Below are 57671 nucleotides of genomic sequence, written 5' to 3'. Positions count from 1 at the left end.
GGCTCTCACAAAGAAATATACCCATCCTATCATCAAGGAGATCGGCGAGATGGCTCAGGACGTTGGCGGTCATGGTGGCATGGACTTCATCATGGACTATCGTCTCGTTTACTGTCTGCGCAACGGTCTGCCTCTCGATATGGACGTATATGACCTCGCAGAATGGAGTGCGATGGCACCTCTGAGTGCAATATCCATTGAGAACGGTTCTGCGCCCGTAGCATTCCCCGACTTTACCCGTGGTGCCTGGAACAAGATAAAAGGCTACCGACATGCTTATATGCCAAGCGCAAAGTAACATGTAACAAATAATACGTAACAAGTAATAAGGCTGAAGCAATATAATCGGCGACTACCGATTATATTGCTTCTGTTTTTCTACACATCACAAGTAACATGTCACCTGTTACATGTTACTTGTTACTTATCACTTGTGACTTGTTACATTGCGTGAAGCGCGCTTCGCGCATAATTAATTTGCGTTTTAACTCCGTTTGAAGTAACTTTGCAGTTGATTTACACGATACGGAGTTGTCGCGACAGTTGAATATCGTATTCCGACCGATTGAGTGCATCTCCTTGTCATATTCATTTTTAATATCATATAATCATCCGATGGATTTCAAAATAGAAGCTACCGCCCCGCATACCAACGCCCGCGCCGGCGAGATAACCACCGACCATGGTAAGATACCCACTCCCATATTCATGCCCGTTGGCACTGTAGGAAGTGTCAAGGCTGTCCACATGAGAGAATTGCGTGACGATATCGATGCCAAGATTATTCTCGGCAATACTTATCATCTTTACCTACGCCCCGGGCTCGACATTCTTAGGAATGCCGGTGGACTTCATAAATTCAACGGATGGGAACGCCCTATCCTAACCGATTCCGGTGGTTTCCAAGTGTTCTCGCTGTCGTCCAACCGTAAGCTGAAAGAGGAAGGAGCATGGTTCAGGAGCCATATCGACGGCTCAAAACATCTCTTCACTCCGGAGGGTGTGGTCGACATACAGAGAGTGATCGGTGCCGACATAATGATGGCTCTTGATGAATGCACCCCCGGCACCGCCGATCTTGACTATGCAAAGAAATCGCTGGCTCTTACCCAACGCTGGCTCGAACGCGGTTGGAAGCGATACAAGGAGACGGAGGGGCTGTATGGCTATCGTCAGGCATATTTCCCAATCGTGCAGGGTTGCGTATATCCTGAACTACGTCGGGAAGCCGCCAAGCATATCGCCGACCTCGGTGCAGAAGGGAATGCTATCGGTGGACTTGCCGTAGGCGAACCTACGGAAAAGATGTATGAGATGATTGAGGTGGTCAACGATATTCTTCCCACCGACAAACCTCGCTATCTGATGGGAGTGGGCACACCTGCCAATATCCTTGAGGCCATCGACCGTGGAGTAGACATGATGGACTGCGTTATGCCGACACGCAATGGACGAAACGGTATGCTATTCACCCGCAACGGCATAATGAACATGCGCAATAAGAAATGGGCTGACGATTATTCCCCTCTTGATGAAGGGGGAGCGGCTTGGGTAGACGAGGTGTATTCCAAGGCATACGTAAGGCATCTCTTTGTAAGCCAGGAACTGCTCGCAATGCAGATTGCTTCGGTGCATAATCTCGCTTTCTATCTTTGGCTCGTAAAAGAGGCACGCCGACATATCATCGCAGGCGATTTCAAATCTTGGAAGACCGAAATGGTGGAACGCGTCACCCGCAGATTATAAGATTAACCGACCATTCCAATAATGAAAAAAGATAACAAAATATCTGACGAGGAGATTTCAACCGCCAACGAAGAGAATCCCATTGCCAACGAGGAGAATCCGGTTGCTACGATGGAGACAACAGCAGCGGAGGTGGTTGACGTGGCTGCTAAAAAGAAGGATAAGAAGAAGAGACGGTGGCACAATCCCTTCCGATTATATATAATCGACTTATATATACTCAAGAAGTTTCTCGGCACATTCTTTCTCTCCACGATGCTCTTCCTGGCGGTAATAGCCATGTTTGACATCACGGAGAAACTGGATGCCTTCCTCACCGCACCGCTGAGCGAGACAATATTCGACTATTTCTTCTCGTTCATCCCTTATTTCGCTAACCAGCTGATCCCGCTCTTCGTCTTTATCGCAGTCATATTCTTCACTTCGAAAATGGCTGCCAATTCCGAGATAATAGCCATCCTGTCAAGCGGAATAAGTTTCAGCCGCCTTCTGCGACCCTACATGATAGGCGCGGCAATAATTGCTGCGATGACATTTGCGCTGAGCAATTACATAATCCCTCCCACCAACATCAAGAGAATAGCATATACCAACAAATATGTGAAGAATAAGAAGGTGGAGAGCAATGCCAACGTTCAGCTGCAGGTGTCGCCCGGTGTAGTGGCTTTTATCGGAAGGTTTGAAGACCGCAACAAGACCGGCTACCGTTTCTCACTTGATAAATTTGATGGAAAGGAACTGAAATCAAGGACTACCGCCATGACCGCCCGCTATGACACCACAAGAACCTATCATTGGATTCTGATGGACTACATGACACGTGATTTTGACGGCATGAAGGAGACTATCAAAAAGGGGGCGAAACTCGACACAATCATACCCTTTGAACCCCGCGACTTCATGATTTCAGTAAATGACCAGGAAACCCTTACCACTCCGCAGCTTACCGAATATATAGAGAAGCAGAAGATGAGAGGCGTGGCAAACATAAAGGCGTTTGAGATCGAGAAGGAGAAACGTATAGCCTCAACAGCTGCCGCCTTCATCCTCACATTGATCGGCATGTCGCTATCTTCGCGAAAGGTGAAGGGTGGAATGGGCGTCAACATCGGCATCGGTCTCGGATTGAGTTTCAGCTATATACTCTTCTCTACCGTGACCAGTACATTCGCCATATCCGGACTCACAACACCGTTCATTGCGATGGAAATCCCAAACCTCGTGTATCTGGCTATCGGAATCTACCTCTACTACCGAGCCTCAAAATATTGACAATTGTCAATTTGACGATTCTGTCAATTCTGTCAATTCTGTCAATTTGACAAATTGACAATTATGACAATTTGACAGATTAGATTGACAGATAATGAAAAAGCAGGTCTCACCGACCTGCTTTTTCATTATCTGTCAATTGCCTGTAGCCTTGCTGGAAAAATGAGCAGGCATAATCCCGAGAACGCAATATCTCGCCGTCCGCCATGACGATATCCACGTCGACCGGCACCCGTTTCTCCCGTCGTGACTCTTCATCCCTGCCACAACTGCGTTCATATTCCTTGCATGCCATCTCCAGATCTGACAGACTGCCCGGATAACTGCCAGACACAACTGCATTCATATAATTGGCTCCGGAATGTCCTACCGGCAACGTCTCATATATCTCCGATTCCATGTAGTCGCCGAGTATGCCGGAGAGCCACGTCATAGCCTCACCCACCGATCTTTCCCTGTCGCCACAATTCGAACCGAGACTCAATACTACTGAAATATCTTGCGTATGCATAATATCCGACTCTCAAAATCTATAGTCATGCGCTTAATCCCTCATACGTCATTTATCCGCATGACGTAGCGTGATCAGCGTGATTTCAGGATATGCACGGAAAAGACGTGCCGGCATTCCTACCTCTCCGGCTCCTATATTTACGTACAGACCGACTGGACGACCCTGCTTGTTGAGACGATTGAAATAACCGCCCCATAGTTCATAGCGGAACTGTGCCGGAGACCATCTCCATCCGAACAGATTCGTCTCCACCTGCATGGCATGAGTATGTCCTGAAAGCGTAAGCCCGATATTTGTATTGTCTGCCACCTCCATTTCCCAATGTGCCGGATTATGGGTCAGCAAAATCTTAAAACGGTTGTCGTTCTGATGAAAGATGGAATCTTTTGATGAAGGGAGAGCCTTCTCAAGATCCCCGTATATCGGGAAGGGGGCATCCCCTACATTCTCCACCCCTATCACCACGATACTGTCCGCACCATTGACAATAAACCGGCGCGTATTGTTAAGGAGATCCCAACCCATCTTTTTCTGATAGATTGCCATGAGTTTATTGTTGCGTTCCCTGTCGGCGGGTGTCTTCCAATTCATGTAATCACCATAGTCATGGTTGCCGAGAATCGACAGTACACCGTCGGGAGCTTTCAGGCGCGACAGTTCCGATATAAACGGAACCATCTCCTTTGTATGACGGTTCACAAGATCGCCCGTGAAGACTATCAGATCAGGATGCAGACTGTTGACAGAGTCCACCAGTTCCGAAATGAAAGAGGTATCATTCCCCCACGTGCCTACATGCAGGTCGCTTATCTGGACTATCCTGTAGCCATTGAATGATTCAGGAATCTGCGCCGACGACACCTCAATAGGAACCACCTCTATATGATTGCGGGTGTAGATCACTCCCCACCACATCGAAAGGAAAAGCAGACCGCCTACCACCACACCACATATACGTGAACCTCTGCGCGGGGCCTTTCTCCGGTAGGAAGGATAACTTTTTTTCTTTGCAAACAACGACCCAAGCCTACCCGCCAATGAGCACAATACGTAGCCTATCTTACCCATATAAATGGAAAGATAGGTATATAGCATCCACATCACCGGAAGAAGGTCGGATTCCTCCGATCTCTTAGGCATACACATTATGACCACAAGAAGCGACCAGCACAATAATGTGCTGACTATGTATGCCAATCGTGCACCACGCTTGCGGGTGGCTGTACGCACATCGGAATAAATATAGACGTCGATCAGAAAACTTAAAACGAAAAGCACAACTGCTGCCAATACCGGTATTCTCATAGGGGTATATTTTTAATTCTTATTCCATGCCTCCAAGAAGCGATCTCAGCTTGTTACGGAGCGGATTGGAATACATGGTGAGCATCATCTCCCACATGAAATCACGCTCCTCGTCCGTCACGTCGGCAAGATCCACCTTGTCAAGCTGGCTATTGAAATATTTTATTATCTCCTCTTTCTTCTCCGGCGTATATTTTCGCGCGAAGCGATCCGTATCATGAAGGAGATCAAATGCCACGTAGTTTATCTCAAAGATCTCATAACTCCTGTGTATAGCCTGGTCAATAAGGCTGCACACGTGCTTGGCGGCACGGTTATTGTCATGAAAATCCCCTATCTGCTCAAGTTTGCTGTTGATTCTTGGAGTTAGCTGGAAATGCACCTTCCCTTTAAACTGAAGCAACCCTGTCTCCATCGAGAAGAGATCATCACGCTGCGATTTCTTGAAATCCGGATCACGGCGTTTCTGAAGGAATTCCCTCACTTTCAGATAATCGTTGGGATCAAACTCGTATGAGATCGACACCGGCATAAGATTAATCTCCTTCAGTCTGTCGATAAACTCCCCTTCTCCGGCAATGGCAAGCATCTTGACAAGGGATTCCTGAGTATGATCACTGCTGTCCTTGGCACGACCCTCACGCTGGGCTATCCACACCGACTCCCTCTTCTCCAGAATGCTGTGGTGGATATAGGCAGAGAGTTTCTTGGCAGCAGCAAGACCCTCTCGCAATCCGGTGTTGCGCTTCACGATGAAGCTCTTGTTAAGCCTCACCAGATCATTGATCCAATCGAATATAAGGAGATTGTTGCCAATCGCCACTTCCGATGTCGGCACCCCCTTTCGCAGGAATGCAAGATTCAGAAACGACGCATCGAGCACAATGTCGCGGTGATTCGTGATAAACGTGTAGTTCATCGACGGGTTGAGATACTTTATGCCCCCAAGCGTTATGCCGGAAGTGGTCTTCTTGGCGAGCATCTCCAGAAAAGGAAACATCACTTGCTTCTGGAAATCATCCTTAGTATTGATTTTCAAAAGATCCTCTATGAGAGGAGGGACTGCCTCCGACGGCATTATGTAGTTGACCGCATGCAAAAATCCGGGTTCCTTTACAAGATTTTCCATTCTTGCATGAAATTCCGAATCGTCGTATGGCGCTATATCGCTGAAATTATAATCCTGCTGACTCATTTTACTTCAATTTTATGACTCCCGCACGTATGACCGCACAAGAGATAGTAGCATTCTTTTGCAAAGTTAATGCTAAACCATCTAAATTAAAAACAATCTTGATTCAAAAATGCCCGCTACGCAAAATTTATCCGATTTTTATCAATCAGTCTTGCGGTAGGCTCTCCACTTTTCAATCAAGGCGGTCATATCGGCTGGCACCTCCGACTCAAAATCCATCTCCTCCCCGGTGCGCGGATGCACAAATCCGAGTGTGCGGGCATGGAGTGCCTGCCGGGGGCACGTCTGGAAACAATTCTCCACAAACTGACGATATTTGGCAAAGGTGGTACCCTTCAGTATGCGGTCGCCGCCATATCTCTCGTCATTAAAGAGAGGATGACCCTTACTGAGCATGTGCACGCGTATCTGATGTGTGCGTCCCGTCTCAAGCACACATTTCACAACGGTGACATAGCCGAAACGTTCCAACACCTTGTAATGGGTCACGGCATGTTTCCCTATGGTAGGGTCGTCAAACACTGCCATCTGGAGCTTATTGCGAGGATTGCGGGCTATATTGCCGACGATAGTACCCTCCGGCTCATCAAAATCGCCCCACACCACCGCTACGTATTCACGACGCGTGGTCTTATGGAAAAACTGATTGCCGAGATGAGTCTTAGCTTCGGGAGTCTTAGCCACCACGAGCAATCCCGACGTGTCCTTGTCAATCCTATGGACGAGTCCGAGACGCGGGTCGCTGACGTCATAATCGGGATTATCCTTGAAATGCCATGCCAGGGCGTTGACAAGCGTACCGCTGTAGTTGCCATGACCGGGATGCACCACAAGACCTGCCGGCTTGTTCACCACGAGGAGATCCGCATCCTCATATACTATATCGAGAGGGATATCCTCAGGTATAATCTCCAGTTCATAACGCGGACGATCCATCACAATGCTGACCACATCGGCAGGCTTCACCTTATAGCTTGACTTCACCGGCTTGCCGTTGACTATGACACACCCGGCATCTGCCGCCTGCTGGATACGGTTGCGTGAGGTCTTCTCCATGCGGTCAACAAGAAATTTGTCGACACGAATCATCTGCTGACCCTTGTCAGCCACGAAACGGAAATGCTCATACATCTCCCTACCGTCTTCTGTCACGAAAGAGGGCTCCTCCACCACTTCGGCAGACGCGGCGTCATCAAGCATCTCCTCGTCTATACACATCTCATCTTCCATTACTGCACAAATACTGGTTCCGGATCATCCGGTTCCGGATCATCCTCAATACGTTGCTGCGGTTCCGGTTCTTCATCACGAATCTCCTCTTCCTGTTGAGAAGCCAATTCCTCAGTGGCATATTGCAGATACTCCGCATTCTGAAGGGAATCGCGGAGCGAGCCGAGCCTTCCGTCATACACCTCCACGACAAGGCGTGCATTGACCGGAGTCTTGTCTCTCTTCTTCACCACCTTTCCGTTGGCAATTATCTTGACGATGCAATCGTTGTCGCCAAGGATCTTGACCACGCGCACATTCTTGAAGCCCAATTCCTCCAGACGTGCCATACCCTGACGGAAAGAGAATCCTCTGAGGGCATCCTCTCGCGGGTTGTTGTCGTCGTCGATCACCACCTCCTTCGGATGCACGGCGTTTATATAGAGAAATATCTTACGCCCCGGCTTGACGTGTGCGCCGGGACGAGGGAACTGCTCTACCACAAATCCGGGCTTCATGTCCTCCTTATAAATGGAGTCACGGATATCGACGCGAAATCCATTGTCATGCAATTTCATTACAGCCTGGGTATACGACATGTTCTCGACCGACGGAACCACGTCGCTCGAACCATGCTTGGTAAACAGCTGTAGACACAGATACACTATCCAGATGCCAAGGAATGCCACCAGGACGATCACTATAAAATTAGCCAGCACCGGATGACGGCTTATAAAGCCATCGCTTCCAGTTTTTGATTTTTTTAACATCAAAAGCTCCTGTTTTTTAATTTCCAGCCCCAAAGTTAGTCAAAATTTTTCTAACTGAGCATTTCTTCATTCAAAATAATTTTAGTAACTTTGCAACTCAAAGCTTAACCGAGGCTTTAACCAAAGCGTTAACTTGATGCGTAAATTATTCTATTTCATACCTCTACTCCTCATGTTCTCATCATGTGGAGAATATAATAAAGTGCTGAAAAGCAAAGATGTAGACTACAGGTTTGACTTTGCTAAACGCGCTTTTGACAAACGTAATTTCACTCAGGCGGCTACCGTTCTTGAAACCATCTACACTCCGCTGCGTGGTGGTCCGAACGGGGAGGAGGCATTGTTCCTTCTCGCAATGTCGTATTATGAGAATAAGGATTACCTGAATTCCGGATTATTTTTCAAGACGTACTACAGCCGGTATCCCAAAGGGAAATATACCGAGCTTGCCCGATTCTATTCCGGATATGGATACTACCTTGACTCCCCCGATCCGCAGCTCGACCAGTCGCAGACTGTAAAGGCAATCGAGGAGCTGCAAGGATTCCTTGACTTCTTCCCCGACAGCGACAGGGTGTCAATCGCCCAGAATGCAATCTTCGAGATGCAGGATAAACTGACTCTTAAAGAGCTACAGAATGCCCAGCTTTACTACAACCTCGGCAATTTCCTCGGCAACAACTATGAGTCGGCGATCATCACCTCGCGGAATGCGCTCAAAAACTATCCTTACTCCAAATTCCGAGAGGATTTCGAGATGCTTATCCTCAAATCGAAATATCAGGAGGCTAAGCTTAGTGTGCCGGAGAAACAGGCCGACAGGTATCGTGAGGTCATCGATGAATATTACTCATTCACCAACAACTATCCTGATTCAAAAAACAGGAAAGAGGCCGACAATATCTATGAGATAGCACGCAAGCACGTGCAGGAATAATTTTATTACGAACTTTTGTATATCATCATCATAATTCACCGTCATGGATTATAAAAAAACAAACGCGCCGCTCAACACCGTGACCCGCGACATGATCGCGATGGCAGAACAGACCGGTAATGTCTACGAAACCGTTTGCATAATCGGCAAACGTGCCAACCAGATTGCTGTGGAGATGAAAAAGGAGCTCGAGAAGAAACTTCAGGAATTCGCCTCTACCGACAACCTCGAGGAAGTGTCGGAAAATCGCGAGCAGATCGAAATCTCAAGATTCTACGAGAAACTTCCGAAACCTACCCTCATCGCCACTCAGGAATATATCGAGCACAAACTCTATTTCGCAAATCCTACCAAGGAGCGCGACCGTCTCAACGACTGATACGCCATGAGGCAATCTTATTGAAGAGCCATTATCTTCATCCCAAACAATAACATGAAAGCCGGAATATTTTCCGGCTTTTTCTAATGTTTACTCTTTCGTCTTCATCAGAAGCCTTTTCTCATACATATACACACATGCCGGAAAACTGCATACATATCTTTAATCCTGAGACGGATTTCGCCCTTGCCCTCGGGAGGAAGCAATACTCCCCGCCAAAGGCTATAGTAGAGTTCCGGAAATCTATGGCATTATTCCCCGCAATGTTTGCCAGGAGGGGTGACGCGATTCTTCTGATAGATAATCACGATGAGGCGGAGCTGGCAAAAAGAGAGGGGCATGATGTGGCGTTGCGGAAAGAGGTGACGATTCTGACTCCCGAAATGATTCCGGGACACATGGCTCTCCATCCCGACGTCTTGGTAATGCCTTGGGGCTGGAACCATTCCCTGCTACGGATGCTTTCATCTTATGGCATACCGCGCAATCTGATGAAATCCGAGAGTGAGATTGATGTTCTGAGAGATCTGGCTCACCGACGCACCACAATTCCGTTCAACAGATTCATTGCCGATGCCCTACCATACCTTCATCCTTCAATCCCCTCCGAATTTAACGATACGGATGAGGCTATCGATTTCCTGACGGCTAATGGGAAGGCATATTTCAAATCTCCCTGGAGCAGTTCTGGAAGAGGAGTGATTAATTCCGACGGTATGACCACGGATGCAATCAGACGATGGATTGCCGGATGTATCAAGAGACAAGGATCGGTGATGGCTGAGATAGCACGCAACAGGACCGGAGACTTCGCGTCAGAATGGTGGTGCAGCAATGGTCATGCCGAATATATCGGACTGTCGCTGTTCGACACATCGGCTGAAGGGAGATACCTCGGGAACCGGATCTTATCGCAGAGAGAGCTACAAAAGAGAATTGCCACATTATCCCCACAATGGAACGATGACGTGATTGAATCGCAAAGACTGGCTATCGATTCATTGATAGCACCCCACTACAACGGACCGGTCGGCATAGATATGTTCTCCACCGTTGAAGGGGATCTTAATCCATGCGTGGAGATAAATCTCAGGCTTACGATGGGACTCGCAGCTCTCTGGAAATGGAACGACAAACAAATTCAGATATAAATGGACTACTCATCATTATATATAAAGGAGAAACCGGTCGTGGCGATAATCGGCGGAGGGAACGTAGCCACACACCTCGCCAATGCCTTATCGGAAAAGGCGGACGTGACTCTCGTGAATCCGCGCACTCTTGAAAACCTTCCGTCGCACTCCGATTTCGACATAATATCCGTAAAAGACACTGCCATTCGCGAAGTGGCACAACGACTGAAGGGGCGAGATGCCATATTGGCACACACATCCGGCTCAATACCTATGTCAGCGCTTTCTGACGTTGCCGTATCCTTCGGAGTGTTCTATCCTCTCCAGACTTTCACTAAGGGCGTGGAAATCCAATATTCCGAGATCCCTTTTTTCATTGAGGGCAACGACTCCACGACGGAGTTGAAACTTAAAGGTCTGGCTCACCTGATTTCCGACAACATCATATCTGCTGACTCAGCCGACAGAAAACGCCTGCACCTCGCTTCGGTGTTCGCATGCAACTTCACCAACCGGCTCATGGGTATAGCCAAAGAGATTCTTTCTGAGAGCGGTATCGATTTCCGAGTGATGCTGCCTTTACTGAGGCAGACGATATCTAAACTTGACAACATGACACCCGAGGAGGCACAGACCGGTCCGGCTGTCAGAAATGATTTCGGCGTGATGGATGCGCATATCAAAATGCTCGAAGGTGATCAGGAGCTACAGCAACTCTACAGAATTTTTTCAAACCAAATAATTAAACATTCAGAATCATGAGCGGCATAAACTATGATCTTTCCAAGATAAAGGGATTCGTCTTTGACGTAGATGGCGTTCTCTCCCCCTCCACTATCCCTCTCGGCGAGGATGGGTATCCCCGACGTATGGTCAACATCAAGGATGGATATGCCCTGCAACTCGCCGTAAAGAAAGGCTACCGTATTGCCATAATCACAGGTGGGAAAGGCATTGCCATTCAGACCCGCTTCGAATCTCTCGGAATAAAGGATATATACACCGGTGCCTCAAAAAAACTCCCGATATTGAAAGAATGGTTGAGCAAGGAGAATCTATCCCCAGAAGAGGTAGCATTTATGGGCGACGACATACCCGACCTACAGTGCTTGCGCCACGTAGGACTCCCATGCGCACCATACGACGCATGTTGGGAAGCCAAAGAGACTGCCGCCTACATTTCAAAATTCTCCGGCGGCTACGGTTGTGGCAGAGACATTATTGAGCAGACAATGAAAGCGCAAGGGAAATGGATGTCGGATGCGGAAGCATTCGGATGGTAATGTTCATCCTACTTCTCAATTCATACCCCCGTTCCCTCCAACCATAAACTATAAACCATAACCCATAAACTATAAACCATAAATCCAACATGCTTGAAAATCTAAACGGCTACAAGATATTCCTTGCCAGCAAATCGCCACGAAGGCGCGAGCTGCTACAGATGCTGCGCATCCCCTTCAAGGTGGTCACAATCAACGGCATTGACGAGAGTTTCCCCGACGACATCTCCCCATTGCAAGTGCCGGAATTCATATCACGTAAAAAAGCGAAAGTCTATCTTGAGAGGATGCAGCCTAAAGAACTCGTCATCACAGCCGACACAATGGTGATATGCGGCGACAGGATAATGGGAAAACCTAAAAATCCGGAGGATGCAGTGGAGATGCTGCTATGTCTTTCCGGCAAAACCCATCAGGTGGCTACGGGAGTGACCATATCCACTGCCGACAGGACAGTATCATTCTCCTCTGTGACAGACGTAACTTTCGCTCCGCTTTCCGAGGAGGAGATCCGCTTCTACGTCGACAACTATCAACCCTTCGACAAAGCCGGCGCATACGGCATACAGGAATGGATCGGGGCGGTGGCGGTATCCGGCATAAACGGAAGCTACTACAACGTCATGGGGCTGCCCGTACACCGTCTGTTCCAAGAACTTAAGCAATTCTGATCATTCCCTCCCGTTACGTAAAAAAATTCCTGACAGAAAAAAACGGTATCCTTCAGATGAAAGATACCGTTTTTTCTGTCAGGAATTTTGACAATAATCAGTTATCAGACTCCCTCATAGCGATATTTTGCCTCCCAGCCGAGTGCCGATGCACCAAGCACTGCCGCATCGCTCTCTTTAAGCTCTGAAAGAAGGATCTTTGTCTTGCCTCTGTAGATAGGGAACAACGACTTCTCAAACGATTCTTTCAAAGGACGCATAAGAAGCTCGCCACTCTTTGCCAGACCTCCAAACAGGATGATCGCCTGCGGGCTGGAGAATGCAACCATGTCAGCGAATGCCTGACCCAGTATTGTGCCTGTGTAGTCGAAAATCTCTTTTGCGAGCTTATCGCCTGCTACCGCTGCATCATACACATCTTTTGATGTGATATCCTCGATCTGAAGATTACGGAGTATAGATGGCTCAGTGCGGATCTCAAGGAACTCGCGAGCGGTGCGTGCCACGCCTGTAGCACTGCAATATGCCTCAAGACATCCTGTGCGGCCACATCCGCAGATTCTGCCATTGTTGCGCTTCACCGTGATATGACCAAGCTCTCCGGCAAATCCGTCATGTCCATACACGAGCTGACCGTTTACAACGATACCGGAACCGACGCCGGTGCCGAGTGTAATCATGATGAAATCCTTCATACCGCGTGCTGCGCCGTATGTCATCTCGCCGAGTGCTGCTGCATTGGCATCATTGGTGACAGCCACAGGCACGCCTCCGAAAGCCTTGCTGACCTTCTCTGCCAACGGAACGATGGGTCCCCAAGGGAGGTTCGGTGGGTTCTGGATCTCACCGGTATAGTAGTTGCCGTTGGGAGCACCTATACCTATTCCGTGAATCTTATCCTCAGCATCATGTGCATTGAGCAGGCGCATCACGCCATCATGAAGTTCTGCAATATAATCATCGAAATTTGTATGCTTCTGTGTCTTTATTGAATCGCTTGCGATCACTTGTCCACGCGCGTCAACTATTCCGAAAACTGTGTTGGTGCCACCTATATCGACACCGAGTACATAAGGTTTACTCATGATACCAATCTTTAAGTATATATTTTAGTTAGTATTTCTGCAAAAAATCAGGCATCCCATTCGTATGCCGACGTTTTTCGGGTGCAAAGATATAATTTTTATTCATTATCTCATCATTATTTTCAATTTAATAACTTATTTTTTGTTAATTATTACATATAGTGTAAACTTACAATGCTAAAATGGCATCATAATTGCAATATCTGACTGAAGTTTCGCAAGCTGCACTTCAGTGGTTTAAAGTTTATAGTTTAAGGTTTAAGATTCACGAGAATCCACGAATCTTTTCATTATACAAAATTTAATGATCATAAACCATAAACATTAAACCTTAAACCATTTAAGTGAAGCAAGTTGGAAAACTTGCGAAACTTAAATATCTGACTATAGTCAGACCGACAGATCGGATGGCAATGCCTTATGCCACGACTTTATATGCGGCATCCTTAGGGATTCTTCAAAAAAATAACATTTAGACTCCGCTATACAACCATTATCCATCTGATTTGTTAATAATATGTAATTAGAATTTATCCGGGTGTAATCCCGAATACATTGGAAATAACTCAAAAAAGACATATATGAATTTCAACAACTTTACAATCAAATCTCAGGAAGTGGTTCAGAAGGCGATTGAGCTTGCCCGCCAAAACGGACAGCAGCAGATTGAGCCGCTCCACATCCTGAAAGCGCTGATTTCCGAAAGCGAGACGATTGTCAATTTTGTGTTCCAGAAGTTAGGGGCAAACCTCAACTCGGTCATAATGACAACCGACCGGGATATTCAGAGCCTGCCGAAAGTATCGGGGGGAGATGTCTTTCTAAGCAGGGAGTCGAACGATGCCTTACAGAAGGCTATTGACTTCTCAAAATCAATGGGAGACGAATACGTATCAGTAGAGGCAATCCTGATGGGTATCCTAAAGACAAAGGGGAAGGCTTCTCAGATTCTTAAAGACTCGGGAATCACCGAAGACGGGCTTAAAGCTGCCATTAATGATCTTCGTAAGGGCAACAAGGTGACTCAGCAAAGCGCAGAGGAATCATATCAGGCTCTAAGCAAGTATGCCATCAACCTAAACGACCGTGCCCGCAGCGGCAAACTTGATCCGGTCATCGGGCGTGATGAGGAGATACGCCGTGTGCTACAGATTCTTTCCCGACGCACCAAGAACAATCCTATGCTGGTAGGCGAACCGGGCACCGGTAAGACTGCCATTGCCGAAGGACTTGCCCACCGAATCGTCAGAGGCGACGTGCCGGAAAATCTTAAGACAAAACAGATCTATTCGCTCGATATGGGTGCGCTCGTGGCTGGTGCGAAATATAAGGGTGAGTTTGAAGAGCGTCTTAAAGCTATCGTGAATGAGGTCACTCAGAGCGACGGCGAGATAATCCTTTTCATTGATGAGATCCACACTCTCGTCGGTGCAGGTAAAGGGGAAGGTGCGATGGATGCCGCCAATATCCTGAAGCCCGCTCTTGCCAGAGGCGAGTTGCGTTCAATCGGCGCCACCACTCTTGATGAGTATCAGAAATATTTCGAGAAAGATAAGGCTCTTGAGCGTCGTTTCCAGAAGGTGATGGTAGATGAGCCTGACGAGATGTCGGCGATATCAATCCTGCGTGGTCTGAAAGAGAGATACGAGAACCACCATAAGGTGCGTATCATGGATGAGGCTATCATCGCCGCCGTGCAGCTCAGCGTAAGATATATCACTGACCGTTTCCTCCCCGACAAGGCTATCGACCTTATTGATGAGGCAGCTTCAAAACTGCGTCTTGAGATGGACTCCATGCCACAGGCTCTTGACGAGGCTTCAAGAAAGATCAAGCAGTTGGAGATCGAGCGTGAGGCTATCAAGCGCGAGGGCGACAAGTATAAGGTGAAGGAGATTGATGAGGAACTTGCCAATCTTCGCGACACTGAGAAATCGCTCAAGGCAAAATGGAAAGCTGAGAAGACCGAGATCGATAAGATCCAGAAGAATAAGATTGAGATCGAGCAGCTCAACCATGAGGCTGAAGTGGCGGAACGTGAAGGCGACTATGCAAAGGTGGCTGAGATCAGATATAGCAAGATCAAGCAGAAAGAGGATGAGAATAAGGCTACTCAGGAGAAGTTGCGTCAGCTTCAGGGCGAAGGTGCAATGATCAAGGAGGAGGTCGATGCGGAGGATATCGCTGAGATCGTAAGCCGCTGGACCGGCATACCTGTGAAGAAAATGGCTCAGAGCGAGAAGGAGAAACTGCTTCACCTTGAGGAGGAACTTCACAACCGTGTCATCGGTCAGGATGATGCCATAAAGGCTGTCAGCGATGCCGTGCGTCGTTCGCGTGCCGGTCTTAATGACCCCAGACGTCCTATCGGTTCGTTCATCTTCCTCGGCACCACCGGTGTCGGTAAGACTGAGCTTGCAAAGGCTTTGGCTGAATATCTGTTTGACGATGAGGATATGATGACCCGTATCGATATGTCGGAGTATATGGAGAAACATTCTGTATCTCGTCTTGTCGGTGCACCTCCGGGATACGTCGGATACGAGGAGGGTGGACAGCTTACGGAAGCTGTACGACGCAAACCTTACAGTGTGGTTCTTTTTGATGAGATTGAGAAGGCTAATCCCGATGTATTCAACATCCTGCTTCAGGTGCTTGACGATGGCAGGCTTACTGATAACAAGGGACGGTTTATCAATTTCAAGAATACAATCATTATCATGACCTCCAACGAGGGTTCCTCTATCATCCGTCAGAACTTCGCCGAGGCAAAAGAGGGTGAACGAGAGGCAACAATCCAGAAGTCTAAACAGGAAGTCATGGATCTGCTCAAGATGAAGATCCGTCCGGAGTTCCTCAACCGTATTGACGAAATCGTCCTCTTCACTCCTCTCGACAAGAAGGAGATTCAGGAAATCGTCAATCTTCAGGTTAAGAGCGTACAGAAGATGCTTGCATCCAATGGTGTCAAGCTCGATGTCACTCCGGCAGCTCTCGAGCTTCTTGCAGAGGATGGTTATGATCCCGAATTTGGTGCACGTCCTGTCAAGAGAACCATCCAGCGACTCGTGCTCAACCAGTTGTCAAAAGACATTCTGGCACAAAAAGTCAATCGCGACCATCCTATCAAGATTGATGTCAAGGATGATCAGCTTGTATTCACAAACGACTGATTCTCCATATAATAACATAAAAAACAGTGCTGACGTTTCAAAAGCGTCAGCACCATTTTTTTGCCCTAATCCTACCTGGGTCTTTAAGTGCTTCTCTCATATATTAATATTTTTGTAGCATCTACAGATTTACGAGCAAACGGAAGAAGACAATCTTCTTCTACAATATCCACTGCCTTACCAATAATATCTGAAAGATTTGAAATTATTCCACCAATAGTAAATAAGGATATATTTTCCTCATTATCATAAGTGACCAACAAATCCACATCGCTATCTTTAGTAGCAGTACCCTCTGCGTATGAGCCAAATAGCCATGCTTTCTTAATTGGGAAAGCCGGTAATGCCTCAATAAGATGCTGGATTATAGAATCTCTTTCACTCATATAGCTTAATCTATTTGCCACAAATAAACAAAAAAAATTTTTTATATCAAAATACAATAATATGTTTTATAACACGTTTTAATAACATAAAGCATTTTTAAGCGAGCTGACGGCTCTATTCCGTAGATCGGGCAGCTCATTCGTGACAACCCATTGAGGGGACTGGCAATCCCCTTTTCGTGACAACCCAGAGGGGTCTTTATATCAACTGTAGGCTTTGGCAACCTACTGACCCCTGAATCCGAATTTTGCAATTTATCCGGATTCGAATCCAGTGTTAGTTTATGTCATCAAAAGTGCGTCAGAAATGGCGACGGGTGACTATTGTGTAACGAAAACAGGTTATTGTGAAAACCAAGTATCTTTTACTATCGGTTGTATTCGCCGCATTTTTATCGTCTTCCATGCCTCAGGGAAGCCATTCACTTGAAATCGGTAGCGAAGCTCCTGCTATTGAGCTTTCTTCCGACGCTGTTATCAAAAACCTCGACATGCTTAACGGTAAGTATGTCTTAGTAAATTTCTGGAGTGCCGCTGATGCCCGATCAAGGATCAACAACAAGCGGCTTGCTGATTTATCTGCATCTCTGCCTGCCGACAAAATAGCATTTGTCAGCATCTGCACAGACACCGATACCACAATTGCAGATGAAATCCTAAAAGCAGACAACGTACCTGCCGACATAATCTATTTGTCAGCAGCTGACACCACTCCACAGGTTACAGAAGATTTCCAGACCGAGACCGGTCTACGGTCATTCCTCATTGACCCATTCGGAAACCTCTCCGCCGTAAGTCCCTCTAACGAAACCATCAATTCCAAAATTTTCAACTGATCCCCGGTAAGCACCCCAAAATAACGGACGCATCCCCGAAATCAGAAAAGCATGTCTCCCGATATGTAGTTACGACAATATCAACCGCATATCGGGAGATTTATTACAATAATCTTTTGCCTCATTTAGCAAAGATACAATGAATCCAAGACATTAATCTCTCTTTGTAAATCTTCTTCAGTATATTTTTTACCAAATCCAAACCGATCTGCCTTAAAGCATCGGTCTCTATATCTGGAGAAAGCCAACCCATAAATCATCAAATCATATCAAATACTTGATTTAGAACCTCAGTTCCAACATTTACGTTAACGTCATCAAAATTCAAAACAGCAGGAATAAGCGTTGTATTTATGTATGAATCAGTCATACTATTCCCACATCCCTTATTATATTCTTGCCAAAAAGCCATCAGACCTTTATTTCTATCCGAAGAAGATGCACCATAAAATAGCATTCAAAAGGATATTATTTTCAACCGATTGACTCAAAATAGAAATTTCCAATTAAGCAAAAAAAGAGTATAACTATCTTGAGAAATGAATCATCTTTTCACAACAAAATAATAACGTCTCCGTTTTCTCATTGAGAATCAATCTAATTTACATTCAAATATGGTAAGACAATAGCACGTAAATCGGATTGACTTCTAACATGAGTAAAATAAATTATAACGTTAAAATAGAATGTCATGGCTCTTGAAATAAAAACAATTCCAGTACTTACTGGTGAGGCAGCCGAAAAATTCTTACAAGCTGCTGAAGAAAACGAAGTAAATCCTCGTCGAGAACGTATTCGATTTTCAATGGAAGAAATAAGGCAAATTGCCAACAGTGGAAAGAATCGTCTTAAACATTTACAAGATGGGCTCAATAAGTCTTAAAGATTTAGAATTGCTCCCGGTATTAGATAGCAATTCTCTAATTGGGTTCTCCTGTGGGAACAAAGATCTTGATGATTTCTTTGCAAATGACGCATTTCTTTATGCTGAGCAATTGCTCGGAAAGACATATTATTTTGTAACTAAGGGTGAAAAACCTAAAATAGTTGGAGCTTTCACTGTCGCCAATGATAGTATCAAAGCATCTCTGATTTCTTCGACAACAAGAAACAAAATACAACGTAAAATACCAAATTCCAAACGAACTAGAAGTTATCCTGCAATTCTGATTGGACGTCTGGGAGTATGCTCTTCTTTAAGGGGAGAGTCTTTAGGTAGCCAAATACTTGACTACATAAAAGGCTGGTTCTTCTCCCCTGATAATAAAAGCGGCTGTCGTTTTATTGTTGTTGATGCCTATAATATTATTAATGAGAACAAAGAATACAGACAAAGCAGCGTTCTTCAATTTTACGAAAATAATGGATTTAAATATCTCTATCCAAGTGAAGAAGAGGAAAGAGAAGTATTTGGAATAGCTGATGACGCGCCTCTCAATACACGACTGATGTATTTTGATTTACTAACCTTGAAGTAGTTATACTTCAAGGTTAAACTTTGTATTTATTATAATTAAGGAAAAAGTTTTGTTTTTATTGGTTATCTTGCCAGGGAGACGTTGATGGCGATGCCGTAGTTGGAGTTGGTAGTAGGATAGGCGGAGTTCGACACCAGCGGCGTGTTTGCCTGATGATCAAAGAATGCTGACAATGTGATTTTCTTGCTTAGCTGATAACTTGCCATAAAATTGACCGAGAATGTCTTTGTGCCCTGTGTCGGCTGCGTGTATGCCGTCTCTATCCGTCGTATCAATGAGAGATTGTTGCTATATGCAAAATCAAGGTTCACGGTGAGGTCGTTGCTGATGCCACCCTGCTTACTACCTATCTTTATTATCTTACTGAAATCTGCAAGTTTCCATCCCGCACCCACGGATAGCTGTCGGCTCGTGGTCTCCACAATCTGACCCGCCGACGTATTCAGATTCAAAGTGCGTGCATCACGATACTCCGCATTTACTGATATATCATTCTTAAACGTCATGTTGACTCCGATAAGCGGAGCAAACTTCTCCGTGATAGCCACAGATGAAATATTATATGGGGATGACGGTATCGGATTTTGTGTAAGCTCATCGTATGCAAAACCCATACCGTTGCCCGCGATACCCACCCAATTCATGAAACTGGAATAGCTGCCCACTGAATATGTGCATTGATACGCATGGTTCACGGTGAACGTCTTGAAAATCTTACTCATGTTGCCCAACTGCATGAAACCGTCGTAGGTGACCCGCCAGTTAGGACGCATAGCCTCCAGTCCGGGAAAATGCTGCAACGTGACCTTATCCGGAGAATATCCGCTGTAAGCTGCGATGAATGCCGGGATAAGCACGTCGGAGCTTGTAGGACTCACTCCACCCGTAGCCGGATTATATGGCGTGCCGGCAAGTGGAGTGTCAGATATGAATCCGGCGTCAGGATACGTGGTGCCGGCATAACGCGACTCTATACGCTGCGTTATCACCGGTATATAGTCAAGGAATTTGGTGAACGCCTCAGATGAATAACCGTTATCCGCCTTCGAACTGCGCAATGCACTCGCTATCGCCACATGAGTACGCGTATATGAACCCGTATGAGTCGTAGGCATCCCGTCAAACATAAACTGCATCTGGCGCGTCCTATTGTCTGTGAGATTACTCGTCAGCACTATCTTCAATCCCCTGACAGGCTCAAGCGTGAGCTCGAAGTTAAACTCCTTTCCCTGATTCCACACGGCGGGTGAAGTCATGTCGGCTCCAGTAAGAAGCCACCCGCGGTCAAGTGCCTTGCTCACGTATGTTTCATCATAGAATCCGAATGCGAAATCAAGACCCGGTGCCATCGGTCCATACTTGTTGCTCTGTCCAAACACGTCGCCCACGTTTGGTGAGAACTGCGGAAGATTGAGCGAATGAGAACTTCTCCATTTGAACGACAGGCTACGCGGCATCATGGCGAATCGCAAGGCATGATCCGTCAGCTCCTTCATGAAGGATTTCTTCGGCTCCTTACTGTCCTCCCTCACCGTCAGCTTGATATTATGCTCACCACGCGTCAGGATCTCTATCGTATTCTCGTCAACAACGCGAGTCTCCAGCTTCAGCGGTTTATCTTTCTCCGTGGCATTGACCTTTACCTTCTTTGTCTTCAGATTATGCTTCACCAGAGTAGACGTATCTGCCGAGAGATTGATGGCACGTTCAAACTTCTTGGCTATCGGGCGGCGGGTCTGTGCCGTCTGCTTCCTTGTGCGCGCCGAAGTCTTGGCAAAACGTTTGTTGATGTTCTGAAGATATTTCGACTTATTATAAAGCGTCTCGAAATTAAGACGAGCATCAGCATTCCAAGTGGTCTGGTTCTGTATTGAATTGCCGAGATACACATCATCCACAGTCGAACCCTTATCCCATCTATAGGTCGAGGTATAGCTTACGCTTCCGGTAAGATAGTCAAGCACCGGAATCTTATTGAATGGCGCACGGTAAGTGCCTGTGAACGTCTGATTGTAGTTCCACGGAGTGCCGAGACCTTTTATCGATGACCACACCGTGTCTTTCCAATCGCGATATTTATCCGGGAACAGCCGCTTATTGACCGCACCGATTGTCTCCTCTATCCGTGCCGTTGTGTTGCTGGCAAACGAGAGGCTAAGCGACTGAAGGAGATTCCACGTCAGATTCAGCTGACGGTCCCAAAGGAAATTCTTACTTACCTGCACGGGAAGCTGGAAATCGACATCAACCTCGCTTCGCGTCTGCTCCTCATAATAATATCGCGTGATATTGGTGAAGAAGGTTATGTTGCTGGGCAACCAATTGATACCCCAATCCTTGAAGAATTTGGCAGTCTTCCCCTTACCCTTTATAAAGCTGAACGGCTTCAACGGCTTGATGTAAGGATTCCAGGTATATTGGAATGAACCGCGATAGTCGTAGGTGTTCTGATACTCCGTGTTCGGGTCAGCATTCCTCTGCTTGTTAAATGAGAACGAGAGTTGGAAATTGGCAGGATCCCACGGCATGGGATTCTTGCTCTGCACATTGAATTTCAGATTTGACAGAGAGAAACTCTCCACTCTCTTCTGAGTCACGGCAAATCCCTTGATAGAGTCACGCTCATGCTTTGTAGCAGCGGCATCCAATGCATCCTTCAGAAGTATATCCTGGTCGAGAGGGTTATACTTGGGAGTGGTGCGCTCGTGAGAACGGGAGTAATACACCGGGGCACTCAGCTTTGCCGCCGCCGGAAATACCTTACCCACATCCCCTTGCACTGCAAAGTTGTATTGTTCATAATCATCGAGCCGTCGCGATGAAAGCCCCTGGTCTACCCCACCGAAGCCTGCCGTCTCCTTATGCATCGAGAAATTCATCATGCCGAGATCGCTCATCGTCAGGTTGGCATTGACATTAGCAGCCCATCCACCACTCTCGTTGAAATCAGTCACACGCAACTCGTTGACCCATATCGTGCCATCCTTCACTGAGTTTGATTTATTCCGTATGCCTATAAGCATTGTCCTGACATCGCTCAGACTCGGATTGCCAAGCACGCTGACTGTGTTATGGTCATTATTTGGATCGCGCATGGAGTATAGCACATTATAGCCCACTCCGTCTACTCTCATGCTCTTATCCCTGTTGCGTGCCACCTTTATATCAGTAAAGACATCAAACGGCACGTTAAGGAAGTTGGAGATAGGCCATACGATATTCCTGTCTTCCGACGAATAATTATCGTAGCTGCCGGGAGGGGTCAGTTCCAACGGTATCTCATATTCATAGTAATTATTCTTCACGTCGGAACCCACGCGCACGAAAAGCGCGAGATCCCCGTTCTTCAGATTTGTCTTATCATCAATCGGAGCCTCAGCGTGCACCCACATCTGCATACGACGATATATGCGGAGATCAAGCTGAGTATTCTTGTATGCGCCCCTACCGTCGCCGGGCTGAAGTCCGGTGAGCTTCATCTGAAGCGACTGCTCATTAAGCTGGGTGGCCTGCGACTGGCTGGCATCCTGTATTCTGCTGACGTCGGGAGGAAGGACATAATTCACCGGCTTACGCCCGCTGTTCTCCTCTATATTCACCACCGACATGTCGAGTTCACCCTCTGCAGGAGAATCATCACGGCTGTTGAGATTAAACTTATAGTCGCGCCATTCCCCCCTGACAAGTTCGAGAGAGGCAAAACGCAGATGCGTCACCTCCCGGAAGCCTGTCATGAACATACGTGCAAAACGTATTGTGGAGAAATCCTTTATGTCGCCCACCACCTTCTCCGGTTGTCCGAGGGGTATCTTGAATAGATACCACACCACTGTGGCAGGTCCTTCGCGGGTAGTCACAACCGTCTCCCTCCGGTCGGCGATATAGTTCTTTCCTACCTCCAGATCCTCCGGACGTATCGACACCCTATATTGGAAATATCTTTCATATTCATTAAGAGTGTTATCCTGATTTATATCCTCCACGTCGGGCACACTACGCGATGACTGATAGTAGGGGTTATCGCTCTGATCGGGCGACAATGAGTTACCCTCCACTCCGTTGTAATGCTTGTAGCGGTCAAGGATGGATGTGCGCTGCTCATCATAATAGGGGCTGCGGTAGAAGAAATAATTGTCGCCGGCAGGGTCATTCATAGCGGAGAACGGATCATCCTGCATCTCCGTTATGGTTGAGGCGGGTAGTTTAGAGCGTAGTTTGGCAAGATATTCCGAATAGGAGCTGAATCCATACTCATCCTCATTGGGAAGACCGTCAAGACCCACGTCCTGCTTCAGACGAGCGTCAGGACCATTCTCGAATGCGTATGTCAACGAGTTTTGTGACGACACGCGCCCCCACTTTGTCTCGGTCAGGAATTGGGTGTTGCCATCTATCGGTATACCGTTCTCATAACTCTTCATACCATCCTTCAGAATATCCTCGCTCACCTCTCCGAAGTTGAAATAGAGGTCGCCGCCGTCGCGGTTGGGATTTTCCGGGTCAAGGAATGGGTCAAGCATCCAGAACTGGAGATATTCCACATTGGAACTCTCGAAATTCGTGTTGTCCATCTTCCGCATTATGCCGCCCCAACGCTTCTCCGGATTCAACAGACGACCGCGTTCATCTATATTGTCGGCATCAAGATTGTAGGGACCACGCTCAGTGGGATAGAATGAGAGGTTAAGGGTCTGAACATAGTTGGACTCCCCATATACCTGATCTCTACCGGGATAGATCTCGCGCACCGTTATCTCGCGGACGTATGGATTGGATAGCTGTTTGAGGTCATTGCGCAGATAACCGGGAAGCATGGAGGAGTTTTTCTGGGTCCACATCCTGTCGATATAGTTCCATGCCAACAATGCGCGGTTCTTGCCGTAATCGACGTTATCGGAAAGTGCTGCCTCCGGGAAAAGCGCGTCTGCACCGCCGTCGTAAGGTGTGGAGGCAAGCGTCCATGAGTATGGGTTGCGGAGGTCGGTGCTTATCTGAGTGCTTTCAAAGTCATCAATATATGATGAGCCGCGTGTTGATCCGGATTTCTGGCTGTGTGGCACAAGACGCGCAAACTCCGCGCTCAACCGCAATGAGGATGGGGAGACTGCATTGATAGTCGGCACCTTATTGAGAAGATTGGTGAGCCACATGAAATCCTTATTGTAGCTGAGATTGACGCCAAACATAGTGTTGTTGATCACCTCTTCACCGATATTGACCTTCTCTGTCAAGGCTTTCTCCGAGAAATGAAGGATGGTACCGCCAAGGGTGAAATCCTTATTAAACTTATATTGTGCGTCAAGACCGAGCAGCGTCTTCCGCTGCATGCTGTAGAGCGACTGGTTTTCAAGCGTGACACTCACGTTGGTGCCGGAGTCAATGATGCTCTGGTTGGTGATGGTCACGATGCCCATGCTGTAGTCTACGGTATAGTCGCTATTCTCGGTCAGCACAACACCACCCGCCATGACCACTACCGAACCTCGCGGCACGTTCATGGCATTAAGGCGTATCTGCGCACCATTTGAAGCCTGATACTCCCCGACAAGTGAAAACTTATTCTTGTCGGCAAACTGACGTGCAACCACAAGCGTTGAGTCATACAATTCCTTATACACGTATGCAGCAGCTATCGCCGGATCCCCAATCTTGCGCTCAAGATTGGAACCGAACGGTTCCGCCACAGGGAATATGATCTTACCATTGGAGGCATCCACCGTATAACCCTCGATGAAATCGAAGAAACCGTCGGGATTTGACTCCTGATTGGAGTCAAGACGGTCAAGGTTCATCAGCTGTAGTATCGGCTTGTTGGAGACTGACGGAATCGGGAGATAATTTATCTCGGTGCCTGTCGTGTCGCTAAGATACTTTATGTTGAGTTTGAAGTTCTTCCGCTGAAGCTGATATGCTCCGAGTGCATACACGTTTTTCATCATAAGCTTCCACATAGGGAGTGCCGGAGAGACGGTCGTACCGCGAAGCATCTTCAGATAAAGACACTGGTTGGTGGAGGTGACATCGCTTGAGAACTCCCCTACCTGATATACTTTTCCCTGATAGGTATATTCAAATGCCACGGCAAGCACCTCATCCGTGTTAAGAGCTGACTTCAGGGAGATGTAGCCCAATGTGGAGTTGAGCGAATATTCCGACGATCGCAAAAGACGTGCACTCTCCACCTTCTCGAAATCCTTACCACCGGTTATGCCGTAGTTCTGAAGCGGAGCAAGCACCTGAGTCACCTGATTGATATTACGGGCATCAGGATAATCCGACTTTATAACGTCAAGAAGATTGTTCGAACGGTTTGACGGCACATTCTCCGAAAGATTCGGTTTCCAATAGTCATTGGCAAGACGACTGTTTTCACCTATATCCATGAAGCCTACGAAGTTGCGTGATTCCTCGTAACGGTTGCTCTTGTTGGTGATCCACACCTCTATACGAGTGATGTTGATACCTGACGAAACGTGAGGCAGTTTCGATGCAAACTCATCATAATGGTCGTAGAAATATTGTGCGAGGAAGAAATGCCGGTTGGCATCATAATTGTCGGCCTTTATGGAGAATGGCGTGCGCTGCACCCCACCCTGTGTGTTTACCGATTTCGATTCACTGTTCTGTTGGCTGACAAGCCCTGTCAACGTCAATTTGCCAAACTGCAGTTTGGTCTTCAGTCCGAATAGTGATGTACCTCCCCTTATAAGGCTTGATCCGGTGGTCATGCTGACGTTGCCCGCCTCAATGCTCTTGATTATCTCATCCTCCTTACCCTCATAATTGAGTTTCAGATTCTTGGAGTCGAAGTCAAAGGTCGCGTCGGTGTTGTAGGTCATGTTGAACTTCATCTTATCACCCACCGATGCGGCAACCGTAGCCTGTATCTTCTGGTCAAAGTTGAGGAATGTCTTTCTTCTTGACCTCAACGACAATGCCGGATTGTCGGTCTTGTTGCTCTTTATCCCCATTGAGAGCTGCACGGAGCCTTGTGTGGTGAGACGGACGCCACCCGGACCGAACACCTTTTCCAGCGGTCCGAGTGCGAAGTTCATATCAAACAGGTTGAACTTCTCATTATCCCTATTCTCGAATATCTCGGCGTTACGGCTTCTGAAATACCCATACATGTCGCGGCGAGTCAGAATCTTACCATATTCCTCAGGAGTCATCATGTATGGCGTCACTACCTCCCTGTCGCCCACGCGCGTCCGCAGCACATACATCCCCAACTCCGGATCATACACCGCCTCTGTCTTGATATTGGAGGGGGTAGATAGATCGGCGGCATATTCCCTGCCTGCATAATCCTCATAACTCGTTGGCAACGTGCGACGTACTGCCGACCGCATGACCGCGCTGTCGGTGCCTGATGCTCCGGCTACGCTCTCCTCTGTCGGTGGTGGAGGTGGAGGCAAGATCTCTCGCTTATATTGGGCAACACATAAGACAGACACTGCCAGCGTCATCAACGACACCGACATCCATCGTGATATATGAGTGACTGTCTTTTTGCCAAAAATCATTTCAGAGCATCTTGAGAGCAAGTTTTATTGCTTTCTCTGTGCTCAATCCGGGATCAGACATGAATACTTTCTTCAACGCTTTCTGACTCTGTTGGGCTGTAAATCCAAGCATTATGAGCGCGGCTATAGAATCTTCATAAGCCTCTCCGGCATTGGGAGCACTCTCATTTAACGAGAGTCCCGAACCTTTTATTTTATCCTTCAGGTCAACTATGATACGTTGGGCGGTTTTTCCCCCTATACCCTTCACGGCTTTCAACGCGGCATCCTGTCCGGCAGCAATCGTATCCTCAAGCTGGTCAGCGGTCAGCGACGACAGGATAAGACGTGCAGTATTCGGACCGACACCGCTCACGCCTATCAGCAGACGGAACAATTCCCGACTTTTTTTAGTAAGGAATCCAAACAATACGTGGGCATCCTCACGTATTGACTCATGCACGTAAAGTTTCACCACATTCTTACCTGCCGCACCATTAAGTTCGGCATAATCAATAAGCGTGATATTGATCTCATACCCCACGCCATTAGTCTCCAACACCGCCACAGTCGGAGTCAGCTCCGCCACCGTGCCTTTTATATAATCTATCATTCTACTCAATATTATGGGTATCCACCCTCTATTTCACCACAAAATTACGAAAAATCCCCATTCAACAAAACACCCACACCAAAATAATCCCGATTTCAACCATTTTAACTTCGGAAGTTGCACTTTCAGAAAACTTCAGCTATCTTTGTGCATTATAATCTGAAAAAGAGGTTTGAATTATGGCACAGATTAAATATCCTATCGGAATGCAATCCTTCCGAAAAATCAGAGAGGATGGATATGTATATGTTGACAAAACCGAATATATCCATAGGCTTGTTACAGATGGAAAATACTACTTCCTGAGTCGTCCCAGACGATTCGGGAAATCACTGCTGTTATCTACAATCGAGGATTTTTTCCTCGGCAACCGTTCCCTTTTTGAGAATCTCGCCATATCGCGTCATGAACACGATTGGGAAGCGCATCCTGTGCTACACCTCGATCTATCAGGCTGCAGATGCGACTCTCCGGAAAGCATTGACAAGCATCTCGGCATGTATCTTTCAGAATGGGAAAGGAAATACGGGGCCCCATCCGACGGCTCTCTGCCAGAAGAAGCACGCTTTAGGGAGGTTATTATCAATGCCCATAGACTGACGGGGAAAAATGTAGTGATACTCGTAGATGAATACGACAAGCCGCTTCTTGAGACGGTTGAGAACAAACCATTACAGGACATTTTCAGGAATAGGCTCCGTGCTTTCTATTCCAATTTGAAGAGTCAGGACGCCCACATACGTTTCGCCATGCTCACCGGAGTGACTAAGTTCGGACATCTCAGCATATTCAGCGACTTGAACAACCTCAACGACATATCTCTTGACAGAGAGTATGACGGCATTTGCGGAATAACCACTGATGAGCTGCATGAATATTTCGATTGTGGAATCTCGGAATTTGCCAAATCTGCCAACAAATCTGTTCAGGAAATCTATGACCTTCTGAAATCAAACTATGACGGATATCATTTCTCTCCGGAGACATCCACTGACATCTATAATCCTTTCAGTCTTCTGAATTGTCTGAATAAGAAATTCATCAGGGATTATTGGTTCAGTACCGGCACGCCCACATTCCTTATAAAAATGATACTGGCAAATAGTATCTCCATCCAAGATCTCTCAGAATTGGAAACATCACTCTCCTCTCTCACCGACATCTCCTTCGACCTCGGCAACCCGATTCCCGTACTCTACCAGAGCGGCTACCTCACCATAAAGAGTTATGATCCGGAACTTGACTCCGTATTACTCGGATTCCCCAACAAAGAGGTGGAACGCGGCTTCCTCAATAACCTGCTGCTCCTCTATACCTCCACATCCCCCCGACGGTCACAATTTTCAGTAATCAGTTTCATAAGGGATCTTCAGAGTGGCAATGCCGACACATTCATGGAAAGACTAAAGAGCCTATTCGCTGACTTCCCCTACGATTCATTCAACATGCTCCAACTTGAGCAACACTATCAGGACGTAATCTACATCCTTGCAAAGCTAATGGGCTTCAGCACACACGTGGAATACATGACAGCCAACGGACGCATAGACCTCGTAATCAAGACAAAAGACTACATATACGTCTTCGAGTTCAAGATTGACAAGACACCCGAACAAGCTCTTGCTCAAATTGACTCCAAAGACTACCTCCTCCCTTTCCAAACAGACAGTCGCAAACTCATAAAAATCGGAGTAAACTTCTCCAGCAAAAAACGACTCCCCGACAATTGGAAAATCATCGAAACCTAACAAAGGAAGAAATCATAGTGCAGATCAACAAACACTATGATTTCTTATATTTTACATATACATCCGTATAATCAATTTTTTATTATTCTCAGATTTTATTATACAATCAGCTGAATTACAAAAAATAATACCCATTTATAAACCAAAAACTTTTAACGATACAAATCGTACGATAATAAAAATATGTTATTATCCACATCTTCAACCATTAGACAACAAAAAATATGTCACTGAATCTAATATAGGGCAAAAGACAAGCTCACCTAATAAAAATATATCGATTTATTTTGATAATAATAGTAATTTTACTATCTTTGCAACGTCCAATTAAAACAAGAGTACAATGAAAATTTTGAAAGCGAGTGAGATCTTGCAGATTCTCTACGATGATGGATGATATGTTGCCCGACAAAAGGGTAGCCATCGACAGTTAAAGCATCCGGATAAACCCGGCACCGTAACTGTAAATGCAGAAGGGAACACTGATATTTATGGTTTTCTTTTACGCAGTATTGAGAAACAGTCTGGTCTCAAATTCTAAACAATGGATGGGGGCTAATTGCCTCCTCCATTTTTCAAAATAACTTTAATGCTCTTTATTGGATTTAATCGGCGCGGAGAATGTGCCGCGCCGATTCTCTTTAGAATAATTAATTTCACGATTATATGGGAAATATTGTTATTGATGTCGCTAAAACCGAATCCGGATATTGTGCAGCATGCGATATACTTCCGGGATGGGTTGTGGCAGTAACCGGTGATTTCGCCACATTGGATAAGGAAGTGAGAGAGAGCATAGACTTTTTCAGAGAATGTGCTTTAGCTGACGGTGTGGAATATCCGGAAGTACTTGACGAAGATTTTGTAATTGATTATAAATTTGACATAAGAAGTCTGCTTTGCTTTTACCAAAGCATCTTCTCTTTTGCAGCATTACAGTATATCACAGGCATAAACCAACGACAGCTTTGGCATTATGCAGCCGGCTATTCTAAGCCACGGAAGGCACAGGCTGACAAGATTGTTGACGGTCTGCACAAACTTGGTAAGGAACTTTTACAAGTCTCTGTTTAATTGGACACTAAACATCGGCTGGAAGAGGTTGCAGTTCATGACTTTGAATTGCAACCTCTTTTTTTGATGACTTATACCTATTTATCTTTTCCTTATGGCATGGTAAAGGATTTGTCCGACCGGTAGACCTACCTTGACTTTCACTTTTCCGTTTCCGGCTTTGATATAGGGTGTAACGATTGGTTCGGGCTTGTATTTAGAGGTACCGATTGTTTGAACTGCCTGTGCCCCGACTTCCACCCCGAAGTTTTCTGATACCCCATAATCCACATATCCACCGAAACGGGAGACATTGTAAAATCCGATCATTGCCGGGGGCATCGGTGCCCCATTCGCCATCTTCGGTGGACGACCGAAATAGTATGTCCCGAATGCTGTGGCTGATAACCTGTCGTTAAGTCGGTAGGTAATTGAACCGTTGACACCGAATTGTGTGTGAATACCCCGTATAAAGCCGTATTTGTTAGCCATACCTCCGGCATAGATAGAGAAATTGCCGATGTTCTGGTATAGACCTATGGAACCACTGTCGATCCTCATCAGTTCGGGGAAAACCGTTGTGAAGCCGTGAGCCACTATCCTGCCGCTACCCCACCCGAAGACCGTAGCCTCTCCTGGCGTAAATGAGTAGAAGGGTAAGTCTAAAGGGGCATAATTCCCAAACTCCGACATTCCGGAATTTGGGAATACCGGCATATATGGGAGTGTCAGGTCAGGTTTTATATCAATTGAGTCCTTTGCCATCTCAAATGGCTTCTGCGAATCTATTATATGATTGCTCTCAGCTGAAATACTGTCTTTCAACACAATCCCCTTCTCTGTCTGTGCGTATGTCTGCGCGTATGCACAGGTGGAAATCATCATCAAGCAACCAAGTTGAATATATCTCATATCTTTTTGTTTTATCTCTTATTATTAATAACTTATTTTGCCTATCTTTATTATGACACAGACTTGGCTAAAAACTCCTATTCTTTATTCAAAAAAATAAATAAAATACCAATAATTTTAGGCATTATTGATAATAGCTATTCAGCCAATCCAACAACATTAAATTATTGATTACAAGTGTAGGGATGCTCCCCGGAGCATCCGCGCGCCAAAATCTTCACCCTTGATACAGACGGATGCTCCATGGAGCATCCCTACAAGTCGCGGTAAATCAACCTAAACTTAAGGTGAATAGTCATTATTGATATCGGGAATCGTTAAAATTAGTTTAGAAGAAAGGGAAGTTGTCAAATATGCATTATTAGATGAAAAGGATTTTGTAATTTTGCAAAATGATTCAATCTTTTAATTCTTCTTTGCTTGAGAATGCGGTGGAGCAGCTGTCGAAACTCCCCGGTATCGGAAGGAAAACCGCCCTCCGTCTCGCGCTACATCTGTTGCGTCGCGATGAGGAAGAGGCAGTGGCTCTCGGTGAGGCGGTCATTGCTCTGAGAAAAAACATCTGTTATTGTTCCAGATGCCATAATATCAGCGAGACGGAAGTATGTCCGATTTGCAGTGACCCTCGTAGGGATTCCCACGTGGTGTGTGTCGTCGAGAATGTGAAGGACGTGATCACGATCGAATCCACGCATCAGCATTCCGGGCTGTATCATGTGCTTGGCGGACTGATCTCCCCTCTCGACGGCATAAGTCCAGCAGATCTTGAGATTGAGAGTCTTGTCAAGAGAGTGACCGACGATAATCTGAAGGAGGTGATTCTCGCCCTGAGCCCTACAATCGAGGGTGACACCACAAACTTCTACATCTACAGGAAGCTCGCCGACCTGCCGGTGGAGGTGACGATGCTTGCCCGCGGCATAAGTATCGGTAATGAACTGGAATATACCGACGAACTTACTCTCGGCAAGTCGATTCAGAACCGTGTGCTCTTCTCCTCCACATTCCCTAAAAGATAATCTCATATCTTTCCACACATTACATACCATCCGAACTATGTCTGAAAAACAACGTCTGAATATACGTGCATTGGAACCCGGCGATGCTGATTTCATGTATGAGGTGGAGAACGATTCCTCTGCCTGGAGATACAGCGACACTGTGGCTCCCCTCTCCCGCAGGATTCTGCGCGATTATGCCCTCAATTATGACGCCGACCCATTCTCTGCCGGACAGATACGCCTTATAGTCACTGAAGAGGGGAACAATACCCCTGTCGGGATTGTTGATTTATATGAGCTTTCGCAGCGTCATCTGCGTGCGTTTGTAGGCATTTACATCTGCAGCGACTACCGCAGACATGGTTACGCCGCCGAAGCGATAAGCATGATGGAGAAGTATGCATTCCATACGCTTCATCTCCATCAGCTCGGCGCAAAAATAGAGGAGAGCAACACTCATGCGATACGCCTTTTCGAATCGCTCGGCTATGAATGCAGGGGCAGACTTAAAGAATGGCTCAGCGCACCCGACGGATGTTATTCCGACATGCTGATCTACACAAAGTCGCTCTGAACGCACTGACCAAACGCGAATACTCCTCCTCCCGGAAATACCCTCTCACCCCCTTTTTCTTTAACAATTCATTTTAGATACTTAATGAAAGTACTTAAATTCGGAGGCACATCAGTAGGTTCTATCGAGAGCCTCAGAAACGTGAAAGCCATCGTGGAATCAATCGACGGACAGGCAATCGTGGTGGTCTCGGCTCTCGGCGGACTCACCGACCGGCTAATTGCGGCGGCAAAAGCTGCCGCCGACAACAATCTGTCGTATCTTGATGATGTGAAGTCCATGACCCAACGGCATATCGACATCATTGACAACGTGGTAGATGAATCTCGCCGAAATGAGGTGAAGGAACGCGTGCTCGCTCTCCTATCGGATCTCAAGAGAATGTATGACGGCGTGTATCTTATACGCCATCTCCCTCAGATGACCCTTGACATAATCGTGAGTTTCGGCGAACGTATGTCTTCAATAATAGTGGCTGCAATGATAAAGGATGCCACCCGTCATGACTCCCTGAATTTCGTGAAAACCGAGAAATGGTATGACAAGAGCATTGCCGATCAGAAACTGACCACGGAATTGATAAAGAGAGAATTTTTCACTCCGTTCGTAAAGGCGATTGTGCCGGGATTCATCTCCACCGACAAGCGAACGGGTGACATCACGAATCTCGGACGCGGGGGGAGCGACTTCACAGCCGCGCTCATTGCCGCTGCGGTTGATGCCGAAGTGCTTGAGATATGGACCGATGTTGACGGTTTCCTGTCGGCAGACCCGCGCGTCATCAATGATGCCGTGCTCGTGTCGCACATGTCGTTTATCGAGAGCATGGAGCTTTGTTCCTACGGTGCGAAGGTGATATATCCACCGACGATATATCCCGTATTCCATAAGAATATACCAATAAAGATCTTAAACACTTTCAACGCCAGCGCACCAGGTACCCTCATCACCGACTCTCCCCTACCTGACGACCTTCCGATAAAGGGGATATCCATACTGAAGGAGACCACCCTTTTCCTTCTCGGAGGGAATCTGACGAGGGGAGTGAAGAATTCCGTATCGCGCACGTTTAATGCGCTTGCAAAAAAGGGTGTGAAGGTGTTCAACGTGACCCGTTCCGATGGGAAATCCGGACTGTCGTTTGCCGTGGCGAGCAGCGATGCCGACACAACGTTTGACCTCATCTGCCGAGAATTTGCGCCTGAACTTTCCGACGGCATAATCGCACTTCCGGAAAGAATCGACAATCTTGCCACGATTGCCGTGGTGGGCGACAACATGCGAGCAAACCATCGCACCGGAGCACGCATACGGAGCACACTCACCCGCAACGGATTAGCAATCTCCGCATTCTCGGAAGGGGCTTCCGACACGACCATGCTCTACATGATTGCCGCCGCCGATGCCAATTCCGCACTCCGTCAGATCCACACTCTTCTCTTCTGATTCTCTTCTGAGAAGAGACGTTTTTTCTGAAATCAAAAATATTTATTAATTTTGCAGCCTATGGAGATAAAAAATGCAAAATATGAGATCAGCAGTGCGAAAGTTTCGCAATGCCCTGATTCTAATGTGCCGGAATATGCGTTTATCGGCAGGTCAAATGTGGGGAAATCCTCACTGATAAACATGCTGACTAAATCTCGTGGTCTGGCAAAGACATCGCAGAAACCCGGCAAGACTCTCCTGATAAACCATTTCCGCATAAACAACGGCGAATTCTATATCGTCGATCTCCCCGGCTACGGATATGCCGCACGCGGCAAAGCCCAGCGAGAGGAGTTCAAGGAGATGATTGAAAGCTACATACTGTATCGAGAGCAGATGGTGCTTCTGTTCCTGCTTATCGACATACGGCATGAGCCGCAGAAAATCGATCTCCAATTCCTTGAATGGCTCGGGGAGAATGGAGTGCCGTTTGCAATCGTCTTCACGAAGTCCGACAAGCTTGGACCTATGGCGGCGCAGACAAAGGTGGAGCACTATAAGAAAGTGCTTCTCGAGCATTGGGAGGAGCTTCCTCCGATATTTGTGACTTCCGCAGAGAAGAGCACCGGACGCGATGACCTGCTCGACTATATCGAACGGATAAATACAGAAATGGCAAAATAAAGGATTACAAAATCTAACGATAATATAGATTTCACTAATATACTCCTGACAGGAATGAATCTTAAGAAACTAATAAACGGCAATAGCCGCTTCTCGGAAATAGTCCGCTTCGGCATTGTCGGTGCGCTCGCAACTGTATTGCAATATGGTTTCTACATCATATTCGTGCATGCTGTCGGAGTGAAGGCTGTCCCATCCTCAATGATAAGCTACGCGCTTAGCTTTATAGTCAATTTTTTCCTGTCGAGCTATTTCACGTTCCACAGCCGCCCGAATGCGAAGAAAGGGGTTGGGTTCGCACTCAGCCATCTTTTCAACATGGGATTGCAGACCGGTCTGGTGGCGATATTCCAGCAGATAGTCGGCAAGACTTTGGCTCTTCTACCTGCCATGATAATCTGCATCCCTGTGAACTATCTTCTCGTCAGATTCGCCTTCACGAGTAAATTCTTCGGAGGAACTTCACGCGCGGCTACTACACCCGCCAAAGATCCTTCGCTGCTTACGGATGAGGAGTCGCTGCTGAAATGACTTGAAAAATCAACTTAGTCATCTAAACCATAAAACTAAAATATATTTATGAAAAAGATTGCTATGGCTGCCGATCATGCGGCCTTTGAATTAAAGGAAATCATCAAGCCTTATCTCCGCGAAAAGGGGTATGAGGTGGTGGATTTCGGTACTAATTCCGCAGAATCATGCGACTATGCCGACTTTGCTCATCCTGCAGCAAATGCCGTGGAAGCCGGGGATTGTGATTTTGGCATTGCCATGTGTGGATCCGGCAACGGCATTCAGATCACCCTCAACAAGCATCAGCAGATACGAGCCGCACTATGCTGGCTCCCGGAGCTTGCAAGCCTTGCCAGACAGCATAACGATGCCAATTTCCTTGTATTGCCCGCACGATTCATCTCTCCGGAGCTGGCAAAGGAGATTGTAGACGCTTATCTCGCTGCTCAATTTGAAGGGGGACGACACGCCCGCCGCGTGGAGAAAATACCCGTGAAATCCAAAATCTCTTTTGAATCGCAGGAACTGATCTGATGAAGACTATTGAGATCGCTCTTTCCGACCTCCACTTCCATGCCCGTCATGGGGTATTCAAGCAAGAAAACATTGTGGGCAACGAGTTCATCGTTGCCCTTAATGTAAGAATACCATTCACGGATGGAATAGATGATGATGACCTTGACGCCACTATCTCCTACGCTGATCTGTATGACATAATCGCCGATGAGATGAAACGTCCCCGAAAACTGCTGGAGACTGTAGCTAATGACATCTGTCTGCGAATTTGCGGGAAATGGCCGCAAATTCTATCCGGAGAAATAACCATCTGTAAATCAACACCTCCAATTCCAGGAATAACAGGAAGTGCAAGTGTCAGATTATTTTTTTGAAAATTTTTACAAAAAAATTTGGTGGAATGAAAAAAAGTGCCTAACTTTGCACTCGCAAAAGGGAAACAACGACACCCTAAAGCAAATGGTTCCTTAGCTCAACTGAATAGAGCATCTGACTACGGATCAGAAGGTTGCAGGTTTGAATCCTGCAGGAGTCACTTAAAGGATGACTGAAAGTCATCCTTTTTTGTTTTCTTGGGCAGCTAAGACAGCTAAGACCACTTGGACTGATTGGACTGCTAAGACCTCTTGGACTGCTAAGACGTCTAAGTAGTCTTAGCAGTCCAATCAGTCTTAGCTGTCTTAGCCGTCTTAGTGCTTCAGAAGCTTTTTCGCAAAGTCATAGTCCGGCTCTGTCGTGATCTCTTCTGAGATGGATGTGCCCATCACTTTACCTTCCTCGTCAAGGATGATCAGCGCACGTGCGAAGAGTCCGCGCAACGGTCCGTCAAGCAGCTCCACACCATACGTCTTGCCGAAGTCGCTGCGGAATGCCGACGCTGTGTAGACGTTATCTATGCCATTGGCTACACAGAAACGTGACATGGCGAATGGGAGATCCTTTGATACGCATATCACCACGGTATTCTCCAGTTCTGACGCCTCCTTATTGAAGCGTCTGACAGAGGCTGCGCATACATCTGTATCAAGACTCGGGAAAATATTAAGGACTACCCTCTTCCCCTTGAAATCATGTTTGTTGATATCCGTGAGATCCTTATTCACTAATACAAAGTTGGGTGCCTCACAACCTGCCTCCGGCATTTTGCCGGATATGTGCATAGGCGAACCCTTCAAAAATACTGTTGTTTCCATCATTTATTAATTCAAAAAAAATAAGTATTAATTTATTTAAGAGTTAATGTTTATGGTTTATGGTTTATGATCATTAAATTTTGTATAATGAAAAGATTCGTGGATTTTCGTGAATCTTAAACCTTAAACTATAAACTTTAAACCACTGAAGTGCAGCTTGCGAAACTTCAGTTAATTTACAAAAATAGGCGGATGCAGAATTTCCGCATCCACCTATAATAACCGATTTGCACCTTTTTTGGTTTAATCCGCCAATTTATACCTCATTACTTGAACACTACATTATCGACGTGCTCGCCAACCCAGATGCGTGCCATGTCGCCCGTCTTGTACCATTTCGGTTTGCCCGGCATATCGTCTGAGATACGTTCGCCGTTGATGACGAGATTTTCAAATGTAATGTCTGTCACCTTACGTTCGGGTGAGTAGCCGCAGATTATCGACATCTCGGCATTCTTGCCATTGTATACGATATCCTTGAAAAGGACGTTGCTGACCGACGTGCCAGGTGCCGCACAATATTTCTTATTGAAGAATATGCGGATGTTGACCAACTGCCCCTGACGGAAATCCTCAACGCGGATGTTGTCAAAGACTACATCACGCACCACATTGTTGTCGGCACAATTTATGGTGAAACATCCCTGATAATCTATCTGCTTCTCCTGATGGTCGAGAATGTCGATATTGCGATACGTCAGATTTCTGATCGTGTCGGCAGGGGCATCCGGACCTATCTCCGTAGCCGCGCCGTGCAGACCTATCATTATAGGATGTGCAACGTCAGCCCACAGCGTGGAGTTCTCCATCTTTATATTGCGGCATCCACCCTTAAATCCCTTACGGGTGGCATAGACCGTGTTGCAGTCATCGCTATTCCGGCAGAACACCCCGTCGTAGCTCACATTATCGCTGGCAAACACGTTCATGCCGTCGCCCCAGCCATACGAGCTTATCGACTTCACATTCGTTATGCTCACACCGTCGCTCCCCCCTACAGGTATCTGCGTCACGATGACACCATCCGCCTCAATGTTGCGCGAACGGCATACGTATATACCTTCGCCTCGTCCTTCCGGATGCACCTCGCCACGCCCGAAGAAACGCACATTCTCCACTGTGTCTGCACGAAGCTGACCGACCACACGTGCGCCCCCATCAATATACACTGTGTAACCTGACGGAACCTTCATTACCCCATCGGGCAATTCATGACGACCGGGCGCGAAATAAATTAGCTTGCTACCCTTCTTCCCTGCCCTCTTAATCTCCTTGGCAGTGGGGCGGTTCTTGTCTATAGGATTGGCGAAAAGATGAAGATTATGGAATATGTCGCCGTTCACTTCAACCGAAAGATTCATCGGGCGACTCAGGGAGAAGAGAAGCGTATCCCCCGTGACCTTCGGCGTAATGTCGTAGCTTAGCGGACGTATGCGTGATTCCCTGACCCGCTCGCGATTGCTAACGACCCTCACATCTGCCGTGCCGTCAAAATCAAAATATGCCATCGAGGCAATCTCAACGTGATGTCCGGTGCCGATCACCTGATCCACTTTCACGGGATATACCGACACGGGATGCCAGTCATCTCCCTGACGTACCTCCACTGTGAAGTCATCTATCGTCTCAACTCCCGGTCCTGCCGGATACGTCACTATCTCTGATTTGGCGGGAATCATGGAAATCCCCGCCATTATAAATGATAATACCGTTATTCTGCGTCTCATTTTACAATAACTTACCTTACAACAATTTATCCCTTCCAATAATTTATTTTTCCGCAAAAGTATGCAGGGAATGAGGCGGGAGCGTCACATCAAGATATTTATTCCCGACTTTCACCGACATACTGCGCGGCTCATCATTAAAATTACCTGCAACAACCACGTATTTACCATCCTTCGTGGATGCCACCATCACCGGAGTCTTATCCTTATCCTTCGGCTGAAACGCCAAGATATCGGCACCATCCTGAATGAATGAGCTGTAATGACGGTAAGCATAATACTCCGGAGTGTATTCAAACGTGCGGTCGGCAGAATTTACCCTTATCAGGGCATTCTGACGCCAGCCCCATGCACTCTCACCCTTATCGCAGAGTATCAGGTTCCAGTTATTATATTCGGAGCAACCGTTGCCGATGTAATGATTAATCAGATGGAATGTATGTTCTGCTGCATTCCAATCCATATCCCCGTTGCCACACTCGCTTTCAGTCGAGATATACCTGTAGCCTGGGTTCTCCTTACGGATACGCGGAAGAATCTGACCACCCTCCCACTGGAAGCCTATGCCACTGACGTTATCCGGCATCCGTGGGTCGGCAAGCAATCCGCTGACGTGATCATACCGGTTGGTGTTGAACGTGCCGAGGCAAAGCTCAACATCCGGATGCTTAGCCTTCAGAGTCGGGGCAAGATATTCAAGATTAAACCGCAATATACCATCTGACGTCCATGGGCAACCTGGATACGGGGTATAGCTGTAAGCCTCATTCTGATACATCACCATCTTTATTGGGATATTCTGCTCAGCATAAAGATCAATAAACTTGCAGAACTGATCGGCATAGCATTGCAAGTATGCACTGTCCTGTATGAAATAATTTCTGACCGCAAGCCTGCGGGGGAAAAGATTCTTGTCGGGATTAACCTGCTCATTCACCGATCTGTCGTCATCTCCGAAAAGAAGATAATCCATCCTCTTATCCATGTCGTTATACGGATTGCTCTGCACGGCATAATGATCATTGACTTTCATCCATGCCGGCGGACTCCATGGCGACATCCAGAATGTCATATTCGGATTGTAACGCTGTGCCGCACGGATATAAGGGATTATGGTGAGCTTGTCGCGCTCAATGTTGAAATATTTATTGTCGAAATCCCCATGCACATCGCTGCAGCTATACCATGATAGAGCGTAATCGTTGGCATTCATCGAGATGCGTCCGATTGAGAATTTTAATTCACCATCGGGAGAGAATGAGTTATGCAATATCTCATCCTGCTCCTCACGGGTAAGCATACAGAGAGCCTTCCAATCCTGCTCATTAAATGTAGTGCCCCAATTCCGGAAAGTCACTATCGGTTGCGTCTGAGTCTCTATCACAGAGGAAGCCTTAGTGTTACTTTTTGTTTGAGCCTTAACGTCCTGACCTTGTGTCCATCGTGCGTCGTCTGTGGTAATATAATGTCTGAATGTCTGCGCGTTGGCAGCAATGGAGCAGATAACACCAGCCAATATTATAAGTTTTCTCATTTTAAAGGTTGTTAGATTATTTTGATTCTGCAAATATAAGGAAAGACGGGGATTGCAACAAGCCCTCCCCGTCTTTTATAACACAATCTTTTTTACCTTAACAGTTATTCCTGCCACTATGCATCACCATCCCGGATTCTGCTTCAGATTTGGGTTAAGACGGATCTGCTCCAGCGGGAGCGGGTCGAGATAATCCTTCTGATTGAAAAGGCAGTTGCCCGGTATTGTGGCGATCGGACGACCATAGTCTATATCTTTCGGATCCTCAGATACAAGCCCCCATTGCGTCGGACGTGTCTCCGGATTGTAGACCGGTTCGCCGGAATATTTCAGGGAGTTGACCTTGTTGTCAGGATTGCTGTAGTATGTGCCGAGAATCTTGCGTCCGAGTTTCTGACCGGTCAGGTTGATATGGGCGATACCCCAGCGTTTGAGGTCGTCAAGACGGAAACCCTCTCCATGAAGCTCTACCATACGCTCGCGACGAACCTCATCCATCATTGTCATCTTGTGAACCTCATGGCGACCTGTCTCAAAGTTAAACCAGTTGGCATCATACACATTGGCGATGAGTGCGTTTGTCAGAGGAGCCACAAGGGCACGCTTACGGTTCTTATTGATTGAGAAGTCAAGGTCAGCATCCGAGATTGCACCGTTGCCAAGTTCGCAGGTAGCCTCTGCATAGATGCAATGCACCTCGGCAAGACGGAGCACCGGATAATCGGCGGCATCCGTATTGTCTGCACGACCCGAACCCTCCGGCATGAACTTGCGTGAGCCATAACCGTTGTGGGTGGAGTTAAGGTCAATCATCGGATTGTAGACAACCAGCTTGCTTGAGTTTGCCGGATCTGATGAATCGTAATGATCGGTTGCAGCCGGGAATACAGCCTCCGGATATTTCTCTCCGGCAGCAGTACGGGGCACCCAGTGCTCACCGTCGCAGCAGAACACCGGACGATCAGGAAGATATGTCGTGCCGACGAAACGCATGTCGCGGTTGGCGTATTCCCCCATATAGGTGTCATATCCACCAAATTCGGGATTATAGTAAGCATCATCAAGGCTTCCCGATGTACTCAGATAGATAGGCAGACCGTTGGTGCATACGTATGACTCTCCAAGATATGCGCTTATATTGACACACTGCCATGTGGCAACCATGTGGGCTATATTTTTTCCGGAACGTCTCAGAGTGTAATCGTATGGATTGTTGATGATGAACTCTTTATTCGCACTCTTGCCTATACCCTGATGGTTGGAAACGTTGCCGTCGCCATCGTCGATATTGAAAAGGGAGTAGTAGCTGAGTTCTTCGCAAGCGTCAAAGAGTGCGAACGTACCTGTCTCCGCTTCCTGAATCACAGCCTTCGACATATCCTGTGCAATCTTCAGCATATCGTTGACAGAGGGATAGCCTTCGGGCTTGACACTTCCGGCACCTACTGACGCACCGTCGCCGTCAAGGTCATATCCAATGGAGGGAACGTATTTCTCCCAGGTTGCCTCGTAAAGAGCCACGCGGGCAAGAAAACCCTGTGCGCCCTCTTTTGTGAGACGTCCGCGCTGTTCAAGTCCCTGCATGGTGCTTCTCTTGGGAAGAAGCTCAACAGCTTTCTTCAGGTCTTCAATGATGAGATTCATCACCTCGTAGCGACTGTTGCGTGCGCCGTAAAGCACCGGGTCATTGGTGTCGAGCACATGGTCAACAACAGGCACACCTCCAAAAGTCTTGAGCAGATTGAAATGTTGCCACGCACGGAAGAAATAGGCTGTGCCAATAGAGGAGGCTATCGCATCCTGATCACTATAGCCGGCAGCTTTCTCAAGAAGAATGTTGATATTGCGGAGTGCACTGTAGCAGCCATTCCAAGTACCATGTGACTGGGGTGCTGTGCCGCCCCCGTTGCCACCGATACCCGATACGTCGAGACCCCCGTCATAATTGGCGCTTTTCCAGTCGGGGAAAGAGTAAAGCGCGAGCGCTGCCTGATCAAACTGCTCGGGACTTTTGAACATGATCGCGTCTGTACCTTGATCAAGAGGTTCCTTGTCAAGGAAATCCGAGCATGATGCCATTGTGAGACCTAAAGCCAGGAATGGCAGTATATATTTTCTATTTGATTTCATTGATTTGTCTTTTTTGATTTAGAATTCAAGTTCCACACCGAAGTTTAGCATACGGCAGAGAGGGAAGATATTGTTTGAACCCTCACCATACTCGGGATCATAACCGTCTTTAATTTTTGACCATTCCCAAAGGTCGTCACCGGAGAAGTAGACACGGAATTTCTCGACACCCACTTTTGATGTGATTGTATGGGGAAGCGTGTATCCGACCACAAGATTCTTCAGACGGACGTAGCGGTTGTTCTGAACGGATACATCGCTATTCTGATAGTTGAATCGGTTGAAGTTGTTATCGCGCGACATGACGGTGTAGTCGTTGTTGCCGCTGCCGGGAGTCCAAGTCTTACCGAGGAATGTATTGTTCTGCAAGCAATAGTTGACTACGAAAGGTGCATACATGTTGCCATCGCGAAGCACGGTCTGCTTACCCACGCCCTGGAAGAAGAATGAGAAGTCGATACCATTCCAGTTCAATCCGCCTTTAATGCCGAATGAAAGACGCGGAGCTGCATCACCTGCATAATAGATATCCTTATCTGTGATTACGCCGTCGCCGTCAATATCAACGCGCTTGCGGGCACCCGGGCGAAGGCGGTTAGTGCCTGTCTCTGACGGAGCAGGAAGAATGTTGCCTGATTTCGGACCGCTATGGTCTGCATTCCAGTAATACATCTCATAATAGGCATCCACCTCTTCCTGATTCTGGAAAATACCGTCAGTCTGGAATACGTAGATCGCATCAAGAGGCTTCCCTATGAGTCGGTTCTTATTGTGACCTGCGAAGGGGATATTCTCGTTGTTTGTGAGCTCATTTACTTTTGTCCAGGCATCGGAGATCTGCAATCCCACATTATACTGAACCTTACCAATCTGGTCGCGCCAGTTCAATTCCACTTCCCAACCGCGTGTGGTCAGCTTGCCGTTGTTGGTCTTAGGTGCGGACGCTCCGAGAATGGAAGGATACACCACATCGATAAACATTCCGTCATTCTTCTTGCTGAACCAGTCGAACGATGCACGCAGACGGTTGCTGAAGAATCCGAGATCGATACCGATGTCATGGCTGTAGAGAGTCTCCCATGTACGGTTGGCTGAACGCATACCGTCGATCCACATTGTGGTCAGATTGCTGCCGCCGAGATAGATGCTGCCGGTCTTGATTGTGGAATATGCCTCATAGTTGCCGATACCGTTCACAGAACCTGTCTTACCGAAGTTGTAGCGGATTTTACCGAAGTTCATCCATTGGTCGATATTCAGGTTGCGGAAGAAATTCTCATTGGTGAATACCCAGCCGCCGGATATTGAATAGAAGTCTTTCCAACGGTTCTCCGGAGTCAGCTTTGATGAGCCGTCATGACGATAGAGGAAGCTGAGAAGATAGGTGTCGTTGAATGCGTAGCGGAAATCTCCCACGTAAGAGAGGAAACTCCATGAATTGGAACCACCCTCGGCAGCATTGTTGTCGCCACCCTGGAATACGTTGAGATCCGAAAGACCTGAACCGGGATAAAGCTCACCTTTGTAGCGTCCTGCCTTCACTCTCTTGTAGTCCTCATTCTCACCTGTGATACCAAACATGGCATCCACCTGATGCTTCTCTGCAAAGAGACGGTTATATTGCGCGAACAGACCGAGTGTGTAGCTTGTCCATTCCTTGTTCTCCTGCTCAAGTTTGGCGGGGCTGTTCTGTGTGGCGGAAGTCTGGTTGCCTACCCAGTCATAGAAACGTACCTCAAGATTCTCACTTGATACATCCTGACGCACACTCTTATATGCTGCCGTTCCGTTGATTGAAAGACCTTTCACCCATTTTGAGAAGTCAAGCGTGATCTTACCGTTGGCACGCAGTGTGCTCCATTTTGCCTTTGTCTCACCCGCCTGTGTGAACCAGCCATAAGGGTTACGGTTGTTGGAGAAGGTGTCGTAGGCATCCCCGTTCTCGTTGGTGATTGCCCAGAACCACATATCCTGCCAGCCTCTGCCTATACCCTGCGAGGGGGTGGTGATATCACGTTTGTCGTATGCCATGCCGGTCTCGATCTTGAAGAAATCAGTCGGCTTATAGTCCATATTTAGACGCGCACCATATTTCTTCTCACCATCCTCTGCAATCTTCAACTGTGACTGTGCATCTGAATAGTTGAGTGATGCAAAATAGTTGAATTTGTCATCACCGCCGGAAACGGCTACATTGTGTTTCCATGTGTCGGCGTTTCCATAGAGGAAGTCAAGGAGATAGTTGCCGGGCTGCCATGAGTCGATAAACTCGCCACGTTTCAGGAAGAATGAATTACCCTCCTTCAGTTTATTGAACAGACCCTCGCCTACTACCTGCTCTCCGTATGTCTCCCATTCGCCGGTAGTCTCGTTCTTCTTTACGGGAGTGCCGCCGAAGGAGTTGAATATCCACCAGTTGATGCGGTTGTGGATTTCATTCGGATCGGTTATGCCCGGATTGGTAGCCTCAGTGTCGCGATACTGTGCCTCGTAGAACATGTCGAGCCACTCATTGTTGTTGGTGATCGGAAGCTGGATACCGTCGATAGTGCGGCTGTAAGAACCGGAGTAGCTTACACGTGCCTTTCCGGCTTTACCGCGTTTGGTGGTCACGAGGATGACACCGCCTGCTGAACGTGCACCATAGATAGCAGCAGATGCGTCTTTCAACACAGATATATTCTCAATCACGCTACCATCCATTGAGTTCAACTCATCAAGGCTAGCTGCCTGACCGTCGATAAGGATAAGCGGAGAGCTGTCGCCGTTGATTGAGTTGGCACCACGGATCTGGAATTTTGCATTCTCACTACCGGGGCGTGTGGATCCTCTCGTCACTGTAAGACCGGCGATCTCACCCTGCAGTGCAACTGCTGTATTGGTCACACCACGATCCCTATACACCTGATCACCCTTTATCTGGGAGATTGCGCCTGTCAAAGATTCCTTCTTCTGTGTGCCGTAGCCGACTACAACCAAATCCTCAAGCAACTCTGCCGACGGCTTCAGCTCCACCTTGACATCATACTTGCCGGAAATGTTGACCGTAGCTGTAGTATATCCTACGTAGGAGATTTCCAATTGTTTAGCTCCCTGAGTCTTGATAGTGAACTTACCCTCAAGGTCAGTGGCTGTGCCAAGACCGGGTTTCCCTTTCACAAGGACAGTTGCGCCAATGACAGGTTCTCCGTTCTCATCTACAACCGTGCCTCTCACAGTGGCGTTCTGCGACTGCGATGTCTGCGCTTGTGCCGTTGGTGCCAATGCCGGTGCCGACAGACAGAGCACAGAACTTACTATTATTGAATTTATTTTCATATAGGTTAGTTTTTTTCAATTTATTCGGACTCTCCAATTATGACAGATAGAATCCTGCCTTTATGATGCGAAGCTGTAGAATACTTGCATGAGGTCCGGATGTTGTGGTTTATTATTCTGCGGGGGTATATGCGTTAAATTCCGAGATCATTACGAAGTCGCCCCCTTTGTCTTTCTCTGAAAAATAAACTTTTATGTAGCGTGTGTTCTCCACCTGGGTCATGCCGAAAAGCTGATGTGCATCGCTGTTGCGGTCAAAAGGATACCATCCCTGATTCACCCAACCCCATTCATCGGGACTCGAGCCGTTGGCTGATGCCGTTGTGCAGGTGTAGAATGTCTGTCCGATGTTGGTGCCATTGTTGCCTCCGCGACGACGTATCGTCACGTTGCTGACCGTTTTCTCCTCGCCCATATCTATGATGAAGAAGTGGGGATAGCTGGAGGGTTGCTTCCAAGATGTGTGCCAGAATGTTCCCTCGTCGCCGTCAAGCATAGCCACCACTCGACCTCTCGGAAAACCACCCTCGCCGCCTGCCTCTTGTGAGGAGTAGCCGATCTGAGCATCATAGTTGTCGGCAAATCCGGGGAATGTCCAGTTGGTGCGGTCAAGTTTCTCAACCCTCTTTGTGCGGGTCTCTATCGTGCGCGGTTCCGATGAGTTGCCGTCGGCATCAGCGGCAGCCAGCTCTATGACAGCTTCTTCGCCATTGATAAACTCATTATTGCTTACTGTCAGTCCCACAAACTGTGAGCTGTTGGTATTGGGTGCAGCCACGAAAGAGTATTCACCTGATTTCGATGCATCGCTCTTCAGATGATATTTGAGCACCACGTTTACGGAAGCTACCGTCTCATTGTTGTAGCTTACGCTCACGCCTCCCCATGCCGGCTCTGCATCGATAGACTGCGCCACGGCAAGAAAGGCGGGTGCGCCGGGCACTGCCGAAATTTTCTGCGCCTCAAGATGATTTCCTCTTACGGAGCATGCGTAAATATTGAAGTCAACGGGATCTACCGATGCGAATCCGCCAATTGTCTCGGTCATGATTCCATCCTTTGCATGATCCTTGGAGTACATCTTATAGACTTCCTCCCCTTTGGCATTCTTATAGACCACCTTGGAATACATGAAACTTTCTGATGCCGGTATTTTCCATGTGAGTGTCACCTCTCCCGGTCCTGCAACATAGTTCACATCAGAAACCTGTGCGGGTGCCGAATCATTGATCGAAGCCTTACCCTCCGACTCATCTCCGCATGCCGACATGCCCAACATCATGGCAAGTCCAAGCATCGGAATGAGCTTTCGCGTTTTTACAGTTAGTGTGTTCATACTGATGATTTATTAAAGTATTTTGAATTGGTTTTATTGATTTTTCATGATTTTAAATCTCCCCTCTCATTCGCTGTCGGCGTAATAATCCATTGTGAGTGGGTCACTCCCCCCAATGGCTGAGCCTTATTATAAGAGGTGAAAATAATATTGCAGTTTTGCATGGTAATGTGGTTTTAGTTGATTTGAGTTTTTTGTTCACCGCAAAATTATTAACAAATATTATGATTCCAAACAAAATTTAGCACTTAGATATTCAGATAAATTTTATGATATCAACTTCTATATAAATCATTGATTATAATTAATATAATTTTATGATACTGTAGTTTCATCTAATTTTATGAGACTAAAAAACACATCATACGATACATTTCACAAGAATTTCGTATCGTATACTCCGGCAGAAATGAGGTAAAATCATCCGGCGTTAGCGGGATAGCAATCATGAATTAATGACGATTTGTGGATAATTTATGCGGATTTTTTATTGAACTATAAAGACAATTATTGGTTTATATTTCATGAGAAAGGCGATTGATCTGATAACTTCAATCAGACGGACACCTACCGATAATTTAATTCACTATAAACATTATCTAAATTATATATGGAAAGCACATGGAATTTCATCCCGGAGATTAACGATCGTTTCAAGTCTGAACCTATATGTACACTTGCCCGCGACCTCCAGAATATGAAAATGAAATCAACGGGTAATTGCCGCCTGCCGGAATTTAGGAAAATCACTCCTGAAAATATGGGAGAGGTATGGAGATATCTTCAGCAGGAACCTGGAAGAACTACGGATTTCTCGTATGGAGGGATATTGATGTGGGTGGATATGTTCAAGTATGAGTATGCAATCTATCGCGACACCCTCTTCATAAAGGGCGTCGTGGAGAATGATATCGATCGTCCGGCATTCTCGTTGCCTGTCGGTGCTCTGCCGCTGAAGGAATCTGTAGCTCTCGTGAAGGAGTATTGTGCAGCTCATGGTATTCGTGCGGAGTTCTCGGGAGTGCCGCAATATGCTCTTGATGAGATGACGAATCTTAATCCGCGCATAGTGGAGGAACTGACCGATTGGGGCGACTACCTGTATGACGCGGAGATGCTTGCCACTGTTGCCGGAAAGAAGATGAGCAAAAAGCGCAATCATGTACATAAATTTGAAAGCACTTACCCGGATGCCCATACAGAATGGCTAACTCCGGAAAACGCCACACTTGCACTACAATTCATGGATGAGTTTGACAAGGATGCTGACGATTGTGGGATGGCTACGGAAGAACGTATGCTGACCCGACGATTCATAAACCTGATAATCGACGGAGACACTACTCCCGAAGGGATGCTGCTCTTGGCTGACGGGAAAGTATGCGCCTTCACAATCGGCGACGTAAAGAACGACACGCTCTTCATACACGTGGAGAAGGCATTCCGCGACGTAGCCGGAAGCTATGAGATGATAAACTATCTATTTGCCAAGGGGATGAAGGAGAAATATCCTGAAATCAGATTTATCAACCGAGAGGATGATGCCGGCGACATAGGACTACGCATGGCAAAGGAATCATATCATCCTATTGAGATTCTGAAGAAATATAATGTATCGTTCTAAAAAAATTTATACTGTCGCTTATATTTTTTGTAGATTTTTTTGCAGAGAATGATTAACTTTGCAGAGAAGTTATCAGAGAGGTTGTCAAGGCTTCAAAACTTCTGAGTAAAAAATATGACACTTATGAGCGACGTATTGGTCATTATACCCACCTATAACGAAATCGAGAATATAACCGCTATTCTTGAGACCGTAATGAAATATCCAGATGGATTTGATGTACTCGTAATTGACGACAATAGTCCGGATGGTACGGCAGAAGCCGTCAAGAAGATGATGGAGAAGTTCCCAAACAGAATTTTTCTTGAACAACGCAAGGGGAAACTTGGTCTCGGCACTGCTTATATACATGGATTCAAATGGGCTCTCAAAAAGGATTATGGATACGTGATTGAAATGGATGCCGATTTCTCGCATAATCCCGACGATCTGACCCGCCTTTACCATGCCTGCAAGGATGATTGTGCCGATGTTGCCATAGGATCAAGGTATATATCCGGAGTGAATGTAGTGAATTGGCCGATGGGGCGTGTGCTGATGTCGTATTTCGCATCTGCCTACGTAAGATTCATCACTCGGATGAAACTGAGGGATTCCACTGCCGGATTCGTATGCTATCGGCGCAGAGTGCTTGAAGCCATAAAACTTGACAATATTGAGTTCAAGGGATATGCTTTCCAGATTGAGATGAAGTTCAAGGCGTATGTAAAGGGATTTAAGATTGTAGAGATACCGATAATCTTCATCAACCGGCGCCTCGGCACTTCCAAAATGAACAGCTCAATATTCGGAGAGGCTGTATTCGGAGTGCTGAAACTGAAATTCAACAGCATTTTCAATAAGAAGAATTTCTAACTGTATCACAGTATACATCCAATATACAAAAGGGGAGCAATCTGCATATCTTGCAGTTTGCTCCCCTTGCTATTTCTAATTCTTTATTTAAGGTTTAAGGTTTATGGTTTATGGTTTATGATCATTAAATTTTGTATAATGAAAAGATTCGTGGATTTTCGTGAATCTTAAACCTTAAACTATAAACTTTAAACCACTGAAGTGTAGCTTGCGAAACTTCAGTTATTTATGACTTCAGTCGCCTCGATAATATTGCTGTAGATAGCAGCGGGATATGAAATCCCAATTATCCGCCACAAGCCGATGATCATCCGATCCGGGGAAGACTGCATCCGGAAGCCATCCGTTGGAGCATACGTAGCGCAACAGATCGCCGGGACAACGCCCGCGTTCCGTAAGCAATTCTATGGCATGATGCCGTGCATACTCCTTATCATAGATAGGATTCGAGGGATGGGATATGCAACGAGCTATGTCAACTGCCACAAGCATGCCCTTGTCACGGCTTACCATGAGGATATAATCATGCCGCCCTTTCAATTGAGGAAGATGCTCCTGATGATCCCCCCAGCCGAGCGCAATTATAAAGAAACGGTTCATCTCCTCATACGAACTGAAGAATTTTATGACCTCGCCTCCTGTGGCACGCGTAAACGCAGTGTAATACTTATGTTCCGGCTTCTCTCCTACACCCTTCGGCAAGGGGGGAAGTTTACCCTCTACAATGAGATAAAGCCATTCGCGGAGATACAATGCCAAAGGTCCGGTCGGATCTTCCGACATCGAACGTTCAAGCCGTTGCCGGAGCTCAGCCATCCCCTCCTCCTTGCTAAGATCGACACCGGATGCTATCTCCGACAACGTAAGGGCATAAGCTGGCGTCATCAGATAGCAATGCATGAAAAGCCAATTGCCAAGACGATAGATTGCCTCGGAATCCTCTTCCGCGTGTATCTCAAGCTCATGGGTCATGCGATAGTCTACTGGCATGGGGGAGTCATCATAGACTCGTTCAAGCTCCTCCCACCAGGCATCTGCGCCCATCAGTATCTCCTCTGAGAAAGGATTCTCCACACGCTTCTCCTCATAGTTCATGGAAAGGGCATACCACACCATAAACCTCACATCCGCACGATTCAGTTCGTAGTCCAGATAGTCCTCTCCGTTGTCAGATTCCGTAGCCTCACCATCCTTCCGGCTATTGTCGGATACGACGCCATAATAGAATGGTACAGTGAAGCCATAGAGTCGTCTGCACTCTGTGATGAACGAACGCCACACCCCTGCATCGCATATCACATCCTGATAGTAGCCTACAAGCGTCATTGCCGCACGTTCCACCACTTTCTCCGGATAGGATGCAAAACATCCTTTCTCGCGGCTTATATCCACAAGACGGTTGGCGAGTGAAAGATAATAGGCATCCGTTGTCGTCTCCTCCGGCGCACATGGCTGTCGGAGAAGAAACTGTTGCATCGTGATCATGGCAGAATCAATCTTTCAACCGGGCTACGAGGGCTTCAGGAGTCAGTTGCTCCTGTGTGCCCGAAACCATATCCTTCAGATTTACCGTGCCACTCTCAAGCTCGCTCTCCCCTATCAATGCCACGTAGGGGATACCTTCCGAGTCGGCATATCCCATCTGCTTCTTCATCTTGGCTGCATCCGGATATAATTCTGCCGATACACCCTGCTCACGCAGAAGTTTGACTATACGCATGGATTCCACGGCTTCCTTATCTCCGAAATTCACAAACAGTACCTTTACGCTCTGGCTGACACTCTCCGGATAGAGTTCCAGCTGATTGAGCACGTCGTAAATACGGTCTGCGCCGAATGAGATTCCCACTCCGGAGAGTCCCGGCATTCCGAAAACTCCGGTAAGATTGTCGTAGCGACCGCCGCCGGTGATACTGCCGATCTGCACGTCGAGTGCCTTCACCTCTATGATGGTGCCCGTGTAATAGTTCAGACCGCGGGCGAGTGAGACGTCAAGCTCCACTTCACAGTCATGTCCGAGGCTATCAATACCATCTATCACGGTGCGAAGCTCCTCCACACCCTTCATGCCCGTCTCCGAACCGGCGAGAAGTCCGGCGAGAGTGTCAAGTTTTTCGGCATTGCTCCCTTTCATCTCCAGGAGCGGACGTAATTTCTCAATTGCCTCCTCCGTAAGACCTTTGCTGCGGAGTTCCTCATTTACGTTGTCAATACCTATTTTATCAATCTTATCAATTGCCACAGTTATATCGACAATCTTATCAGCCTCACCGATCATCTCGGCTATGCCGGTCAGCACCTTACGGTTGTTGACCTTTATCGCAACACGCACGCGCAGACGCTTGAACACCATGTCGATCATCGACAGCAGTTCAATCTCGTTGAGAAGTGAATCGCTGCCCACCACATCGGCATCACATTGGTAGAACTCTCTGTAACGCCCCTTCTGCGGACGGTCAGCACGCCACACCGGCTGTATCTGATAGCGTTTGAAAGGCATCTGGAGCTGTCCTCTATACTGCACCACAAACCGGGCGAAAGGCACGGTCAGGTCATATCGCAGACCTTTCTCACACATCTTGTTGGTAAGTTTCACAAGGTTACGGTCAGCTATATCAGCGTCATCAACCCCCTTGAGGAAGTCGCCGGAATTAAGTATCTTGAAAAGAAGTTTGTCACCCTCTTCTCCATATTTTCCCATCAATGTGCTCAGATTCTCCATTGCGGGAGTTTCTATCTGACGATAGCCATATAGACGGAACACTTGCTTGATTGTATCGAAAATGTAATTGCGGCGCGACATCTCCTGCGGAGAAAAGTCGCGCGTACCTTTGGGTATACTCGGTTTCTGTGCCATATTCTTCTGTTTGTTTTATGAAATGCGAAATTACAAAACTTTTTTCAGAATTGCCTATCTATTCTCCCCCTTTTCATCAATTTTTATTAATTTCGCATTGAAGTTATCTAAGAAATTGTATAAATACTTATCATGATACAGATTCTCTTTTCTGATAGAATACGCCAAGTAGCTCCGGATTTACAGGTAATAGCCATATCTGCCCGATGCTCCAACCCTGCCACTCCCGATACACTCTGGGATGAGATAACGGAGGAATGTAACCGGATTGCATCCAAATATAAAATTGAGGAGATCAAACTGCGTCCCGGCATAGCGGCGACAAGGGCGGCTTACAAGGCTCTCGGCAAGGAACCTAACCGGTATCGTCCATCATCAGAAGCCATGTGCCGACGGATTGTCAACGGGAAAGGGCTATATCGTATGACTGCCCTGATCGACATAATCAATCTTGTGTCGATCCGTTCAGGCTACAGTATCGGAGGATTTGATGCCGACAGGATCGTCGGGGATTCGCTCACTCTTGATGCAGGGAATCATGATGACGTATTCTGCGGCATCGGACGCGGTCCGCTGAATATAGAAGGGCTACCCGTATATCGCGACGAGATAGGCGGCATAGGCACTCCGACAAGCGACGAGGAACGAACGAAGCTTACTCCCGACACCACCAACCTACTGATGCTGATAAATATATATGGGAAGGAAGCGGAGATTGATGCTACTCTTGACCTGACAATCTCCCTTCTTGAAAAGTATGCCGCGCTTGAATCCGTGGAGGCATATCTGGTGAATGCATCTGATGGTCAGAGATCAAAACTCCGCTGAAATCTTAAAATTAAGCTGACGACGTGTTAGATAGTTGGGGACGGCATATTGAAGATTGTTGACGTCTGTCACCCAGTAATAGCCGCTCACATTGGATATATCAAACAGATTGAAGAGATCAACCCCTACACTCAGACTCTTGAAATGACGGAGGAAATTACGTTTCACCACTCCATCCTGCGGTGCTCCGGCAATAAGATAAGTCAAGCCTATATCAACACGCTTATATGCCGGGGCACGGAAATATGACACGTCGCGAGAGACCCGTGGCGCGGTCATCGTCAATCCGTCGGAGATGACGCCCCTCAGACTGAATTTCAATTTCGGGAATTTCGGGAAATAGTCTGTGAAATATAATCCGAGAGAATACCGTTGGTCGGTGGGTAGCGGCACATTCTTCCCGTTTAGTTTCTGATTTGTCTTCATCAGCGAGAAAGATATCCAGGAATCCGAACCGGGCACAAATTGACCGAATAATTTCAGATCAAGTCCGGCGATATACCCTTTCGAATCATTCTTACCGGAATATGTCACCTTCAGATTGTCGTATTCGTAAGAGATCAGATTTGACAATGCCTTATAGTAGGCCTCTCCTGTCAGTTTGAACGGTCGGTTGATCGCACGGAAGGTTATGTCGGTGCCTACCACGAAATGAAGGCTGCGTGGCGACTTTATGTCATGATTGAGCTGCACACTGCTGTTGCCAAGTTCATCCGTGATAACCTCGCGGAATTCCTTATAGAAGGGCGACTGATAATATAACCCGACTGCCGCACGATAAGTGATATTGTTTCTGTTTTGTGGCGACACACTGAAATTCACGCGTGGCGACACAAGAAACTCCTTATTGAAATCCCAATATGATGCCCGCACGCCGGCATTCAGCGTCATGTATGCTTTTGATGTCTCAAAATATAGGGCGTCCTCCGCATAAAGGGCAAAACGATTGTTATGCAAATCTTCCCGTGCACTGAGATTATATATGAGATGCACTCCATCCGGAAGCGTAGGCAAGGAGTAACCGGCACTGTCGCGCCATTCCCATTCCTTTGTCCTGTCGCGGAATGTCTCTCGCGAATAATTCAAGCCATACGACAGATGGTTCTTACCCAACACTGTCGTACCCTTGAAGGCGGCTGTCAATACCGATGCTTTAAGCCGGTTGCGGGAATGTTCCATGTATTTTCCCACGCCAAGTTCACCTCCTATGCCGTCGTCGCCCGACGAACCCGCCTGATTAAGCCAATACTCTCCGGAGATGTCGTAACTGACAAGCTCGTTAGAGACGAACCCGGACACCGACAATGCGTAACTGTTGCTCCGGTTATGTTTGTAATTTAGAGTAAACGACCCGAAATAGGTCTCAAACTTATCCTTCTCCTCCCCATCGAAATATACCTTAAACTGCTTGAGGTCGGATGCCGTGCCAAAAGTAGTTTCCCTATCCGTAGGTTTAAACTTATAATCGTTCATGGCAATATTGCCCAAAAGATTCAACGTAAGTTTCTCTGAAGGCTTATAATTGATGTTGGTCTGGTAATCCAGATATAAAGGGTCATATTCACCTCGAGTTTCCAGCGAGGATAACAACGAATTGTTCCTCTTGACACGCAGTCCGTGAAGCATTGAGAATTTACTGCTATTAGAGCCGAATGCCAGCGAGCCACCCATTAGGCTGAGATTCACAGCACCCTCATACCGCTCTGGCTCCCTGTATGTGATATCGAGTGCTGACGACATCTTGTCGGCATAACGCGCAGGATAACCTCCGGATGAGAATCTGATATTACCAACCATATCCGGATTGATGATACTGAGACCCTCTTGCTGTCCGCTCCGATATAATTGCGGACGATACACCTCCGTACCGTTTATATATACCGAATTTTCATCAAAAGCCCCACCCCTGACAGAATATTGCGAACTCATCTCATTCGACGAATTGACACCGGGCATAGTCGTGAGCATCGCCTCTACACTGCTTCCTGCAACCGCAGGCGACAATTTAAAAGATTCCGTATTGAAACTCTGCATTCCGTTGATATTGCTTCTGAAACTCGTCACTTCCAGCTCCTGAAGATTATAATCCTCAGGATAAAGCTTTACATTCAACGTCAGCTCACCCTTTGGACGTATCAGTTTATGATTTACAGTCTTAAAACCCACGCAACTGAAAATCACGTCAAGAGTATCGTTCGCAGAAAGCGACAACGAATACATACCCTTCAAATCCGTATTCGTCCCTATTGCGGTATTCGCCACTCTTACCGTAGCAAATTCTATCGGCTTATCATCATTATCACGCACCCTGCCGGAAATCCTCACATTCTCGGCAAGCGACGCCATCGTCACAAAAAATGAGACAACAAAATATATAAAACGCAATTTATCCATCTCCTAAAAAACGCCATAACCCCACTCAATATTGTCAATCCAGTCAATTTGTCAAATCGTCATTATCGTCAATAATGTCATTACCGTCAATTTGTCATTATTGACAATAATGACAATAATGACAGTATTGACAAAGAAGTCCAAGAAGTCAAAGAAGTCCAAGCAGCTGCTATCCCCTCCGGGGATAACAACAAAAAAAGAAAGCCGGCTGATCGCTCAGTCGGCTTCCATAAGGCGGCGATTACCTACTCTCCCGCTCTCGCAGTACCATCGGCGTGATGAGGTTTAACTTCTCTGTTCGGAATGGGAAGAGGTGGAGCCCTCATGCTGTCATCACCTGAATGTCATTTTTCAAACCCGGGTCTCTCCCCGGATCGATGTTGAGGTGAAAAAAGCCCATGACGGAAGCGCGGGTTGACTTTCGATCCCCAAATCCACAACAAGCGGGATTGGCAATATATTGTCTCTTTCACCGGAATGACTCGGGCAATTAGTACCGCTCGGCTGAACGTGTCGCCACGATTGCACCTGCGGCCTATCGACGTCGTCGTCTGCGACGGCCCTCGGCGAGATCTAATCTTGGAGTAGGCTTCGTGCTTAGATGCTTTCAGCACTTATCCATACCAGACGCTGCTACCCGGCGGTGCCCCTCGGCGGGACAACCGGTGCACAGGAGGTCTGTCCAGCACGGTCCTCTCGTACTAGTGCCGGCTCTCCTCAAATCTCAACGCCCACAACAGATAGAGACCGAACTGTCTCACGACGTTCTGAACCCAGCTCGCGTGCCACTTTAATAGGCGAACAGCCTAACCCTTGGGACCTTCTCCAGCCCCGGGATGTGACGAGCCGACATCGAGGTGCCAAACCACTCCGTCGATATGAGCTCTTGGGAGGGATCAGCCTGTTATCCCCGGAGTACCTTTTATCCTTTGAGCGACGGCCCTTCCATGCGGAACCGCCGGATCACTATGCTCAAGTTTCCTTCCTGTTCGACCTGTCTGTCTCGCAGTCAAGCGCCCTTATGCCATTGCACTCTGCGGCCGGTTGCCAATCGGCCTGAGGGCACCTTTAGGAGCCTCCGTTACGCTTTTGGAGGCGACCACCCCAGTCAAACTACCCACCAAGCAATGTCCCCGCTCCAAGCGGGTTAGAAGCCAAATGTGCGAAGGCCAGTATTTCAACAACGACTCCACGACCACTGGCGTGGCCGTCTCGCAGTCTCCTGACTATCCTACACATCGCACACCCGGCCCCAATGCTAAGCTGCAGTAAAGGTTCACGGGGTCTTTTCGTCCCGTTGCGGGTAATCGGCATCTTCACCGATACTACAATTTCACCGAGCTCACGGTCGAGACAGTGTCCGGATCATTACACCATTCGTGCAGGTCGGAACTTACCCGACAAGGAATTTCGCTACCTTAGGACCGTTATAGTTACGGCCGCCGTTTACCGGGGCTTCACTTCACTGCTTCGATTGCTCTGACAGCTCCGCTTAACCTTCCGGCACCGGGCAGGTGTCAGGCTGTATACCGCGCCTTGCGGCTTCGCACAGCCCTGTGTTTTTGCTAAACAGTTGCCTGGACCTATTCTCTGCGCCTCCCCATGCGGGGAGGACCCCTTATCCCGAGGTTACGGGGTCAGTTTGCCTAGTTCCTTGACCGTGAATCTCTCGAGCGCCTCGGTATCTTCTACCCGACCACCTGTGTCGGTTTCCGGTACGGGCCGGTCTGACCTCAGACGCAGGGCGCGGTTTTTCTCGGGAGTCTGCTCCATCACGGTTGTCGGTCGCCGCACGCGGCTCCCGTACTCTCGGGTATCGGCCCCGGCGTTTCCGCCGCCGGGTGATGCCTACCTCCCTTCAACGCGCTATTCCGTCAGCGCGCACGTCCTTCGCTACTCCGTCACCGCTCCTGCTCGGACAAACCGGGTTGCGGAATATTGACCGCATGTCCATCC

The 57671-nt window shown here is 47.2% G+C and carries 44 protein-coding genes, 1 tRNA gene, 2 rRNA genes and 1 pseudogene (1 of these 48 running past the window's edge); 27 read left to right on the top strand and 21 right to left on the bottom strand.

From position 1 onward, the window contains the following. The 3 genes from E5331_RS01835 to E5331_RS01825 all read left to right on the top strand — a co-directional run. Positions 1–298: the end of a Gfo/Idh/MocA family protein gene (locus tag E5331_RS01835; RefSeq protein WP_275441039.1), read on the top strand. Its footprint begins 1061 nt before the window's first position; the window shows 298 of its 1359 coding nt (coding positions 1062–1359); its start codon lies beyond the left edge, outside the window; its stop codon occupies positions 296–298. Positions 299–615: 317 nt separating this feature from the next. Beyond that, the gene (tgt, locus tag E5331_RS01830) at positions 616–1746 is read left to right on the top strand and encodes a tRNA guanosine(34) transglycosylase Tgt (protein ID WP_123482929.1); all 1131 of its coding nucleotides are present in this window, start codon (positions 616–618) and stop codon (positions 1744–1746) included. A 111-nt stretch (positions 1747–1857) separates the two neighbouring features. Beyond that, positions 1858–3018, top strand: coding sequence for an LptF/LptG family permease (locus E5331_RS01825; protein ID WP_123482987.1), 1161 nt, complete (start codon positions 1858–1860; stop codon positions 3016–3018). Positions 3019–3127: 109 nt separating this feature from the next. On the opposite strand, the gene E5331_RS01820 is transcribed toward E5331_RS01825, so the two are convergent. From E5331_RS01820 to E5331_RS01800, 5 genes are all read right to left on the bottom strand, one after another. Then, complete coding sequence (locus tag E5331_RS01820) at positions 3128–3529, bottom strand: 2-amino-4-hydroxy-6-hydroxymethyldihydropteridine diphosphokinase (protein WP_123482931.1); 402 nt, start codon at positions 3527–3529, stop codon at positions 3128–3130. Between the two features lie 48 nt (positions 3530–3577). After that, positions 3578–4837 carry a metallophosphoesterase gene (locus E5331_RS01815; RefSeq protein WP_123482933.1) on the bottom strand — a complete coding sequence of 420 codons (1260 nt, stop codon included), beginning with the start codon at positions 4835–4837 and terminating at the stop codon, positions 3578–3580. Positions 4838–4856: 19 nt separating this feature from the next. After that, positions 4857–6032, bottom strand: a complete 1176-nt coding sequence (locus tag E5331_RS01810; RefSeq protein WP_123482935.1) for an acyltransferase — start codon at positions 6030–6032, stop codon at positions 4857–4859. 141 nt (positions 6033–6173) lie between these two features. Next, positions 6174–7262, bottom strand: coding sequence for an RluA family pseudouridine synthase (locus tag E5331_RS01805; RefSeq protein WP_123482936.1), 1089 nt, complete (start codon positions 7260–7262; stop codon positions 6174–6176). Next, complete coding sequence (locus E5331_RS01800; protein ID WP_123482938.1) at positions 7262–8011, bottom strand: PASTA domain-containing protein; 750 nt, start codon at positions 8009–8011, stop codon at positions 7262–7264. The genes E5331_RS01805 and E5331_RS01800 overlap by 1 nt, the downstream gene beginning before the upstream one ends. A 136-nt stretch (positions 8012–8147) precedes the next feature. Between E5331_RS01800 and E5331_RS01795 the strand changes: the two genes are divergently transcribed. The 6 genes from E5331_RS01795 to E5331_RS01770 all read left to right on the top strand — a co-directional run bounded on the left by E5331_RS01795 (position 8148) and on the right by E5331_RS01770 (position 12414). Beyond that, a complete protein-coding gene (locus E5331_RS01795) occupies positions 8148–8948 on the top strand; it encodes an outer membrane protein assembly factor BamD (protein ID WP_123482940.1) in 801 nt (266 codons plus the stop codon). Between the two features lie 43 nt (positions 8949–8991). Continuing rightward, the gene (locus tag E5331_RS01790; protein WP_123482942.1) at positions 8992–9327 is read left to right on the top strand and encodes a DNA-directed RNA polymerase subunit omega; all 336 of its coding nucleotides are present in this window, start codon (positions 8992–8994) and stop codon (positions 9325–9327) included. A gap of 137 nt (positions 9328–9464) precedes the next feature. Further along, positions 9465–10478 carry a hypothetical protein gene (locus E5331_RS01785; protein ID WP_123482944.1) on the top strand — a complete coding sequence of 338 codons (1014 nt, stop codon included), beginning with the start codon at positions 9465–9467 and terminating at the stop codon, positions 10476–10478. After that, the gene (locus E5331_RS01780; RefSeq protein WP_123482946.1) at positions 10479–11222 is read left to right on the top strand and encodes a Rossmann-like and DUF2520 domain-containing protein; all 744 of its coding nucleotides are present in this window, start codon (positions 10479–10481) and stop codon (positions 11220–11222) included. Continuing rightward, positions 11219–11743, top strand: coding sequence for a KdsC family phosphatase (locus E5331_RS01775; RefSeq protein ID WP_123482948.1), 525 nt, complete (start codon positions 11219–11221; stop codon positions 11741–11743). Before E5331_RS01780 ends, E5331_RS01775 begins: the two co-directional genes overlap by 4 nt. A gap of 89 nt (positions 11744–11832) precedes the next feature. Further along, entirely contained in the window at positions 11833–12414 is a 582-nt protein-coding gene (locus E5331_RS01770; protein ID WP_123482950.1) for a Maf-like protein, read from the top strand. Between the two features lie 104 nt (positions 12415–12518). Here E5331_RS01770 and E5331_RS01765 read toward each other — a convergent pair whose 3' ends face one another. After that, complete coding sequence (locus E5331_RS01765; protein WP_123482951.1) at positions 12519–13499, bottom strand: ROK family protein; 981 nt, start codon at positions 13497–13499, stop codon at positions 12519–12521. Between the two features lie 581 nt (positions 13500–14080). Between E5331_RS01765 and clpB the strand changes: the two genes are divergently transcribed. Beyond that, complete coding sequence (clpB, locus tag E5331_RS01760; protein ID WP_123482953.1) at positions 14081–16672, top strand: ATP-dependent chaperone ClpB; 2592 nt, start codon at positions 14081–14083, stop codon at positions 16670–16672. Between the two features lie 83 nt (positions 16673–16755). On the opposite strand, the gene E5331_RS01755 is transcribed toward clpB, so the two are convergent. Then, positions 16756–17058 (bottom strand): nucleotidyltransferase family protein, encoded by a 303-nt coding sequence (locus tag E5331_RS01755; protein WP_123482955.1) that lies wholly within the window; start codon positions 17056–17058, stop codon positions 16756–16758. A 347-nt stretch (positions 17059–17405) separates the two neighbouring features. Here E5331_RS01755 and E5331_RS01750 point away from each other — a divergent pair, with 347 nt between their 5' ends. The 3 genes from E5331_RS01750 to E5331_RS01740 all read left to right on the top strand — a co-directional run bounded on the left by E5331_RS01750 (position 17406) and on the right by E5331_RS01740 (position 19372). Beyond that, positions 17406–17894 (top strand): TlpA family protein disulfide reductase, encoded by a 489-nt coding sequence (locus E5331_RS01750; protein WP_135986129.1) that lies wholly within the window; start codon positions 17406–17408, stop codon positions 17892–17894. Positions 17895–18585: 691 nt separating this feature from the next. Next, complete coding sequence (locus E5331_RS01745; protein WP_123482959.1) at positions 18586–18777, top strand: hypothetical protein; 192 nt, start codon at positions 18586–18588, stop codon at positions 18775–18777. Continuing rightward, a complete protein-coding gene (locus tag E5331_RS01740; RefSeq protein ID WP_123482961.1) occupies positions 18758–19372 on the top strand; it encodes an N-acetyltransferase in 615 nt (204 codons plus the stop codon). The genes E5331_RS01745 and E5331_RS01740 overlap by 20 nt, the downstream gene beginning before the upstream one ends. 62 nt (positions 19373–19434) lie before the next feature. On the opposite strand, the gene sov is transcribed toward E5331_RS01740, so the two are convergent. Both sov and ruvA read right to left on the bottom strand, forming a co-directional pair. Next, complete coding sequence (gene sov / locus E5331_RS01735) at positions 19435–26898, bottom strand: T9SS outer membrane translocon Sov/SprA (RefSeq protein ID WP_275441027.1); 7464 nt, start codon at positions 26896–26898, stop codon at positions 19435–19437. 1 nt (position 26899) lies between these two features. After that, positions 26900–27490 carry a Holliday junction branch migration protein RuvA gene (gene ruvA, locus E5331_RS01730; protein ID WP_123482963.1) on the bottom strand — a complete coding sequence of 197 codons (591 nt, stop codon included), beginning with the start codon at positions 27488–27490 and terminating at the stop codon, positions 26900–26902. A 179-nt stretch (positions 27491–27669) separates the two neighbouring features. Here ruvA and E5331_RS01725 point away from each other — a divergent pair, with 179 nt between their 5' ends. The 3 genes and pseudogenes from E5331_RS01725 to E5331_RS01715 all read left to right on the top strand — a co-directional run bounded on the left by E5331_RS01725 (position 27670) and on the right by E5331_RS01715 (position 30312). Beyond that, positions 27670–29238, top strand: a complete 1569-nt coding sequence (locus tag E5331_RS01725; protein ID WP_123482965.1) for an ATP-binding protein — start codon at positions 27670–27672, stop codon at positions 29236–29238. Positions 29239–29650: 412 nt separating this feature from the next. Continuing rightward, positions 29651–29779, top strand: a pseudogene (locus E5331_RS20580) (type II toxin-antitoxin system HicA family toxin); the annotation flags it as partial. 125 nt (positions 29780–29904) lie between these two features. Then, the gene (locus tag E5331_RS01715) at positions 29905–30312 is read left to right on the top strand and encodes a hypothetical protein (protein ID WP_123482966.1); all 408 of its coding nucleotides are present in this window, start codon (positions 29905–29907) and stop codon (positions 30310–30312) included. 81 nt (positions 30313–30393) lie between these two features. Here the strand turns inward: E5331_RS01715 and E5331_RS01710 are convergent, their stop codons facing one another. Then, a complete protein-coding gene (locus E5331_RS01710) occupies positions 30394–31203 on the bottom strand; it encodes a hypothetical protein (protein WP_135986131.1) in 810 nt (269 codons plus the stop codon). A gap of 392 nt (positions 31204–31595) precedes the next feature. On the opposite strand from E5331_RS01710, the gene recR reads away from it, so the two are divergent. The 8 genes from recR to E5331_RS01670 all read left to right on the top strand — a co-directional run bounded on the left by recR (position 31596) and on the right by E5331_RS01670 (position 36454). After that, positions 31596–32222 (top strand): recombination mediator RecR, encoded by a 627-nt coding sequence (recR, locus tag E5331_RS01705; protein WP_168355108.1) that lies wholly within the window; start codon positions 31596–31598, stop codon positions 32220–32222. Positions 32223–32259: 37 nt separating this feature from the next. Next, the gene (locus E5331_RS01700) at positions 32260–32778 is read left to right on the top strand and encodes a GNAT family N-acetyltransferase (RefSeq protein ID WP_168355107.1); all 519 of its coding nucleotides are present in this window, start codon (positions 32260–32262) and stop codon (positions 32776–32778) included. An 84-nt stretch (positions 32779–32862) separates the two neighbouring features. Then, the gene (locus E5331_RS01695) at positions 32863–34224 is read left to right on the top strand and encodes an aspartate kinase (RefSeq protein WP_123482969.1); all 1362 of its coding nucleotides are present in this window, start codon (positions 32863–32865) and stop codon (positions 34222–34224) included. A 60-nt stretch (positions 34225–34284) separates the two neighbouring features. After that, positions 34285–34890, top strand: coding sequence for a ribosome biogenesis GTP-binding protein YihA/YsxC (gene yihA, locus E5331_RS01690; protein WP_123482970.1), 606 nt, complete (start codon positions 34285–34287; stop codon positions 34888–34890). Positions 34891–34944: 54 nt separating this feature from the next. Next, entirely contained in the window at positions 34945–35421 is a 477-nt protein-coding gene (locus tag E5331_RS01685; RefSeq protein ID WP_123482971.1) for a GtrA family protein, read from the top strand. A 48-nt stretch (positions 35422–35469) separates the two neighbouring features. Next, entirely contained in the window at positions 35470–35937 is a 468-nt protein-coding gene (rpiB, locus tag E5331_RS01680) for a ribose 5-phosphate isomerase B (protein WP_123482972.1), read from the top strand. After that, on the top strand, positions 35937–36293 hold the full coding sequence (gene folB / locus E5331_RS01675) for a dihydroneopterin aldolase (protein ID WP_123482973.1): 357 nt from the start codon (positions 35937–35939) through the stop codon (positions 36291–36293). The genes rpiB and folB overlap by 1 nt, the downstream gene beginning before the upstream one ends. 87 nt (positions 36294–36380) lie before the next feature. Continuing rightward, positions 36381–36454 (top strand) — tRNA-Arg (locus tag E5331_RS01670). Between the two features lie 154 nt (positions 36455–36608). Here E5331_RS01670 and tpx read toward each other — a convergent pair. The 6 genes from tpx to E5331_RS01640 all read right to left on the bottom strand — a co-directional run bounded on the left by tpx (position 36609) and on the right by E5331_RS01640 (position 47157). After that, positions 36609–37112, bottom strand: coding sequence for a thiol peroxidase (gene tpx / locus E5331_RS01665; RefSeq protein ID WP_123482992.1), 504 nt, complete (start codon positions 37110–37112; stop codon positions 36609–36611). Between the two features lie 266 nt (positions 37113–37378). Beyond that, complete coding sequence (locus E5331_RS01660; protein ID WP_168355106.1) at positions 37379–38839, bottom strand: glycoside hydrolase family protein; 1461 nt, start codon at positions 38837–38839, stop codon at positions 37379–37381. A gap of 43 nt (positions 38840–38882) precedes the next feature. Further along, entirely contained in the window at positions 38883–40373 is a 1491-nt protein-coding gene (locus tag E5331_RS01655; protein ID WP_123482975.1) for a glycoside hydrolase family 30 protein, read from the bottom strand. A gap of 123 nt (positions 40374–40496) precedes the next feature. Next, entirely contained in the window at positions 40497–42503 is a 2007-nt protein-coding gene (locus E5331_RS01650) for a RagB/SusD family nutrient uptake outer membrane protein (protein WP_123482977.1), read from the bottom strand. An 18-nt stretch (positions 42504–42521) separates the two neighbouring features. Next, a complete protein-coding gene (locus tag E5331_RS01645) occupies positions 42522–45821 on the bottom strand; it encodes a SusC/RagA family TonB-linked outer membrane protein (protein WP_123482979.1) in 3300 nt (1099 codons plus the stop codon). 112 nt (positions 45822–45933) lie between these two features. Further along, positions 45934–47157, bottom strand: a complete 1224-nt coding sequence (locus E5331_RS01640) for a discoidin domain-containing protein (RefSeq protein ID WP_123482981.1) — start codon at positions 47155–47157, stop codon at positions 45934–45936. 610 nt (positions 47158–47767) lie between these two features. Here E5331_RS01640 and E5331_RS01635 point away from each other — a divergent pair. After that, positions 47768–48781: a DUF2156 domain-containing protein gene (locus E5331_RS01635; protein WP_123482982.1), complete on the top strand. Its 1014-nt coding sequence runs from the start codon at positions 47768–47770 to the stop codon at positions 48779–48781. Positions 48782–48904: 123 nt separating this feature from the next. Then, complete coding sequence (locus E5331_RS01630; protein WP_123484803.1) at positions 48905–49636, top strand: polyprenol monophosphomannose synthase; 732 nt, start codon at positions 48905–48907, stop codon at positions 49634–49636. A gap of 234 nt (positions 49637–49870) precedes the next feature. Here E5331_RS01630 and E5331_RS01625 read toward each other — a convergent pair whose 3' ends face one another. Then, entirely contained in the window at positions 49871–51121 is a 1251-nt protein-coding gene (locus E5331_RS01625; RefSeq protein WP_123484800.1) for a DUF3843 family protein, read from the bottom strand. Positions 51122–51128: 7 nt separating this feature from the next. Then, positions 51129–52493, bottom strand: coding sequence for a histidine--tRNA ligase (gene hisS, locus E5331_RS01620; RefSeq protein WP_123484801.1), 1365 nt, complete (start codon positions 52491–52493; stop codon positions 51129–51131). Between the two features lie 132 nt (positions 52494–52625). On the opposite strand from hisS, the gene E5331_RS01615 reads away from it, so the two are divergent. Further along, positions 52626–53321, top strand: a complete 696-nt coding sequence (locus E5331_RS01615) for a B3/B4 domain-containing protein (protein ID WP_123484802.1) — start codon at positions 52626–52628, stop codon at positions 53319–53321. Here E5331_RS01615 and E5331_RS01610 read toward each other — a convergent pair. From E5331_RS01610 to E5331_RS01600, 3 genes are all read right to left on the bottom strand, one after another. Further along, positions 53307–55667, bottom strand: a complete 2361-nt coding sequence (locus tag E5331_RS01610) for a TonB-dependent receptor (protein WP_123484804.1) — start codon at positions 55665–55667, stop codon at positions 53307–53309. The two genes, E5331_RS01615 and E5331_RS01610, sit on opposite strands and share 15 nt — an antisense overlap. A gap of 280 nt (positions 55668–55947) precedes the next feature. Next, positions 55948–56056: ribosomal RNA gene (rrf, locus tag E5331_RS01605) — 5S ribosomal RNA — on the bottom strand. Between the two features lie 130 nt (positions 56057–56186). Next, positions 56187–57671: ribosomal RNA gene (locus E5331_RS01600) — 23S ribosomal RNA — on the bottom strand; the annotation flags it as partial.

This window comes from Lepagella muris (assembly GCF_004793975.1).
Taxonomy (GTDB): domain Bacteria; phylum Bacteroidota; class Bacteroidia; order Bacteroidales; family Muribaculaceae; genus Lepagella; species Lepagella muris.
Note: the sequence above shows the minus strand (reverse complement) of the source record. Positions and strands in the feature narration are given on the sequence as shown.

Excerpts from the sequence above, each read along its gene's own strand:
- E5331_RS01805 (WP_123482936.1), bottom strand. The coding sequence starts at position 7,262 with ATGGAAGATGAGATGTGTATAGACGAGGAGATGCTTGATGACGCCGCG.
- E5331_RS01660 (WP_168355106.1), bottom strand. The coding sequence starts at position 38,839 with ATGAGACGCAGAATAACGGTATTATCATTTATAATGGCGGGGATTTCC.
- ruvA (WP_123482963.1), bottom strand. The coding sequence starts at position 27,490 with ATGATAGATTATATAAAAGGCACGGTGGCGGAGCTGACTCCGACTGTG.
- tgt (WP_123482929.1), top strand. The coding sequence starts at position 616 with ATGGATTTCAAAATAGAAGCTACCGCCCCGCATACCAACGCCCGCGCC.
- E5331_RS01650 (WP_123482977.1), bottom strand. The coding sequence starts at position 42,503 with ATGAAATCAAATAGAAAATATATACTGCCATTCCTGGCTTTAGGTCTC.
- folB (WP_123482973.1), top strand. The coding sequence starts at position 35,937 with ATGAAGACTATTGAGATCGCTCTTTCCGACCTCCACTTCCATGCCCGT.
- E5331_RS01770 (WP_123482950.1), top strand. The coding sequence starts at position 11,833 with ATGCTTGAAAATCTAAACGGCTACAAGATATTCCTTGCCAGCAAATCG.
- rpiB (WP_123482972.1), top strand. The coding sequence starts at position 35,470 with ATGAAAAAGATTGCTATGGCTGCCGATCATGCGGCCTTTGAATTAAAG.
- E5331_RS01775 (WP_123482948.1), top strand. The coding sequence starts at position 11,219 with ATGAGCGGCATAAACTATGATCTTTCCAAGATAAAGGGATTCGTCTTT.
- E5331_RS01725 (WP_123482965.1), top strand. The coding sequence starts at position 27,670 with ATGGCACAGATTAAATATCCTATCGGAATGCAATCCTTCCGAAAAATC.
- E5331_RS01655 (WP_123482975.1), bottom strand. The coding sequence starts at position 40,373 with ATGAGAAAACTTATAATATTGGCTGGTGTTATCTGCTCCATTGCTGCC.
- E5331_RS01765 (WP_123482951.1), bottom strand. The coding sequence starts at position 13,499 with ATGAGTAAACCTTATGTACTCGGTGTCGATATAGGTGGCACCAACACA.
- E5331_RS01635 (WP_123482982.1), top strand. The coding sequence starts at position 47,768 with ATGGAAAGCACATGGAATTTCATCCCGGAGATTAACGATCGTTTCAAG.
- E5331_RS01625 (WP_123484800.1), bottom strand. The coding sequence starts at position 51,121 with ATGATCACGATGCAACAGTTTCTTCTCCGACAGCCATGTGCGCCGGAG.
- E5331_RS01740 (WP_123482961.1), top strand. The coding sequence starts at position 18,758 with ATGGGCTCAATAAGTCTTAAAGATTTAGAATTGCTCCCGGTATTAGAT.
- tpx (WP_123482992.1), bottom strand. The coding sequence starts at position 37,112 with ATGGAAACAACAGTATTTTTGAAGGGTTCGCCTATGCACATATCCGGC.
- recR (WP_168355108.1), top strand. The coding sequence starts at position 31,596 with ATGATTCAATCTTTTAATTCTTCTTTGCTTGAGAATGCGGTGGAGCAG.
- clpB (WP_123482953.1), top strand. The coding sequence starts at position 14,081 with ATGAATTTCAACAACTTTACAATCAAATCTCAGGAAGTGGTTCAGAAG.
- E5331_RS01745 (WP_123482959.1), top strand. The coding sequence starts at position 18,586 with ATGGCTCTTGAAATAAAAACAATTCCAGTACTTACTGGTGAGGCAGCC.
- hisS (WP_123484801.1), bottom strand. The coding sequence starts at position 52,493 with ATGGCACAGAAACCGAGTATACCCAAAGGTACGCGCGACTTTTCTCCG.
- E5331_RS01715 (WP_123482966.1), top strand. The coding sequence starts at position 29,905 with ATGGGAAATATTGTTATTGATGTCGCTAAAACCGAATCCGGATATTGT.
- E5331_RS01795 (WP_123482940.1), top strand. The coding sequence starts at position 8,148 with ATGCGTAAATTATTCTATTTCATACCTCTACTCCTCATGTTCTCATCA.
- E5331_RS01610 (WP_123484804.1), bottom strand. The coding sequence starts at position 55,667 with ATGGCGTCGCTTGCCGAGAATGTGAGGATTTCCGGCAGGGTGCGTGAT.
- E5331_RS01820 (WP_123482931.1), bottom strand. The coding sequence starts at position 3,529 with ATGCATACGCAAGATATTTCAGTAGTATTGAGTCTCGGTTCGAATTGT.
- E5331_RS01800 (WP_123482938.1), bottom strand. The coding sequence starts at position 8,011 with ATGTTAAAAAAATCAAAAACTGGAAGCGATGGCTTTATAAGCCGTCAT.
- E5331_RS01790 (WP_123482942.1), top strand. The coding sequence starts at position 8,992 with ATGGATTATAAAAAAACAAACGCGCCGCTCAACACCGTGACCCGCGAC.
- E5331_RS01700 (WP_168355107.1), top strand. The coding sequence starts at position 32,260 with ATGTCTGAAAAACAACGTCTGAATATACGTGCATTGGAACCCGGCGAT.
- E5331_RS01630 (WP_123484803.1), top strand. The coding sequence starts at position 48,905 with ATGAGCGACGTATTGGTCATTATACCCACCTATAACGAAATCGAGAAT.
- E5331_RS01780 (WP_123482946.1), top strand. The coding sequence starts at position 10,479 with ATGGACTACTCATCATTATATATAAAGGAGAAACCGGTCGTGGCGATA.
- yihA (WP_123482970.1), top strand. The coding sequence starts at position 34,285 with ATGGAGATAAAAAATGCAAAATATGAGATCAGCAGTGCGAAAGTTTCG.
- E5331_RS01615 (WP_123484802.1), top strand. The coding sequence starts at position 52,626 with ATGATACAGATTCTCTTTTCTGATAGAATACGCCAAGTAGCTCCGGAT.
- E5331_RS01755 (WP_123482955.1), bottom strand. The coding sequence starts at position 17,058 with ATGAGTGAAAGAGATTCTATAATCCAGCATCTTATTGAGGCATTACCG.
- E5331_RS01710 (WP_135986131.1), bottom strand. The coding sequence starts at position 31,203 with ATGAGATATATTCAACTTGGTTGCTTGATGATGATTTCCACCTGTGCA.
- E5331_RS01825 (WP_123482987.1), top strand. The coding sequence starts at position 1,858 with ATGGAGACAACAGCAGCGGAGGTGGTTGACGTGGCTGCTAAAAAGAAG.
- E5331_RS01645 (WP_123482979.1), bottom strand. The coding sequence starts at position 45,821 with ATGAAAATAAATTCAATAATAGTAAGTTCTGTGCTCTGTCTGTCGGCA.
- E5331_RS01695 (WP_123482969.1), top strand. The coding sequence starts at position 32,863 with ATGAAAGTACTTAAATTCGGAGGCACATCAGTAGGTTCTATCGAGAGC.
- E5331_RS01815 (WP_123482933.1), bottom strand. The coding sequence starts at position 4,837 with ATGAGAATACCGGTATTGGCAGCAGTTGTGCTTTTCGTTTTAAGTTTT.
- E5331_RS01810 (WP_123482935.1), bottom strand. The coding sequence starts at position 6,032 with ATGAGTCAGCAGGATTATAATTTCAGCGATATAGCGCCATACGACGAT.
- E5331_RS01640 (WP_123482981.1), bottom strand. The coding sequence starts at position 47,157 with ATGAACACACTAACTGTAAAAACGCGAAAGCTCATTCCGATGCTTGGA.
- sov (WP_275441027.1), bottom strand. The coding sequence starts at position 26,898 with ATGATTTTTGGCAAAAAGACAGTCACTCATATATCACGATGGATGTCG.
- E5331_RS01685 (WP_123482971.1), top strand. The coding sequence starts at position 34,945 with ATGAATCTTAAGAAACTAATAAACGGCAATAGCCGCTTCTCGGAAATA.
- E5331_RS01785 (WP_123482944.1), top strand. The coding sequence starts at position 9,465 with ATGCCGGAAAACTGCATACATATCTTTAATCCTGAGACGGATTTCGCC.